Annotated in this window: 55 protein-coding genes, 1 pseudogene and 2 other annotated features (2 of these 58 running past the window's edge); of the genes and pseudogenes, 53 read left to right on the top strand and 3 right to left on the bottom strand. The window is 38.8% G+C overall.

Going from position 1 to position 57,671, the window contains the following annotated elements:
* From WKH56_RS16900 to thrS, 42 genes and pseudogenes are all read left to right on the top strand, one after another.
* Positions 1 to 974 carry the 3' portion of a PAS domain-containing sensor histidine kinase gene (locus WKH56_RS16900; protein ID WP_063248007.1) on the top strand. Its footprint begins 751 nt before the window's first position, so only the last 974 of its 1,725 coding nucleotides appear in the window; its start codon lies beyond the left edge, outside the window; the stop codon is at positions 972 to 974.
* 86 nt (positions 975 to 1,060) lie between these two features.
* On the top strand, positions 1,061 to 1,324 hold the full coding sequence (locus tag WKH56_RS16895; protein ID WP_013057050.1) for a DUF1292 domain-containing protein: 264 nt from the start codon (positions 1,061 to 1,063) through the stop codon (positions 1,322 to 1,324).
* A gap of 152 nt (positions 1,325 to 1,476) precedes the next feature.
* Complete coding sequence (locus tag WKH56_RS16890; RefSeq protein WP_310884458.1) at positions 1,477 to 2,721, top strand: acyl-CoA dehydrogenase; 1,245 nt, start codon at positions 1,477 to 1,479, stop codon at positions 2,719 to 2,721.
* Entirely contained in the window at positions 2,699 to 3,472 is a 774-nt protein-coding gene (locus tag WKH56_RS16885) for an SDR family oxidoreductase (protein ID WP_033578975.1), read from the top strand. Before WKH56_RS16890 ends, WKH56_RS16885 begins: the two co-directional genes overlap by 23 nt.
* Positions 3,473 to 3,491: 19 nt before the next feature.
* The gene (locus tag WKH56_RS16880; protein WP_310884459.1) at positions 3,492 to 5,108 is read left to right on the top strand and encodes a long-chain-fatty-acid--CoA ligase; all 1,617 of its coding nucleotides are present in this window, start codon (positions 3,492 to 3,494) and stop codon (positions 5,106 to 5,108) included.
* Between the two features lie 90 nt (positions 5,109 to 5,198).
* Complete coding sequence (locus WKH56_RS16875) at positions 5,199 to 5,765, top strand: TetR/AcrR family transcriptional regulator (RefSeq protein ID WP_028413348.1); 567 nt, start codon at positions 5,199 to 5,201, stop codon at positions 5,763 to 5,765.
* Positions 5,766 to 5,845: 80 nt separating this feature from the next.
* Positions 5,846 to 6,730: a 3-hydroxyacyl-CoA dehydrogenase family protein gene (locus WKH56_RS16870; RefSeq protein ID WP_310884460.1), complete on the top strand. Its 885-nt coding sequence runs from the start codon at positions 5,846 to 5,848 to the stop codon at positions 6,728 to 6,730.
* The gene (locus WKH56_RS16865) at positions 6,727 to 7,509 is read left to right on the top strand and encodes an enoyl-CoA hydratase (protein WP_028413346.1); all 783 of its coding nucleotides are present in this window, start codon (positions 6,727 to 6,729) and stop codon (positions 7,507 to 7,509) included. Before WKH56_RS16870 ends, WKH56_RS16865 begins: the two co-directional genes overlap by 4 nt.
* 14 nt (positions 7,510 to 7,523) lie before the next feature.
* The gene (locus WKH56_RS16860) at positions 7,524 to 7,925 is read left to right on the top strand and encodes an acyl-CoA thioesterase (RefSeq protein ID WP_048020916.1); all 402 of its coding nucleotides are present in this window, start codon (positions 7,524 to 7,526) and stop codon (positions 7,923 to 7,925) included.
* 25 nt (positions 7,926 to 7,950) lie between these two features.
* Positions 7,951 to 9,009: a phosphotransferase family protein gene (locus WKH56_RS16855; protein WP_048020914.1), complete on the top strand. Its 1,059-nt coding sequence runs from the start codon at positions 7,951 to 7,953 to the stop codon at positions 9,007 to 9,009.
* Positions 9,006 to 9,749: a 2-phosphosulfolactate phosphatase gene (locus WKH56_RS16850; protein WP_047750966.1), complete on the top strand. Its 744-nt coding sequence runs from the start codon at positions 9,006 to 9,008 to the stop codon at positions 9,747 to 9,749. The genes WKH56_RS16855 and WKH56_RS16850 overlap by 4 nt, the downstream gene beginning before the upstream one ends.
* Positions 9,737 to 11,515, top strand: a complete 1,779-nt coding sequence (locus tag WKH56_RS16845; protein ID WP_310884461.1) for an acyl-CoA dehydrogenase family protein — start codon at positions 9,737 to 9,739, stop codon at positions 11,513 to 11,515. Before WKH56_RS16850 ends, WKH56_RS16845 begins: the two co-directional genes overlap by 13 nt.
* Before the next feature lie 14 nt (positions 11,516 to 11,529).
* Complete coding sequence (locus tag WKH56_RS16840; protein ID WP_048021471.1) at positions 11,530 to 12,291, top strand: SDR family NAD(P)-dependent oxidoreductase; 762 nt, start codon at positions 11,530 to 11,532, stop codon at positions 12,289 to 12,291.
* 29 nt (positions 12,292 to 12,320) lie between these two features.
* Positions 12,321 to 13,094 (top strand): enoyl-CoA hydratase/isomerase family protein, encoded by a 774-nt coding sequence (locus tag WKH56_RS16835; protein ID WP_205826969.1) that lies wholly within the window; start codon positions 12,321 to 12,323, stop codon positions 13,092 to 13,094.
* Positions 13,095 to 13,110: 16 nt separating this feature from the next.
* Positions 13,111 to 14,094 carry a quinone oxidoreductase family protein gene (locus WKH56_RS16830; RefSeq protein WP_310884462.1) on the top strand — a complete coding sequence of 328 codons (984 nt, stop codon included), beginning with the start codon at positions 13,111 to 13,113 and terminating at the stop codon, positions 14,092 to 14,094.
* A 193-nt stretch (positions 14,095 to 14,287) separates the two neighbouring features.
* Positions 14,288 to 15,172, top strand: coding sequence for a pyridoxal 5'-phosphate synthase lyase subunit PdxS (gene pdxS, locus WKH56_RS16825; protein ID WP_014460089.1), 885 nt, complete (start codon positions 14,288 to 14,290; stop codon positions 15,170 to 15,172).
* A 37-nt stretch (positions 15,173 to 15,209) separates the two neighbouring features.
* On the top strand, positions 15,210 to 15,458 hold the full coding sequence (locus WKH56_RS16820; protein ID WP_243494631.1) for a ferredoxin: 249 nt from the start codon (positions 15,210 to 15,212) through the stop codon (positions 15,456 to 15,458).
* A gap of 214 nt (positions 15,459 to 15,672) precedes the next feature.
* On the top strand, positions 15,673 to 16,002 hold the full coding sequence (locus WKH56_RS16815; RefSeq protein ID WP_013057066.1) for a DUF3870 domain-containing protein: 330 nt from the start codon (positions 15,673 to 15,675) through the stop codon (positions 16,000 to 16,002).
* A gap of 179 nt (positions 16,003 to 16,181) precedes the next feature.
* Positions 16,182 to 16,838, top strand: a complete 657-nt coding sequence (locus WKH56_RS16810; RefSeq protein WP_028413338.1) for a CoA transferase subunit A — start codon at positions 16,182 to 16,184, stop codon at positions 16,836 to 16,838.
* 1 nt (position 16,839) lies between these two features.
* On the top strand, positions 16,840 to 17,502 hold the full coding sequence (locus WKH56_RS16805) for a 3-oxoacid CoA-transferase subunit B (protein ID WP_310884463.1): 663 nt from the start codon (positions 16,840 to 16,842) through the stop codon (positions 17,500 to 17,502).
* The gene (locus WKH56_RS16800) at positions 17,502 to 18,683 is read left to right on the top strand and encodes a thiolase family protein (RefSeq protein WP_243494633.1); all 1,182 of its coding nucleotides are present in this window, start codon (positions 17,502 to 17,504) and stop codon (positions 18,681 to 18,683) included. The genes WKH56_RS16805 and WKH56_RS16800 overlap by 1 nt, the downstream gene beginning before the upstream one ends.
* Entirely contained in the window at positions 18,671 to 20,056 is a 1,386-nt protein-coding gene (locus WKH56_RS16795; protein WP_154991339.1) for an aminotransferase family protein, read from the top strand. Before WKH56_RS16800 ends, WKH56_RS16795 begins: the two co-directional genes overlap by 13 nt.
* Positions 20,040 to 21,335, top strand: a complete 1,296-nt coding sequence (locus tag WKH56_RS16790) for an aminotransferase class III-fold pyridoxal phosphate-dependent enzyme (protein ID WP_342836105.1) — start codon at positions 20,040 to 20,042, stop codon at positions 21,333 to 21,335. The genes WKH56_RS16795 and WKH56_RS16790 overlap by 17 nt, the downstream gene beginning before the upstream one ends.
* A gap of 28 nt (positions 21,336 to 21,363) precedes the next feature.
* Positions 21,364 to 22,821 (top strand): aldehyde dehydrogenase family protein, encoded by a 1,458-nt coding sequence (locus tag WKH56_RS16785; RefSeq protein ID WP_310884465.1) that lies wholly within the window; start codon positions 21,364 to 21,366, stop codon positions 22,819 to 22,821.
* Positions 22,822 to 22,850: 29 nt separating this feature from the next.
* The gene (locus WKH56_RS16780; RefSeq protein ID WP_310884466.1) at positions 22,851 to 24,371 is read left to right on the top strand and encodes a M81 family metallopeptidase; all 1,521 of its coding nucleotides are present in this window, start codon (positions 22,851 to 22,853) and stop codon (positions 24,369 to 24,371) included.
* Positions 24,359 to 24,838 carry a GNAT family N-acetyltransferase gene (locus tag WKH56_RS16775; protein ID WP_028413331.1) on the top strand — a complete coding sequence of 160 codons (480 nt, stop codon included), beginning with the start codon at positions 24,359 to 24,361 and terminating at the stop codon, positions 24,836 to 24,838. Before WKH56_RS16780 ends, WKH56_RS16775 begins: the two co-directional genes overlap by 13 nt.
* A 42-nt stretch (positions 24,839 to 24,880) precedes the next feature.
* Positions 24,881 to 26,290, top strand: coding sequence for a lysine 2,3-aminomutase (kamA, locus tag WKH56_RS16770; RefSeq protein ID WP_033578990.1), 1,410 nt, complete (start codon positions 24,881 to 24,883; stop codon positions 26,288 to 26,290).
* A 2-nt stretch (positions 26,291 to 26,292) separates the two neighbouring features.
* Complete coding sequence (locus tag WKH56_RS16765; protein ID WP_013057076.1) at positions 26,293 to 26,571, top strand: YokU family protein; 279 nt, start codon at positions 26,293 to 26,295, stop codon at positions 26,569 to 26,571.
* A gap of 101 nt (positions 26,572 to 26,672) precedes the next feature.
* Positions 26,673 to 28,154, top strand: a complete 1,482-nt coding sequence (locus tag WKH56_RS16760) for an amino acid permease (protein ID WP_048020895.1) — start codon at positions 26,673 to 26,675, stop codon at positions 28,152 to 28,154.
* Positions 28,155 to 28,393: 239 nt separating this feature from the next.
* Positions 28,394 to 29,140, top strand: coding sequence for an MBL fold metallo-hydrolase (locus WKH56_RS16755; RefSeq protein ID WP_310884467.1), 747 nt, complete (start codon positions 28,394 to 28,396; stop codon positions 29,138 to 29,140).
* Positions 29,141 to 29,170: 30 nt separating this feature from the next.
* Positions 29,171 to 29,428 (top strand): SunI/YnzG family protein, encoded by a 258-nt coding sequence (locus tag WKH56_RS16750; RefSeq protein WP_310884468.1) that lies wholly within the window; start codon positions 29,171 to 29,173, stop codon positions 29,426 to 29,428.
* Positions 29,429 to 29,467: 39 nt separating this feature from the next.
* Complete coding sequence (locus tag WKH56_RS16745; RefSeq protein WP_048020890.1) at positions 29,468 to 29,929, top strand: GNAT family N-acetyltransferase; 462 nt, start codon at positions 29,468 to 29,470, stop codon at positions 29,927 to 29,929.
* Positions 29,930 to 30,119: 190 nt separating this feature from the next.
* Positions 30,120 to 31,292, top strand: coding sequence for an iron-containing alcohol dehydrogenase (locus WKH56_RS16740; protein WP_048020889.1), 1,173 nt, complete (start codon positions 30,120 to 30,122; stop codon positions 31,290 to 31,292).
* Between the two features lie 178 nt (positions 31,293 to 31,470).
* The gene (locus WKH56_RS16735; protein WP_063247993.1) at positions 31,471 to 32,676 is read left to right on the top strand and encodes an MFS transporter; all 1,206 of its coding nucleotides are present in this window, start codon (positions 31,471 to 31,473) and stop codon (positions 32,674 to 32,676) included.
* 550 nt (positions 32,677 to 33,226) lie between these two features.
* Complete coding sequence (locus WKH56_RS16730; RefSeq protein ID WP_310884469.1) at positions 33,227 to 34,489, top strand: ATP-grasp domain-containing protein; 1,263 nt, start codon at positions 33,227 to 33,229, stop codon at positions 34,487 to 34,489.
* Between the two features lie 15 nt (positions 34,490 to 34,504).
* Positions 34,505 to 35,065: a hypothetical protein gene (locus WKH56_RS16725; protein WP_063247991.1), complete on the top strand. Its 561-nt coding sequence runs from the start codon at positions 34,505 to 34,507 to the stop codon at positions 35,063 to 35,065.
* 32 nt (positions 35,066 to 35,097) lie between these two features.
* Positions 35,098 to 36,036, top strand: coding sequence for a DMT family transporter (locus tag WKH56_RS16720; RefSeq protein WP_014460068.1), 939 nt, complete (start codon positions 35,098 to 35,100; stop codon positions 36,034 to 36,036).
* 28 nt (positions 36,037 to 36,064) lie between these two features.
* Entirely contained in the window at positions 36,065 to 37,300 is a 1,236-nt protein-coding gene (locus WKH56_RS16715) for a DUF6421 family protein (RefSeq protein WP_063247990.1), read from the top strand.
* Positions 37,301 to 37,315: 15 nt separating this feature from the next.
* Positions 37,316 to 38,613 (top strand): annotated as a pseudogene (locus tag WKH56_RS16710) (valine--pyruvate transaminase).
* Positions 38,614 to 38,804: 191 nt separating this feature from the next.
* Positions 38,805 to 39,263 carry a cell wall hydrolase gene (locus tag WKH56_RS16705; RefSeq protein WP_033579000.1) on the top strand — a complete coding sequence of 153 codons (459 nt, stop codon included), beginning with the start codon at positions 38,805 to 38,807 and terminating at the stop codon, positions 39,261 to 39,263.
* A 506-nt stretch (positions 39,264 to 39,769) separates the two neighbouring features.
* On the top strand, positions 39,770 to 41,512 hold the full coding sequence (locus WKH56_RS16700) for a sulfatase family protein (RefSeq protein WP_310884471.1): 1,743 nt from the start codon (positions 39,770 to 39,772) through the stop codon (positions 41,510 to 41,512).
* A gap of 399 nt (positions 41,513 to 41,911) precedes the next feature.
* Positions 41,912 to 42,138, top strand: a binding site (T-box leader).
* 39 nt (positions 42,139 to 42,177) lie between these two features.
* Positions 42,178 to 42,406, top strand: a binding site (T-box leader).
* 53 nt (positions 42,407 to 42,459) lie between these two features.
* Positions 42,460 to 43,677, top strand: coding sequence for a threonine--tRNA ligase (thrS, locus tag WKH56_RS16695; protein ID WP_063247986.1), 1,218 nt, complete (start codon positions 42,460 to 42,462; stop codon positions 43,675 to 43,677).
* A 171-nt stretch (positions 43,678 to 43,848) separates the two neighbouring features.
* On the opposite strand, the gene WKH56_RS16690 is transcribed toward thrS, so the two are convergent.
* A complete protein-coding gene (locus WKH56_RS16690) occupies positions 43,849 to 44,052 on the bottom strand; it encodes a hypothetical protein (RefSeq protein WP_310884472.1) in 204 nt (67 codons plus the stop codon).
* A gap of 389 nt (positions 44,053 to 44,441) precedes the next feature.
* Here WKH56_RS16690 and WKH56_RS16685 point away from each other — a divergent pair, with 389 nt between their 5' ends.
* Positions 44,442 to 45,842, top strand: a complete 1,401-nt coding sequence (locus tag WKH56_RS16685; protein ID WP_048020877.1) for an amino acid permease — start codon at positions 44,442 to 44,444, stop codon at positions 45,840 to 45,842.
* Positions 45,843 to 45,910: 68 nt separating this feature from the next.
* On the opposite strand, the gene WKH56_RS16680 is transcribed toward WKH56_RS16685, so the two are convergent.
* A complete protein-coding gene (locus WKH56_RS16680; RefSeq protein ID WP_168760781.1) occupies positions 45,911 to 47,119 on the bottom strand; it encodes an MFS transporter in 1,209 nt (402 codons plus the stop codon).
* A 255-nt stretch (positions 47,120 to 47,374) separates the two neighbouring features.
* Between WKH56_RS16680 and WKH56_RS16675 the strand changes: the two genes are divergently transcribed.
* From WKH56_RS16675 to WKH56_RS16640, 8 genes are all read left to right on the top strand, one after another.
* Complete coding sequence (locus tag WKH56_RS16675; RefSeq protein ID WP_048020875.1) at positions 47,375 to 47,836, top strand: MarR family winged helix-turn-helix transcriptional regulator; 462 nt, start codon at positions 47,375 to 47,377, stop codon at positions 47,834 to 47,836.
* A complete protein-coding gene (locus WKH56_RS16670) occupies positions 47,833 to 50,499 on the top strand; it encodes an MMPL family transporter (RefSeq protein WP_063247984.1) in 2,667 nt (888 codons plus the stop codon). The genes WKH56_RS16675 and WKH56_RS16670 overlap by 4 nt, the downstream gene beginning before the upstream one ends.
* A 236-nt stretch (positions 50,500 to 50,735) precedes the next feature.
* A complete protein-coding gene (locus WKH56_RS16665) occupies positions 50,736 to 50,900 on the top strand; it encodes a hypothetical protein (protein ID WP_165573448.1) in 165 nt (54 codons plus the stop codon).
* A 200-nt stretch (positions 50,901 to 51,100) separates the two neighbouring features.
* The gene (locus WKH56_RS16660; protein ID WP_034266230.1) at positions 51,101 to 52,120 is read left to right on the top strand and encodes an STAS domain-containing protein; all 1,020 of its coding nucleotides are present in this window, start codon (positions 51,101 to 51,103) and stop codon (positions 52,118 to 52,120) included.
* Between the two features lie 188 nt (positions 52,121 to 52,308).
* A complete protein-coding gene (locus tag WKH56_RS16655; protein WP_063247983.1) occupies positions 52,309 to 52,737 on the top strand; it encodes an SRPBCC family protein in 429 nt (142 codons plus the stop codon).
* Positions 52,738 to 53,073: an ArsR/SmtB family transcription factor gene (locus tag WKH56_RS16650; protein WP_034266233.1), complete on the top strand. Its 336-nt coding sequence runs from the start codon at positions 52,738 to 52,740 to the stop codon at positions 53,071 to 53,073. It begins immediately after the preceding gene.
* Positions 53,074 to 53,257: 184 nt separating this feature from the next.
* Positions 53,258 to 54,046: an MBL fold metallo-hydrolase gene (locus WKH56_RS16645; RefSeq protein WP_048020870.1), complete on the top strand. Its 789-nt coding sequence runs from the start codon at positions 53,258 to 53,260 to the stop codon at positions 54,044 to 54,046.
* A gap of 125 nt (positions 54,047 to 54,171) precedes the next feature.
* Positions 54,172 to 55,041, top strand: a complete 870-nt coding sequence (locus WKH56_RS16640; protein ID WP_048020869.1) for a GNAT family N-acetyltransferase — start codon at positions 54,172 to 54,174, stop codon at positions 55,039 to 55,041.
* 165 nt (positions 55,042 to 55,206) lie between these two features.
* On the opposite strand, the gene WKH56_RS16635 is transcribed toward WKH56_RS16640, so the two are convergent.
* On the bottom strand, positions 55,207 to 56,010 hold the full coding sequence (locus WKH56_RS16635) for an alpha/beta fold hydrolase (RefSeq protein WP_342836104.1): 804 nt from the start codon (positions 56,008 to 56,010) through the stop codon (positions 55,207 to 55,209).
* Positions 56,011 to 56,344: 334 nt separating this feature from the next.
* On the opposite strand from WKH56_RS16635, the gene trhO reads away from it, so the two are divergent.
* Positions 56,345 to 57,313, top strand: coding sequence for an oxygen-dependent tRNA uridine(34) hydroxylase TrhO (trhO, locus tag WKH56_RS16630; RefSeq protein WP_033579013.1), 969 nt, complete (start codon positions 56,345 to 56,347; stop codon positions 57,311 to 57,313).
* Between the two features lie 201 nt (positions 57,314 to 57,514).
* Positions 57,515 to 57,671, top strand: partial view of an SMP-30/gluconolactonase/LRE family protein gene (locus WKH56_RS16625; protein WP_034266244.1) — the start only. The gene runs 701 nt beyond the window's last position; 157 of the gene's 858 nt are visible here — the first part of the coding sequence; its start codon is at positions 57,515 to 57,517; its stop codon lies off the right edge, out of view.

Here is a 57,671-nt window from a genome sequence, read left to right as displayed (position 1 = left end):
ATAGTGAAGGTAAAATTGATTATATCAACCCTGCAGGAGCTAAAGCATTAGGATACAAGAATCCTCAAGATGTATTAGGAGCTTGTGTTTATCAGTTTGTTCACCCTGATTACTATGATGTTGTAAAACAGCGAATTTATCGAATGAAAACAGAAAATAAATCTGTGGATCTGCAGGAAGAAAAGTTTATTCATAAAGACGGTCATACGATTGATGCCGAAACCATTGCCTTTCCTATTCCCTATATGGGAAAGCAGGCCATTCAAGTTTTGTTTCGTGATATTACAGAACGTAAAAAAACTGAAAAATTGCTGCGTGAATCCGCTCAGCTTTCCTTAGTCGGACAGTTAGCAGCGGGTATCGCTCACGAAATCAGAAACCCTCTAACAGCGGTAAAAGGATTTATGCAGTTATTAGAAGAAACGAGCGGTCAGCCTTACTATGTAGAAATGATAAATCATGAGTTAGATAGAATCGAATTGATTGCCGACGAGTTCTTGAGTCTTGCAAAGCCTCAGGCGAAAACCTACAAAGACAAACACGTCCAAGATATCTTAGAGAACACGTTAAAGCTAGCTGAGGTGCAGGGGATTACAGAGAAAATTCACGTAAAAAAAGAGATTGATCTTCATCTTCCTCTCGTATTATGCGAAGAAAACCAGTTAAAACAGGTCTTTAGCAATATATTTAAAAATGCCGTCGAATCCATGCCAAGTGGAGGAACTGTAACGATTCAACTAAAAAGATTTAATCAGGAGAACCTTGTTGTCCGGTTTAGCGACGAGGGGCCAGGCATCACGCAGGAACGAATGCAGCATTTAGGAAAACCTTTTTATAGTACGAAAGAGAAAGGAACGGGGCTTGGACTGATGGTGTGCTATAAGATCATTCGAGAACATAGAGGAGAAATTAATTTTGTAAGTGAACTTGGAAAAGGAACTACCGTAGACATTCTTTTGCCTTTTAAAAAGTAGATTCTACTTTTATAAGCATGAAACCTTTTCTAAAGGGGAATACATGTTAGTGAACGAATAATGAGGTTAAAATAGGAGGGAATACGATGGAACGTATTGAAACGGGAGAGATTTTTACAATTTTAGATGAAAATGATCAAGAGCAAGATATTGAAGTGCTTGGAAAAATGACGATTGAAGGCCACGATTATATTGCCGTTGCGTTTGTGGAAGAAGTTTTAATTGAAACAGAAGAAGAAATTGATGTTTTCTTTTTAAAAATTGAAGATGATGGTGAATGGTCTTCAATTGAAGATGATGATGAGTTTGAAAAAGTATCAGCCGTATTTGAGGAAATGACATCCGCGTAAAAAGAGAGGTTACAACCTCTCTTTTTTTTATTTCTAAATAATATAATATTTAGAATTTTTCTAAAAATATCTTGCTGAATTATTTCCCTTCATTTATGATAAATATGTAACATACCAACCGGTTAGTAAGTAAATGAAAGCGAGGGACTACCGTGTATTTTTCTTACTCTGACAAAGTAGTGAAGCTGCAAAAAGAATTGAGCTCTTTTATGGAAGAGCATATTTATCCAAATGAACGGCTATACGAACAACAGCTGAATGAACAGCCATCTAGATGGTCAGCTGTTCCTCCAATCATGGAAGAGTTAAAAGAAAAAGCAAAGCGAGCTGGGCTATGGAACTTATTTTTGCCAGAAAGCGAATACGGAGCAGGTCTAACAAATGTAGAATACGCTCCTCTTTGCGAAATTATGGGCCGTTCTATTATTGGGCCAGAAGCTTTTAACTGCGGAGCTCCTGACACTGGCAATATGGAAGTGCTGGTTCGATACGGAACGCCTGAACAGAAAGAAAAATGGCTAAAGCCTCTGTTAAATGGAGACATTCGCTCCTGCTTTTCTATGACAGAACCGGATGTAGGTTCTTCTGATGCCACAAACATTCAGTGCAGTATTGTAAGAGAAGGCGATGAATATGTAATCAATGGAAGAAAATGGTGGTCTTCAGGTGCGGGAGATCCTCGCTGCAAAATTGCTATTGTCATGGGGAAAAGTGATTTTAACGCATCTAAATATGAACAGCAGTCTATGATTCTAGTTCCATTAAATACTCCGGGAGTTAAAATTGAACGAATGCTGCCAGTCTTTGGATACGATCACGCTCCTCATGGACATGCTGAAATTCATTACGACAATGTGCGTGTGCCAGCATCCAATATGCTTTTAGGAGAAGGAAAAGGGTTTGCTATTGCTCAAGGTAGATTAGGGCCTGGACGTATTCATCACTGCATGCGTCTAATAGGAGCAGCTGAAAGAGCGCTCGAAGAATTATGTAAGCGTATTCAAAGTCGTTCTACATTTAATAAGTTACTTTCTCAGCAAGGGGTTATTCAAGAATGGGTGGCAGAATCGCGTATTGAAATTGAGCAAGCTCGCTTATTAACATTAAAAGCTGCTTATATGATGGACACAGTTGGAAATAAAAAAGCGCGGAAAGAAATTGCCATGATTAAAGTAATAGCTCCTGCTATGGCTTTAAAAGTCATTGATCGTGCCATTCAAGTATTTGGAGCAGCAGGTGTTTCAGAAGACACGCCGCTTGCGGCACTTTGGGCAAATGCCCGCACTTTGCGCCTTGCCGATGGTCCAGACGAAGTGCACAAAGCACAGCTTGCAAGACTTGAGCTAAAATCCTATCAAGAACAGGAGGCAACCTATGCACATAAAGGATCTGTTTGATTTAACTGGAAAAACAGCTATTATTACCGGAGGAGGCAGAGGATTAGGAGAGCAAATGGCAGAAGGGCTTGCAGAGGCAGGGGCAAATATTGTTCTATGCTCAAGAAAAAAAGAAGCATGTCAGCAAGTGGCTGATCGATTGGCCACCATGGGCGTAAAAACCCTCGCTTTAGCATGCGACATCAGTCAGCCTGAAGATATTAAAAATGTCGTGCATCAAACGATTGAAACATTTGGACGCATCGATATTTTAATTAACAACAGCGGAGCTACGTGGGGAGCTTCGGCTGAAGAAATGCCTCTTGAAGCATGGCAAAAAGTGATGAATATTAATGTGACGGGCACGTTTTTAATGTCACAAGAAGCTGGAAAAGAAATGATTAAACAAAAAGCTGGTAAGATTATTAACATTGCTTCAATTGCGGGTCTTGGAGGAACGGACCCTCAGTATATGGATACAATCGGGTACAACACGAGTAAAGGAGCGGTCATTACGTTCACGAAAGATTTAGCTGTCAAATGGGGACAGCATAATATTCAAGTTAATGCAATTGCGCCGGGATTTTTTCCTACTAAAATGTCAGGTGCGATTATGGAACAAGGAAAAGATTATTTTCTAAGTCAAACCCCTTTAAAACGCTTTGGCTCCGAAGCTGATTTAAAAGGAGCGGCTGTTTTTCTTGCTTCTGCAGCGTCTAATTATATTACGGGCGATATTCTGACAGTAGACGGTGGAGTTCATGCTATGTGAATAAGAAAGGAGTTACTCAATGGAAGACGTTAAAAAATGGTTTACACCTTATCCAGAAGCCTACACTCATGACATTCACATCGAAGATATTTCACTATTTGATATGCTGAAAGAAACAGCCGAACGTTATCCTGCTCACACAGCCACGCGCATGTATCAGCATACGTTAACGTACCAGGAGCTGTACCACTCAGTTCGCGTATTTGCAGGAGCACTGCAGAAAAAAGGGATTAAAAAAGGAGATCGTGTAGCAATTATGCTGCCAAATTGTCCGCAATATATAATAAGCTATTTTGGCATTGTAGCAGCGGGCGGCATTGTCACTCAGGTCAACCCCATGCTTGTCGAACAAGAACTAGAGCATATTTTACACGATTCCGGCGCAAAAAAAATAATTCTACTCGATGATTTTTATACGAGACTTCAAGAGATAAGGAATCGTGTTGAGATAGAAGAAGCGATAACCGTCAGCTTGCAAAAACCTTTTGTTCCTACAGCACCAGACCTTTCCTTCTTAGATTTTCTAACCATTAAGCATGAATTTAATCAGCCGGTCATCCATCCAGCACACGATATTGCTGTTCTTCAATATACGGGAGGAACGACCGGACCATCTAAAGGTGCGATGCTTACACATACAAACATTTACACAAACGCAGTTCAATCATACGAAATATTTAAACATGATATTGAATTAGGAAAAGAAAAATGCTTAACCGTTATTCCATTGTTTCACGTATTTGGCATGACTTCCTGTATGCATTTATCAATTCTTTGCGGAAATGAAATATTGCTATTGCCGCGTTTTGATTTAGAAGAAGTACTAAATACAATCAAAAAAGAGCAGCCTAGTATTTTTCCTGGAGTGCCAACTATGTATGTCGCGATTACCAATCATCCGCAGGCAGAAGAATACAATATCGAAAGTATTCGCATCTGCAACAGCGGCAGTGCGCCAATGCCTGTTGAGCTGATGAAAGAGTTCGAACGAAAAACGGGTGCTAAAGTGTTAGAAGGGTACGGCTTATCAGAAGCGTCCCCCGTTACCCATTGCAACCTGCCGTTTTGTGAACGAAAGCCAGGCACAGTCGGACTTGGCGTTCCGCAAACTGCTTATAAAATTGTAGACGTGGCTACAGGAACAAAAGAACTGCCAAGAGGAGAGCTTGGAGAAATAGTGATTAAAGGCCCTCAAGTTATGAAGGGCTATTGGAATCAGCCTGAAGAAACAGCTCACGCGCTTAGAAACGGCTGGCTGTACACAGGAGATATTGGACAGATAGACGAAGATGGTTATTTATCCATTGTTGATCGCAAAAAAGATATGATTATTGCGAGTGGTTTTAATGTGTATCCTCGAGATATTGAAGAAGTTTTATATGAGCACAGCCACATTAAAGAAGCCGTTGTCATTGGCGTTCCGCATCCTTACAGAGGAGAAACAATTAAAGCGATTTTGGTAGTGAAAGAAGGAAAATCTCTTTCTGAAGAAGAGCTTACTTCTTATTGTCGACATCATCTTGCAGCTTACAAAATTCCGCGAATCTTTGAGTTTCGCGCTGAGCTTCCTAAGACCAATGTAGGAAAAATTTTACGAAGAGCACTGCGAGAAGAAGTGGTGAAAGAAACGATGTAAAGAAGCTGAACATAAACAAACTTTTTCAAAAGCTCCCTCTAAGCCATGGTATAATTTGTGAAAATGAGAAAAGACAGAGAGGGTTTGACGATGAAAGATTTGATGATGGAACGAAGCATTCAGCTTTTTGCTCAAAAAGGTTTCAAAGAAACGTCTATTCAAGATATTGTAAATGAATTAAACGTCACAAAAGGAACGTTTTATTATTATTTTAAAAGCAAGCAAGAGCTTTTAATGGATATTCACCTTCAATATATTGAAAGATTAATAGAAAACCAAGAGACGATTCTTGCAGATAAGACAATATCTTATCCTGAAAAGCTGCACAGCATTATTTTTAAACTTGTTCATGATATTGAGAAAGAAGGTCTTCGAGCTAAAGTGTTTTTTCGAGAGATGCGTCATTTGAGTGAAGAACACTTACAGCAAATCATTCCAAAGCGCGATCGTTTTAAAGAAAACGTACAGGAAATTATTGAAAAAGGAATGGAAGCAGGGCAGTTCCGTTCAGATTTGCCTTCAGATATCGTGACGCTAGGCATATTAGGAATGACAAATTGGAGCTATTTTTGGTTTCAGCCGGATGGTGAAAAGTCAGATCGAGAAGTTGCGGCTATTTTTTATAAGATGTTAATGAAAGGTATTCAGTCACAGTAGCTGCTAGGCTGGACAGTGCTCGTAAAAGGTGGGAAAGTATAAGCTCTTTCTCTCCTTTTATATTAAAAGGAGGCTATAACATGAATAGTAAAGATATACAGCGTATTGCTGTCATTGGCGCAGGACAAATGGGACATCAAATTGGTATGCTTTGTGCACTTGGAGGATATGAAACAATTATTCAAGATATGAATGAACAATCACTCATAAAGGCAAAAAATAAGCTGGAAGCAATTATAGACAAGTGGGTTCACAAAGGCAAAATTTCCTCTGATGCTAAAGAAGTCGCATTTCAAAGGTTGTCTTTTACAAGCACATTAAAGGAAGCGGTTTCAAGTGCTGATTTTGTGATTGAAGCTGTTGTAGAAAAGTTAGATGTAAAACAAAGCGTCTTTAAAGAAATAGATGAGTACGCACCAAGTCACGCCATTTTAGCATCGAATAGTTCAACAATTGTTAACTCGCTTATTGCAAGTGCAACAAACCGTCCAGAGCAAATCGTTAACATGCATTTCTTTTTTCCTCCTCTTGTAATGGACTGCGTAGAAGTTGTGATGAGTGAAAAGACAAGTGAACAAACAGCTCAAACGACAATGGAAGTTTGCAAGCAAATTAATCGCACAGCAGTCCTTCTGAAAAAAGAAATCTCAGGTTTTATTGCCAATCGAATTTTAGGAGCGCTGCAAAAAGAAGCCGTTTTCCTTTACGAAAATGGATACGCAGATTTTGAAGACATTGATATGATTTGCAAAAAAGCGCTCAATCACCCGATCGGTCCTTTTGAATTGATGGATCTCTCAGGAATTGACGTCGGATATTTTGTGATGCAGCAGCGCTATAGCGAAACAGGGGACCCTGAGGACAAGCCAGCTGCGTGCATAGAAGAAAAAGTTCAAAAAGGCGAGCTTGGACGCAAAACAGGAAAAGGTTTTTACACATACCACACACAGGGAGTGAAGCAATGATGAAAAAATTTGTACGTATTGAAAAAGAAGAGAAAACAGCTATTGTAACCATTGATAATCCGCCTTTAAATGTAATGAGCCAGGCTGTTGTGCAGCAGCTTGAAGAAACGTATGAAGAGCTTAGTAAAGATCCTGATGTCATTACAATCATTTTAACGGGAGCGGGCGACCGGGCGTTTATGGCTGGAGCTGATATTAAAGAATTTCCACAGCTAATGGGACAAAGCGGTATTAAAGAAGAGTTTATGAAAACCCATCGTGTTTTGCAAAAACTTGAAAACATTGAAAAACCAACAATTGTCGTGTTAAACGGTTTAACGTTTGGGGGAGGGTGCGAACTTTCACTAACCGCTGATATACGCATTGCTGAAGAACATGCTCAAATCGGTCTTCCGGAAGTGAAGCTCGGATTGTTTCCCGGAGGCGGCGGAACTCAGCGTCTTCCGCGCGTAATCGGCGCATCTAAAGCTAAAGAATGGATGTTTGCCGGCAGTCCTGTTTCGGCGGAAGAAGCACTTCATGCAGGCTTTGCCAATCATGTAACGCCTAAAGGAAAAGGGCTCGAAAAAGCAAAAGAGCTGGCTAAGAAATTTAACCGTCACTCTCTTCCGTCACTTTCTCGAATTAAGGCAGCGGTAAACGAAGGAATGAATCGTACACTATCTGAAGGTCTTGAACTTGAGGCAGAGCTGTTTGAAGAAGTCTTTCAAACAGAAGATATTAAAGAAGGAGTATCAGCATTTATTGAAAAGCGTCCCGCTGTTTTTTCACATAAGTAAAGGAGGAGAAAACCATGTATGAAACACAGGTCAAAGTGCGTTTTTGCGAAACAGACGCACTCGGTCACATTAACAATACGAGCTATTTCATTTATTTAGAAGAGGCACGCATTGCTTTTTTTGAAGAAATGGGAGCATCCATGCATACAAAAAAGTGGGAGTATATTTTAGCGTCTACTAAATGTGATTTTGTTGCGCAAGGATATTTTAATCAAGTGTTAACGATTAAAACCTTTGTATCTAATGTCGGCAATAAAAGCTTTACAATTGGCCATGAAATTACCGACAGCAAGACGGGATCGCTGATTGCTAAAGGAGAAGCTGTCATCGTGTACTTTGATTTTGATGCACAAAAAAGCATTTCTATTCCAGCGGACATTAAGCAGTTTTTGATGAATTATAAAGTAGCTGTTTAACTATAAAAAAGCAGGTGGTAAAAGAATGTCACAAATCATTCCTGTACGAAAAGGAGAGGAATTAAACACGGAAAAACTGCATCAGTTTCTCCGTGTTTCGATTCCTGATTTACCTAAAGAGCCTCTTTTAATCAAGCAATTTGGATCGGGTGCGTCCAATTTAACCTACGCTCTTTCAGTCGGAGAATGGGAGGCGGTGTTGAGACGCCCGCCATTTGGGCCAGTTGCGCCAAAAGCGCATGACATGGAAAGAGAATACAAGATTTTATCTGTTTTATCGAAATCTTTCCCTCTCGCTCCTAGGCCGTATGTGTTTTGTGAAGATGAAACGGTGGTCGGGAAACCCTTTTTTTTAATGGAGCGAAAGCACGGTGTTCTCATCGACACAGCGTTTCCAGAAGACGTGAAAGGAACTAGCGAACTTTGCCGTCGTATTTCAGAACAAATGGTAGATGTCCTTGTTCAGCTTCATGACGTTCCTTATAAAGGTACGCTCCTTGAAGAAATCAGCAAGCCTGAAGGTTTTTTAGAACGTCAAGTACACGGCTGGATTCATCGTTATGAAAAATCAAAAACAAGTGACATACCGGAAGTAGAAGCACTAAAGAAATGGTTGACCACACACATCCCCACTTCACAGCATTCAACCATTATTCACTATGATTATAAGCTTAACAATACGTTATTTTCACCGGATGGAAATAAAATTGTAGGATTATTTGACTGGGAAATGACAACCGTTGGAGACCCGCTTGCTGATTTGGGAGTGGCGATGAGCTATTGGATGGAAGACAGCGACCCTGAACTTTTAAAAAGAGGATTGGGGAACCCACCTGTTACTGTGCAAAAAAGCTTTTATTCCCGTCGAGATTTTGTGGAAGCGTATGCTAAAAAAAGCGGACGAGATGTGTCACACATTGACTTTTACCTGAAGTTTGCGTACTTCAAACTTGCTGTCATTTGTCAGCAAATTTATTACCGTTATAAAAAAGGCCAAACAAATGACAAACGGTTTTCACAATTTGGAGAGTATGTAAAAACGCTGATTATTCATGCTCTGCATACAGAACGCGGGCATATATGAAAAGAAAAGTTCACGTAATACTCAAAAAAGAAGAGCTTCTTGCCAAAAAGCTAGAAGGAAAAACGGTCGTTATATTTGACGTCTTATTGGCTACTTCAACAATTGCGGCTGCTTTACAACAAGGAGCAATAGAGGTTATTCCCGTAAAAAACGAAGAAGAAGCGCGCAATAAAGCAAAAACGTATAAGCCTGACGAAATTGCGCTTGTAGGCGAATATAGAGGGAAAACGATTGAAGGCTTTTTTGATCCAAGCCCCAGCACGATAAAGCAGCATGTTCAAGATAAAACGGTTATTTTGTCCACCACTAATGGAACGGTGGCCATTCATAACGCTGAAAAAGCAAAACATGTCTATGCAGCTTCACTGTTAAACGGAGAAGCGGTTGCCAGTGCTGTTTGTCAACCAAGTCAAGATGAAACTGTTTTATTGGTTTGTTCAGGTTCATCCGATCGCTTCTGTCTAGAAGATTTATATGGAGCGGGGTACTTTATAAGCTGTCTTCTGCAACTAAAAACATTTTATTTAACGGATGCTGCAAAAGCCGCACTGCTTTTGTATAAGGCTTATGAGCATTCATCTGTTGAAATATTGAAACACTCAGCCGTAGGAGAAATGCTCACTCAGTATGGCTTTCTAGACGAAATTGGCTTTGTAAGCCGGAAAAACGTCTATTCTGTAGTTCCTAAGGTAGTGAAGAAAAAGCTAGTAAACGGGGAGGAAATGATATGTCTGAAATGAAAACCGAAGCAACAGGCGGATCATTTTTACTAAAAAAAACATCTGCGCAGCACGTCTATACACCTGAAGACTTAACGGATGAGCATCGTATGATCGCTCAGACAGCAAAGCAGTTTATTGAAAAAGAAGTCGACCCTTACCACAGTGACATTGAGCAGCAAGATTTTGATAAAGTAGTAGAATTGATGCACAAAGCAGGCGAACTCGGACTTCTTGCTCACAGTATTCCAGAAGCATATGGAGGACTAGGTCTTGATAAAGTAAGCAAAGGACTCGTCGGTGAAATCATCGGCCGGACAAGCGGATATGGAGTCGCTCATTCTAATCATACATGCATTGCGACACTTCCTATTACGTATTTTGGTACCAAAAAGCAAAAAGAAAAATACTTGCCCAAATTGGCAAGCGGTGAATATATTGGCGCCTACTGTTTGACAGAGCCAGAAGCTGGTTCTGATGCTCTTGCAGCCCAAACAAAAGCCGTATTAAATCCTGAAAAAACGCATTATGTATTAAATGGAACGAAGCAGTACATTACCAATGCTGCCTTTTCAGATACGTTCATCACATATGCAAAAGTAGACGGAGAACATTTTACCGCTTTTATTGTAGAAAAAGATTTTGAAGGACTGTCTCTCGGGCCAGAAGAAAAGAAAATGGGGATTAAAGGGTCGTCTACTCGCCCGGTTATTTATGAAGATTGTTTAGTACCCGTAGAAAACGTACTTGGACAAGTAGGAAGAGGTCACTTAATTGCGTTGAACGTCTTAAACCTTGGACGTTTTAACTTAGGTTCTGCATGTATGGGCGCAGCAAAATATGCGTTTGAACTTGCTTTAGGTTATACAAAAGAACGCAAGCAGTTTAAAACAGCTATTGCGGAATTTAACGCTTCAAAAGAAAAAATAGCAAAAATGGCGGCTCGTATTTTTGCATCTGAATCTATCCAGTACCGTACAGCTGGTTTACTAGAAGAGGCGCTTGGTGGACTATATGAAAGTGAAAATCATAAGTTAGTAGCTAAACAGCTGGCTGAATTTGCAATGGAATGTTCAGTGTGTAAAGTGTATGGATCGGAAACTCTTGATTTAATTGCCGATGAATCGCTGCAGCTTCATGGCGGAGCAGGATTTATTCAAGAATATAAAATCGAACAAGTATACCGTGACTCACGCATCAATCGTATTTTTGAAGGTACAAATGAAATCAACCGCCTTTTGCTTCCAACTCAGCTTCTAAAAAAAGCAGGCAAAGGAGAAATAGAGCTGAACAAACGAGTAGAACATGCCGTTAGTGAATTGATGAGCGGTCAGTGGGAAATATCTTCAAATGAACTTCTAGCACGAGAAAAGCAGGCTGTTATTACAACAAGGCATTTATTTCTTGCATTGCTAGGAACAGCATTCCAAACGTTTCAGACAAATCTAGCGCAAGAACAAGAAACGCTGATGAAACTAGCAGAAATTGCTATTGGGCTATTCGCTATGGAGTCATCTGTGCTGCGCGTGGAAAAAGCTGTAACCAGAAATGGAGAAGAAAAAGAAACGTTAAAAAGCAAGCTCACAGCAACAGTTGTTAGTGAAACGCTCTTTGAAATTGAAAAGCAGGCTCGACAATTAATAAACGGGATGTTAACGGGTGAAAAACACCGACAGTACCGCACAATTCTTGGAAAATGGATGAATGATTTGCAAAGTGAAGGAGAGTTCATGCGCAATCGAGACATTGCCCGTGAATTTATCGACAGCGGACGATATGTTGTATAAGGAGGGGTATTATGATGCGTTTTGAAGGGCAAATAGCTGTTATTACAGGAGCTGGAAGCGGCATTGGAGAAGCGACCGCTCAAAGAATGGCGAAAGAAGGCGCTCGCGTCATTCTTGTGGGGCGAACGAAAGAAAAACTAATACAGGCTGCATCCGCTATTGACACACGGTGTGAACGAAAATGTACAGATATTTTCCCAGCTGACGTAACGAAAGAAGAAGACGTCAAAGAGCTTGCTGAGTTTATAAAAGAAAAGTACGGACAAATTCATTTATTAATTAATAACGCAGGCGGATCTGTTAATTCCACAATCAAAGAAACAACGCTTGAACAGTGGAAACAGGTGCAGGACGTCAATTTAACAAGCGTATTTCTTGTAACAAAACATTTGATTCCTTTTTTAACTGAAGAAATAGCAGAAAATCGCTCTATTGTTAACATCGCTTCTCTTTCAGGACATAAAGCAGGTGCGCAAATTCCCCACTATAGCGCTGCTAAAGCTGCTTTAATCAACTTTACAAAAGCAATGGCATTTGAATTAGCACCTCACGGAATCAGAGTAAACTCTGTGTCTCCTGGATTCGTAGAAACACCTTTAACACAGCCTGGACTTGAAAATGAGCGCTTCACTAAGGCAATCGAAAAAAATACGGCTTTAAAACGTGTAGGTAAACCAGATGAAATTGCAAATGTTATTGCTTTTGTAGCGTCTAAAGAGGCATCGTATATGACGGGAAGTGATTTATTAGTAGACGGCGGGTGGCTTATCGTTTAATACAAAGCAAAGAGGAGGAAGTCGAAATTATGAGTGATTTAGTAGTAGAAAAGCAAGGGACTATTTTATCTTTAACGTTAAATCGACCGGATCGTTTAAATGCATTCAGTGAGGAAATGATTGAAAAGTTAACAGCTGAAATAAAACAGGCACAAAGCGATGAGTCTATTAAAGTGGTTATATTAAATGGAGCGGGGCGCTCGTTTTCTGCCGGAGGCGATGTAAAAACGATGGGTCAAGCATCGGGAGCTGATGTTTATGAACATATCGGCCGTTTAAATGAATGCATTTTAGCGATGCAAAATCTAGAGAAGCCAATTATTTCAGCAGTTCATGGGTTTGCAGCAGGAGCTGCTTTTAATTTAGCTCTCGCTTCTGACTTTATCATCGCATCACAAGAAAGCCGATTTGTATTAAGCTTTTCTCAAGTGGGATTGATTTCAGATGGAGGAGGTCTTTACTTTCTCACAAAGGTCGTTGGGCCCCACAAAGCTAAAGAACTGCTATTTTTAGCAGAGCCTCTGGATGCCGATACGGCTTACAAAGCCGGTTTTTTGAACCGTGTAGTGCCGTTAGATCAGTTGAAAGATGAGGTTACGTCTTTTGCAAGCCGTTTATCACAAGGGCCAACGAAAGCGTACGGAAAAATGAAAAAAATCGTCAACGATTCATTCCATTTAACGCTAGAACAAGTGCTTGAACAAGAAAGGCTAACGCAAGTTCTTATGGTAGAAACGAGTGATCATCAAGAAGGAATATCTGCATTTAAAGAAAAAAGAAAGCCACTATTTCAAGGGAAATAAGAGGGGGATATAAAAGATGAAAGCTATTCAATTCACGCAGTATGGAGGGCCTGATGTTCTGCAAGTTATCGATATTGCACGCCCTGTACCTAAAAAGAAAGATGTGCTCATTAAAGTTGCGGCAATTGGCGTTAATTATGCCGACGCTGCGCGGCGCGAAGGAGCATATGTAGTCGAAACGCCGCTGCCTTTTATTCCAGGCTCTGAAGTAGCAGGCGAAGTGGTTGAAGTAGGCGAGGATGTACAAGGGATAAAAGTAGGTACAAAAGTCGTGACACTGCTGGGATCTAATCGAGCAACAGGATACGCTGAGTACACGCTGGCAGATTCAAGAGGCCTTATTCCGTTGCCGGAGAATGTGGATTTAACACAGGCCGTTGCTTTGCCTCTTCAAGGACTAACGGCTTATCATATTTTAAAAACAATGGGTCGCCTTGAAAAAGGAGAAACCGTCATCGTTCATGCAGCAGCAGGCGGCGTCGGAACCTTAGCTGTTCAGCTTGCGAAAATTTTTGGAGCTGGAAAAGTTATTGCTACAGCGAGCTCTAAAGAAAAGCTTGAGCTTGCAAAAAATCTTGGAGCCGACGAAGTGATTAACTATACAGAAACAGGCTGGGAAAAACGGATTTTAGAAGTAACAGAAGGAAAAGGAGCCGATATTATTTTAGAAATGGTAGGAGGGCATATATTCTATGAATCTCTTCAATGTCTTGCACCATTTGGGCGCCTCGTTTTTTACGGAATGGCTAGCGGAAAATCTGTAAAGTTTAACCCTGCTCGCCTGATGGAAAAAAATCAGGCGGTTCTCGGCTTTTTCTTACCTCAAATGATGGCAAAACCAGCACTTTATCAGCAAAGCCTGCATGAGCTATTAAACTACGTGAATTCCGGTCAGTTAAAATTAATGCTGGGCGGTACATTTTCACTTGAAGAAGCAGCACATGTACATCGTCTGCTTCAAGGAAGAAAAACGACCGGAAAATTAGTGTTGGTTCCTTAACAAAACAGCTTCCGTCTCTAATAGGGATGGAAGCTGTTTTAGTTTAAAAAATTGGCTTTCGCCTGCCAAATTTTTAAAAACCGCTTAATAATTTGGCATAAAAATCAGTACTTTTTACTAATTTCTTCTATATTTTAACACTGGCATGGAAGTTGCATAATAAGTGTTTGAACATATAAAGGAGGAATTGAATATGGTGAGAAATGGAACGGACCGCGTGAAGCGGGGAATGGCAGAAATGCAAAAAGGCGGCGTTATCATGGACGTGATCAATGCAGAACAGGCAAAAATTGCAGAGGCAGCAGGCGCTGTTGCTGTTATGGCATTGGAGCGTGTTCCAGCTGATATTCGTGCAGCAGGCGGCGTGTCTCGTATGGCAGACCCAACAATTGTTGAAGAAGTGATGAACGCTGTATCCATTCCAGTTATGGCAAAAGCCCGAATCGGCCATATTGTTGAAGCACGCGTGCTAGAAGCAATGGGTGTAGACTACATTGATGAAAGTGAAGTACTTACTCCAGCTGATGAGGAATATCACCTTAACAAAAGTACATTTACGGTTCCATTTGTATGCGGATGCCGTGATTTAGGGGAAGCAGCAAGACGAATTGGTGAAGGTGCTTCGATGCTTCGTACAAAAGGCGAACCAGGAACAGGAAATATCGTGGAAGCAGTGCGTCATATGCGCCAAGTCAACGCTCAAGTACGTAAAGTGGTAGGCATGGATGAAGACGAGTTAATGACAGAAGCCAAACTATTAGGTGCCCCTTATGAGCTATTACTGCAAATTAAACGTGAAGGCCGCTTACCGGTTGTAAACTTTGCAGCAGGCGGCGTAGCAACACCCGCGGACGCAGCGTTAATGATGCAGCTTGGAGCAGACGGCGTGTTCGTTGGTTCAGGAATCTTTAAATCCGACAACCCTGAAAAATTTGCTCGAGCAATCGTTGAGGCAACAACGCATTATCAAGATTATGAACTGATTGCAAGCTTGTCAAAAGGGCTAGGAAGTGCAATGAAAGGAATTGAAATTTCATCATTATTACCAGAAAATCGTATGCAAGAACGCGGCTGGTAATAAGTAATAACTTTTAAACTTAGTTAGGAGAATGATCATGGGGAAATATACAATAGTCGATAAAGAAACGTGTATTGCGTGCGGCGCATGCGGAGCTGCGGCACCTGATATTTATGATTATGATGATGAAGGAATTGCGTTCGTTATCCTTGATGATAATCAAGGCACTGTTGAAGTGCCCCAAGAGTTAGAAGCCGATTTAATAGATGCGTTTGAAGGCTGTCCAACAGAGTCCATCCGTATAGCAGATGAAAAGTTTGATGGAGATTCGAATAAATTTCAATAAAGCCGAATAAATAAAAAAATAGAAAGTTTTTTTAAAAGAAAAGAAGGATTTTGTCTAGAAAAGGCGAAATATTAGTTGTGTAAGAACATATCTTTTTAAAAATGAAAGCACTTACATAACTAAAAGCATATGAGTTAGTCTCATTTGACCTTTCAGAATTATTAGTGTAAATGTGCGGAGTAATTAAATAGTTTTTAAAAGGAGATTAAGGGGCATGCAAATACTGAATACAGTCATTGTGACAGGATATGCAAAAGCTCCACAGGGAACTTCCATGTATGAAATGTATAAGCATGCGGGAATTGTACTAGAAGTGGATCTGACAGAGCATAAAATTGTAAATGCTGAGTTTACGTTTATTACGGAGCTGACGCAAAATTTTTTCCGGAAGCTGCTTATTGGTTACTGCCTTGCAGATGGAATTGAACCTCTTATTGAACGTATTCAAAATTATTATTTTGCTCCATCTCAACAGGCGATTATCGTAGCGCTTCAGGCTGCAATCCAACGTTACTGGGATAATGTAAATCAAAAAATTACATAGCGTTTGGTTAGAATAAAGTGAGAAGACAACCTCTTTTCATGGTCTTATTAAAACCAAGCAGACACACACGCTTTACAAAGAATGGGGGACGTCCCTGTTTCTTTGGGGAGTCATTGTGTCCTGCTTGGTTTTTTTCGTGTAAAGCGCTGTGAAATATAAAAAGAAAAGGAGGAAACAAAATGAACAAAATCATCACGCGCGAAGAAGCAGTAGGAAAAATAACTGATGGCGCACGCATTATGGTAGGTGGATTTGGTCTTGTAGGAAGCCCGCTTAGTCTAATTGAGGCGATTGCCAAATCAAATCTTAAAGATTTAGAGATTATTAGTAATAACCTCGGTGAACCTGGAAAAGGATTGGGTATATTGGTTCAAAGAAAACAAGTGAAAAAAGCTATAGGTTCGTATTTTACTTCCAATCCTGAAGTTGTACATGCCTATCAACAACAAGAACTTCAAGTGGAGCTTATCCCGCAAGGAACAATGTCCGAGGCTATTAGAGCAGGAGGTGCGGGCATTGGAGGATTTTACACGCCTGTGAGCGTAGGGACTCAGCTCGCTGAAGGAAAAGAAGAACGAGTATTAAAAGGAAAGAAATATGTTTTGCAAGAATCGCTGCACGCAGATGTAGCGCTTATAAAAGCTAAAAAAGCAGACCGACTCGGAAATCTTATTTACAGCAAATCAGCAAGAAACTTTAATCCAATGATGGCAACGGCCGCTGATATCGTGATTGCTGAAGTAGAAGAAGTGGTTGAAGTTGGACAAATTTCTCCTGAAGAAATTATCACTCCTCATTTATACGTTACTTATATTGTAGTGAAAGGAGAAAAATAAGATGAAAGTCAAACAATATATTGCTGCGCGCGCTGCAAAAGAGCTTTGTCACGGAGATGTAGTGAACTTAGGGATAGGGATTCCTACTTTGGTTGCTAATTATATTTCACCCGATGTTCACGTGTTTTTACATTCAGAAAACGGAATTCTCGGCGTTGGCCCTACTCCTGAAGAAACCTATATAGATCCAGAGCTTGTGAATGCTGGGAAGCTTCCCGTCACGGTCTTGGAAGGTGCCTCATTTTTTAACAGCGCCGATTCTTTTGCGATGATACGCGGAGGTCATGTGAATGTATCCATTCTTGGAGTGCTTCAAGTAGATGAAGCAGGGCGAATTGCGAACTGGGCTGTCCCTGGGAAAAGTGTTCTTGGCGTAGGAGGAGCAATGGATTTATTAGAAGGATCGAAAAAAGTGATTGTGACGACTCTTCATACGAATAGTCAAGGAGAGTCAAAGCTAGTTAGGAATTTAAGCTATCCGCTTACTTCAGAGCGACGAGTCGATATGATTATTACGGAATTAGCTGTCTTTTCGGTAACCGATCTTGGTCTTGAACTTCTTGAAACAGCTCCGGGTGTTTCTTTAGAGGAAGTAAAACAAAAAACAGAGGCTTCTTTTCATGTTTCTACATTGTTTAGCAAAGACAATGAGGTGACGGCATAATGGCAGTGATTGTAAATGCATTTCGAACTCCTATTGGAAAGTTTGGCGGTTCGCTTGCAGATACGCTTCCAGAAGAACTAGTCTCTCTTGTGATGAAAAACAATTTGTCTTCAGCCGGATATACATCAGAGATTGTTGATGAAATTATTGTCGGACAAACGAAACAAAGCGCTCATGCTCCTAATATAGCGAGAGTAGCCGGGCTTAAAGCTCAATTCTCTGAACGTATTCCTGCTTATACCGTGCACCGCCAGTGCGGCTCAGGCATGCAGGCTGTGATGAATGGCGCTATGTCCATTTTATCAGGTCAAGCCGAAACGGTATTAGCTGGAGGAGTGGAAAGCATGTCTCAAGCACCGCACTATATGGTAGGCACTCGTTTTGGTTTTCACGTTGGTGATTTAACACTCTATGACTCTAACACAGAAAGTCAGCCAAAATCACAGCCTGAAACGCTATACGGAACGTTTACAATGGGACAGACGGCGGAGTGGCTTGCTGAAAAGTATAGCATTAGCCGCACGGAACAAGATGAGTTTGCTTTTTATAGTCAGGAAAAAGCTAGGCGGGCTATAGAACTTGATTTGTTCGAAGAAGAAATTATACCGGTTCCTGTAAAAGAAGGAATGAGGCATTTTGCAACAGATGAATTTCCTCGTCTTACTAGCAAAGAAAAGCTTGGTACGCTTAAGCCCGTTTTTCAAAGAAATGGAACGGTGACAGCTGGAAATTCATCCGGAAGAAACGATGGCGCTTCGATGCTGCTGATGATGTCGGAAGAAAAAGCTGAGCACCTCGGATTAACACCTATGGCAAAGGTTGTGTCGTTTGCCGCAGCCGGCGTCTCTCCAAAGGAAATGGGAATTGGCCCCGTTTCTGCTTCGCAAATTGCTTTAACTAAAGCCGGTTTAAGCTTAAATGATATGGACTTAATTGAATTAAACGAAGCATTTGCCGCCCAAAGTATTGCTTGCTTAAGAGAATGGGACATCACATCAGAGAAAGTGAATGTAAACGGAGGAGCAATTGCGCTTGGACATCCTTTAGGCTGCTCCGGGGCAAGAATCATCACAACTCTGTGTCATGAGCTCCACAAGCAAAAAAGACGATACGGCCTTGCTACTATTTGCGTTGCAGGAGGATTAGGAATGGCGATGGTGGTGGAAAGATGGACGAAATAAAAAGAGATTATGTTTTTCATAGAGATTTAACAAAAAAGTACCCTATGATTACGCACGGTCAAGGAAGCTACTTAATAGATGAACAAGGAAAAAAGTATTTAGACGGCTGCTCCGGGGCCGTAGCGGCAAACTTAGGGCACGGCATTGTAAAAATAGCCGAGGCGATGGCTGATCAGGCTAAAAAAGCGGCGTTTGTTCATACATTACGTTTTGAAACAGATGTTTTGCATAAACTTGCAGGAAAAATCGGTAAAATGGCTCCACTCCATTTAAACAAAGTCTATTTTACATCAGGAGGATCAGAAGCCAATGAAAGTGCATTAAAATTAGCAAGGCAATATCACAGAGATGCCGGAAAGACGCAAAAACACATCGTAATCGGAAGGTGGCAGTCCTATCACGGAAATACGATAGGGGCACTATCAGCTGGAGGAGATGTAAAAAGACGATATCCTTACACACCTAATCTTTTACATTTTGCGCACGTGTATTCTCCTTATTGTCATCGCTGTCCGTATAATCGCAATCAAGAAGACTGCGTGGCAAATCAAAACTGGAGCTGCATCACCGATATTGAACGCACCATTTTAGAGCTTGGTCCAGAAAATATTTCAGCTTTTATCGCAGAGCCGATTGTAGGAAGTCAGCAAGGAGCTGTCGTGCCTCCGCTTGACTATTTCAAAAAAGTACGTGAGCTCTGCAGCCGCTATGACATTCTTTTGATTGTTGATGAAGTGATGACAGGCTTTGGGAGAACAGGAACTGATTTTGCAGTGGAACAATTCGGAATCGAACCGGATATTCTAACGTTTGGTAAAGGAGTTTCAGCAGGGTACGCTCCTTTAGGAGGAATGGTTGTCCATGACCGTCTGATTCAAGGACTGTTAGAAAATAGCGGCGGAAAATTCCTTCACGGCTATACGTACAGTGGACATCCTGTTTCGATAGCGGCAGGACTTGCTGCTTTGGACATGTATGAAGAAGTAAATATCCTTCAAAATGTAGAAACTCAAGGTGCGTATTTAATGGAATGTTTAGTAGCGCTGCAGCGCAAGCATCCGTATATTTCAGATATTCGCGGCCGCGGACTTTTAATTGGATTAGAACTAATGAAAGACGCCAATCAACAGATATTTTTCGAGCCAGGCGAAGCAGCCAGCGAAAAGCTCAATGAAATTTGTATGGAGCTTGGAGGCGTATTTTATCCAGGGTCCGGATCTGTAGATGGACATAAAGGAGAACATATCATTATTAGTCCTCCTTTAAATATAACGAAATCAGAAGTTGATGAAATAGTGAGATTGCTAGATCATGCGTTTTCTATTTTTCATCAGCACATAAGAAAGGATGAGTCATATGAAAGTGCAAAATAAAACAGAAGAGCTTCAAATCAAAGGCAAAAAACATTTATCACCCGTGATGACAAGAGTAACAGAGCTTGTTATTGAAAAAGCGCACGGTGCGAAATTTTGGACAGCTGATGGCACGGAATATATTGATTTTGTGTCAGGAGTAGCTGTCAATGCAGTAGGTCATACACATGAAAAGATGGTAGAAGCGATTAAAAAACAAGCAGATCAGCTGCTTCACCTCGGTTTAAATTACGGATACTATGAAACAGCTGTGAATTTGGCGGAAAAACTTGCGCAAATTACGCCAGGAAACTTAGATACGGTTTTCTTTTCAAACTCAGGCGCAGAAGCTATTGATGGAGCGCTTAAGTTAGCAAAAGCGGCCACTGGCAGACCAGCGATTATTGCTTTTGAAGGTTCTTTTCATGGCCGTACATTAGGAGCTACAGCTATTACGGCTTCAAGCTCCAAGTACCGAAGCTACTACGAGCCGATTTTGGGAGAAGTGTATCACGCGCCTTATCCGTATCCAAGTCAGCTTTCTAATATTGACGAGGAAGAAGCGGAAGCATATTGCTTAAATCAACTGCAAAAGCTGTTTGAACTGCGAGTGGATCCTTCACGCGTAGCGGCGATTGTTATTGAGCCAGTCATGGGCGAAGGAGGCTATTACCCTGCTCCTTCTAGCTTTTTACGCGCACTGAGAGACATAGCGAATGATTATGGCATTCTGCTTATCTTTGATGAAGTGCAAACGGGATTTGGGCGCACTGGAAAAATGTTTGCCGCAGAACATGCTGGAGTCACACCAGATATTTTAGTTTTAGCAAAAGCTCTTTCCGGTGGTATGCCACTAGGAGCGATTGTAGCAAGCCGAGAACTGCATGAGAAATGGCCAACAGCCGGACATGGTTCTACTTTTGGTGGAAATCCAGTATCATGCGCAGCTGCTTTAGCTAACATTTCAATCATTGAAGAAGAAAAGCTTTTAGAGCGCAGCGAAAAAGTAGGTGCCGATATTGTGAAACGTCTTCAGCATTCTATCGGACATTTACCGGCTATTAAAGAGGTTAGAGGAATTGGCATGATGATTGGCATTGAATTTCATGTTGAAACAGCAGCTGCTTATGTTCCTGCCATTAAATCAAAAGCGCTGGAAAGAAGACTGCTTATCATGAACTGTGGAGTCAAAGGGCAAACCATTCGCTTAATGCTGCCGCTGAATATTGATAAAGACGTGCTGAATCAAGGGCTGTCTTTATTAGAAGAAGTCATCACAGAAGCAGTTTCAATTAATTAGCTTTTTAAATGAAAAGGAGGGTAACGATATGAGTCAAACTAAAACCGAACTGCTGCAAGGAGATTTATATATTAACGGCGAGTGGGTAAGTGAAGAGGAGCAAACCTATTTTAAAAGTATAAACCCTGCAACACAAGAGCTCGTCGGAATGTGCGCAGCCGCTACGGCTAGTCAAGTCGATGCTGCCGTAAACGCGGCTAGTAAAGCCTACAGCCACTGGAAAAATATATCTATTCCTGAACGTGCAGCATTTTTAACAAAAGCAGCTGGGCTTTTTGAAAACAGAAAAGAAGAGCTAGCCCAAGTAATGACAAAAGAGATGGGAAAACCGCTATCAGAATCCATAGGGGAAGTTGGTGTCGTCATTGCAACAGCTCAGTATATGGCGGGAGAAGGAAGACGTTTGTTTGGCGAAATAGTGCCCGCTGGCTTTCCTGACCGAGATATAAAAATGGTTCGCGAACCGCTTGGAGTTGTGGCATGTATTACACCTTGGAACTTTCCTGTTTCTCTCGCTTCTTATAAAATGTTTGCCGCTTTAATTGCTGGCAATACCGTTGTCTGGAAGCCGGCTTCAGAAGTGGCGCTCTCAGCGAAGATTTTTATGGAAGTATTGCAAGCTGCGGGGCTTCCAAAAGGAACGATTAACTTGCTTACAGGATCGGGCAGAATCGTTGGACAAAAGCTTGCTACGCACTCTGAAGTGAAAATCATCTCATTTACAGGTTCTACGGAAGTTGGTCAGCAATTAGCAGAAATGAGCAGCAAAACCTTAAAGCGTATTTCTTTAGAGCTAGGAGGAAAAAACGCGGTTATCGTATTAAAAGATGCCAATCTGGATAAAGCAGCAGAGGGAATCGTTAAATCAGCATTCACGACAACGGGTCAGCGCTGTACCGCAGCTAGCAGAGTCATCGTGGAGCGTTCAGTAAAAGAAGAGCTGTTGAAAAAAGTAATAGCTCTTACAGAAGAAATGAAGATTGGAAATGGTCTTGATGAAGGGGTTGCAATAGGACCGCTTGTTAATGAACAGCAGTGCCGTTTAGTAGAAGATTACGTACAAAAAGCGGTAGAAGAAGGCGGGAATATTGCGCTCGGAGGTCGTGCTTTATCAGAGTTAGGAACTTGTTATTACATGCCTACAATCATCGATAACGTCCATTCAAATCACACAATTGCTCAAGAAGAGATTTTTGGTCCCGTGCTTGCTTTTATTGAAGTAGATGGCTACGAAGAAGCAATGAGCGTCAATAATGGAACGGTGTACGGACTTTCCACTTCTATTTATACAAGCAGCTTGCACTATGCCAGCCGAGCTGCCAAAGACGCTGTTAGCGGATTAGTCTATATCAATAACGGAACATCTAATGCTGAAATGGGGGTAGCATTCGGTGGAATGAAAATGTCTGGCAACGGCCACAGGGAAGTTTCTCATCATGCATTTGATGTGATGACAGAATGGAAGTCTGTCTACACCAACTATTAATCTCGCACCTTAGCGAAAAGGAGGAGCACATGTCTTCATATCGCATTGGCATTGCCTTTTTTTATCATGAATCTCACAGCTTTAGTCCATTAAAAACAGAAATAGAACAGTTTGTACAAGAAGGATATTTTGTTGGAACGGAAATATATAAAGCATACTCAGGAACCAAAACAGAAGTAGGGGGATTTTTGGATGTATTAAAGCAAGAGAAGCAAGTAGAAATCGTTCCCCTTGTTTGTGCAGCTGCAATTCCGTCTGGAGTTGTATCTTCGGCAGCTTATTACACAATTGAAAAGCAAATGCTGCATATGCTTACTCACGCCGGCCCGCTAGATGGCTTATTAATCGCCTTGCACGGCGCAATGGTAGCAGAGCATCTTTTCGATCCGGAAGCTCATTTGTTAGGTCAAATAAGAAGCTGTATAGGAAATAACGTTCCTATTGCTACTACGCTCGATATGCACGCAAATATCAGTGAAGATATGCTTACGTACACGCCGCTACATTTCGGTTTTAAAACATATCCTCATATTGATATGTATGAACAAGGAGTGAACGCAGCGCGAGCGCTTTTAACACAGGTAAAAGAAAGCGCTATCTATTATGCGTCATTAAAAAAACTGCCCATGCTTTTGCCGTCGATTAATATGCGAACAGCAGAAGGACCTATGAAAAAAATGATTGATCTTGCTAACCAAGCCGAGCAAGAAGAAGACGTATACAATGTTTCCATTTTTGGAGGCTTTCCGTATTCTGATATTCCAATTGCGGGAGCAAGCGTGCTCGTAACAGCTTTGAATCCGGAAACAGCAGAAAAAACAGCAAATAGACTAGCTTCTCAATTTTGGAGTATAAAAGAGGAATTTATGGTAGATTTGCCTACCGTTGAAGAAGGTCTGCAAACAGCGTTAAAACGATCAAACGAACAGCCAATTGTGCTCGCTGATATAGCGGACAATCCTTTAAGCTGCGGAAGCGGTGATACAACAGAGCTTTTAGAATACATGCTGAAGCTAAATATGCCGGGGACACTGTTTGGAGGTCTTTATGACCCTGAATCTATTAAACAATGCGTGCAAGCAGGAGTTGGAAGCTACGTCTCTCTTTCCTTAGGAGGAAAAGTTTCTCCTGAGTTTGGAAAGCCCGTTGAAGTTGAAGCAAAGGTCATTGGCTTATCAGAAGGTGAGTTTTACAATTCGGGACCGTTTAATCAGCATTTAAAAGTAAATGTAAAAGGCGCAGCTCATATTCGAGTAGGAGAATTGGATATTTTGTTGATTGGAAGGCCAATATCAGCAAACGATCCTGAACTTTTTCGCCATATCGGTATCGAGCCAGCAAGGAAAAAAATCATTGGTTTAAAAGCTAAAAATCATTTCAGAGCCGCTTTTGAACCGCTTGTAGGGTCTATCATCTATGTGGATGCTCCAGGCGTAGCGTCAAATCGCTTAACGACCTTTAATTATCAGCACCTTCCAAGTCCAATATGGCCGCTGCAAGATGCAAAATATGAAAGTGAAAAAAGGAGGAAAGAAAAATGGATGCATTAAAAGAGCAGTATTATATCGAAGTCCCAGAGTCGTTAAGTCCCGCGCAGCAAAAAATGATGATTGAACTTGAAAAAGATGCGTTTCCGGGCATGGGAGCCGTTGATGAACAGACGCTTGTACCTTTAGCGCGCTACGGAAAGCTCATTCAATATTTCCAGGAAAATGACGCAAGGCCAATTGCCATTTGCGAGCTGCTTAGAGATTACAAAGATGTCACAAAAGCTTATATCTTTGGGTTCTACGTCCGCTCTGATAAACAAGGAAGCGGAATTGGACAGCTGTTCTTAGAAGAGATATTTTCGATTCTACAAAAAGATAATTTTGAAAGCGTTTGTTTGACTGTGAATGTAAAAAATGAAGGCGCTGTTAAGCTGTATAAAAAAATGGACTTTACGATTAAAGAAACGCGAGCAGGAGAGTTTGGCGAAGGAGAAGATCGCTATTATATGGTGCGGTCAATTTCTTAGTAGAACATCTATTCAAAAAATGAACCTTGGAGGGAATATAAAATGAAAAATACATTATATAAAGCAAGCAGACATTGGAAAGAAATCGAGCTTTGGAAAGATGTAACGGACGAGCAGTGGAACGACTGGGTATGGCAGCTGACAAACACGATTAAAACATTGGAAGATTTAAAGAAAGTGATCAATTTAACACCTCAAGAAGAAGAAGGCGTTAAAATTGCAACTAAAACGATTCCGTTAAACATCACTCCTTATTACGCATGGTTAATGGATGAGAATGATCCGAAATGTCCAATCAGAATGCAGTCCGTTCCTATTTCAGAAGAACTGCATAAAACAAGGTATGATTTAGAAGATCCGCTTCATGAAGATGAAGATTCACCGGTTCCTGGCTTAACGCACCGTTATCCCGACCGCGTGCTGTTTTTAGTTACAAATCAGTGCTCCATGTACTGCCGCTATTGTACAAGAAGACGTTTTTCAGGACAAATCGGAATGGGCGTTCCAAAAAAACAGCTGGATACAGCGATTAATTACATTGCAGCCAACCCTCAAATTCGTGATGTATTAATTTCCGGAGGAGACGGCCTATTAATCAATGACAATATTTTAGAATATATTTTGAAAAATTTGCGCGATATTCCGCACGTAGAAATTATTCGTATCGGTACAAGAGCGCCGGTCGTGTTCCCTCAGCGCATTACAGAAAATCTGTGCAACATCTTAAAGAAATATCATCCGGTTTGGCTAAATACGCACTTTAACACATCAATTGAAATTACAGAAGAATCAAAGCGTGCATGTGAAATGCTTGCGAACGTAGGAGTTCCAGTTGGAAACCAAGCGGTTATTTTAGCCGGAATTAACGACAGCGTGCCAATCATGAAGCAGCTTATGCATGATTTAGTAAAGATCCGCGTGCGTCCTTACTACATTTATCAATGTGATTTATCAGAAGGAATCGGCCATTTCCGTGCGCCAATCAGCAAAGGGCTAGAAATTATGGAAGGACTTCGCGGCCATACGTCCGGCTATGCAGTTCCTACGTTTATCGTGGATGCTCCTGGAGGAGGCGGTAAAATTCCGCTGCAGCCAAACTATATTATTTCTCAAAGCTCCAATAAAGTGGTGCTTCGAAACTTTGAAGGTGTTATTACGTCTTATCCAGAGCCGCAAAATTACCAAAGTGGAAGCGCAGAAGAATTTTATAAAAAAGTATATCCTGAAGTGTTTGAAAAATTTGAAAGCAACGGTGTTCTTTCGATTATTGATGATACAAAGTTCAACTTAACGCCAGAAGGTCTAAACCGTCTTGACCGCCGAAAAACGTATGACCAAAATCCAGAGCATAGCTCTTTAAAAGACAAGCGTGAAAAGCGCGATCAATTAAAAGAGAAAAAATTTGAAACGCAAATGAAAAAATACGAAACGGCAGGAGCGAAGGAGGAATAATATTGAAGTGCCAATGGTGCGAATCATATGAAGCCAAGGAGACGGATGCAACGGTTTATTGGGAGCTTCCTGACGGTACAAAAGCTATAGAAATTAAAGAGACGCCTTCCATTACATGTTCAGAATGTGGAATTACGTATCAAACAGACGAAACAGTTGGACACATTGAAGATCAACTGTTTTTAATCAACACCTCTGCCTTAGAAAAAAGTGTAACGTACGAACAGCTTATGAGCCTGCCTCGTCTATTAAAACGAAACTACTTTGATTTTTCAAAGTGAGCAATAAAGGATCCATCTCCTACTTTTTATAGGAGATGGATATTCTTATACGCTTTACGTTAAACATGTTCGCATAGTTCTTTTATGAAGGTGGGATAAGTATGGAAGCGGTCGATATAAATCGTAATGAAGAAGAAAAGAAGCAGGACGATAAGCATATAAAACGCCATTTAAAAGCTCGTCATATGACCATGATTGCCATTGGAGGTTCAATAGGAACTGGCTTATTTCTAGCCACGGGATCTTCCATCCAAACTGCTGGACCGGGAGGAGCGCTGATTGCTTACGGGGCTATTGGAATTATGGTTTACTTTCTCATGACTAGCCTTGGAGAAATGGCCACGTTTATGCCGGTATCAGGTTCTTTTTCAACGTACGCCAGTCACTATGTAGACCCAGCTCTCGGCTTTGCGCTCGGCTGGAACTACTGGTTTAACTGGGCTGTTACGCTCGCTGTAGAAATAGCTGCTTCTGCTATTATCATGAAGTTTTGGTTCCCTGATGTGCCAAGTATTATCTGGAGCGCTTTGTTTTTAGGCTTAATTTTTTTACTTAATTTCCTATCTGTAAAAAGCTATGGAGAATCTGAATATTGGTTTGCTCTCGTAAAAGTAGTAACCATCATTGTATTTATCGGAGTGGGCCTTCTGACGATCTTTGGCATCTTCGGCGGTGAATATATCGGCTTTAAAAACTTTACATTAGAAGAAGCGCCGGTCAACGGCGGATTTCTGTCCGTACTAAGCATTTTCTTTATCGCGGGATTTTCTTTTCAAGGTACAGAGCTAGTCGGTATTGCGGCAGGGGAAAGTGAAAACCCTCAAAAAAATATACCAAAAGCCATTCGCCAAGTCTTTTGGCGCATCCTTCTATTTTATATTGCAGCCATTGCTGTAATCGGGCTTATCATTCCTTACACCAGTCCATCTCTTCTAGGAGGAGATGTGGATAACATTGCTGTTAGTCCATTTACGCTTGTTTTTGAAAAAGCAGGAATTGCTGCAGCTGCTTCGGTGATGAATGCTGTTATTCTTACATCCGTTTTATCAGCCGGAACATCTGGTTTATATGCTTCTACGCGAATGTTATGGTCAATGGCCAATGAAGGGCAAGCGCCTAAAGCGCTTCGGAAAATTAATCGTCGAGGAATTCCAGTAAATGCGCTTGTTTTAACCACTATTATTGGCGGTCTTGCCTTTTTAACATCCGTTTTTGGTGATCAAATGTATATGTGGCTTTTAAACGCTTCAGGTATGAGCGGATTTATTGCGTGGATTGGTATTGCCGTCAGCCACTATCGTTTCCGAAAAGCATATGTTGCTTCAGGACAGGATCTAAATGATCTAGCCTATAAAGCAAAATGGTTCCCTCTAGGTCCTGTTCTTGCATTTGGAATGTGCCTCATTGTTATTTTAGGACAAAACTATCAAGCGGTACTTTCCGACAAAATTGATTGGTACGGCTTAACGGTCTCCTACATTGGCCTGCCTCTCTTTTTAGCGACGTGGTGGGGATATAAAATAGCAAAGAAAACCAAGGTTGTACCTTTGCATGAGTGCATTCAAAAAGAGGATAAGAAATAAAAAAGCCATAGTGGCTAACGACAAAGAAAAAAGGTGAACCCCGGACAGTGGGGCTCACCTTTTCATTTATAAAAATCGATTATTTTACACTCTGTTATACAAATATCATATCATAAAAAGTGATTTTTTTCCAGTCTGGTTTTTATTTTGTTTATTGATAAAATTCAAGAATAGCACTGCATGCTAAGCAATTGTGGAGGTTGGAAATCTTTGTACTTTAATAAGAAAAGGGGTTCGTAATGAGAATTTCTGCAGGTGTTGAGATGCTACAGTTGAGTGCCAGAGCTTTTGACCAAGATATAATATTAAATCCTACGTTAGTTTGGAATAACGATGAAGCTATTCTAATTGATACAGGAATGCCTGGGCAAACCGATCAACTGAAAGAGATCTTGGGTGAATTGAATATATCTATTGAACAGCTAAAAGTAATTCTTCTAACGCATCAAGATCTAGATCATATAGGGTGTGCGACTGATATACGAAAAAAATCAAATGAAAATATCATCGTATATGCTCATGAATTTGATAAGCCGTATATTGAAGGGAAACTTCCGCTTATTAAAACGAATGCTAGTCAAATGAGTAAAGAAGAACTATCAGCTATACCTGATGAAATAAAATATTTATATAAAACCCCTCCAAAAGTTGACGTGGATATAGTATTAAAAGGAAGTCAACTGCTTCCATACTGCGGAGGCATTGAAGTTATTTTTACTCCCGGACATACGCCTGGGCACGTTAGTTTTTATTTAAGAAAATCAAAAACGCTGGTTGCCGGAGATGCTCTAGTATTGGCAAATGGACAGCTAATGGGACCTGTTAAACAAACGACTTTAAATATGGACCAAGCAGTTCAATCAATTGAAAAGTTTTTAAACTATGAGATCGAGCATGTTATTTGCTATCACGGAGGTTATTTTCAAGGCTGTCCGAAAGAAGCGATTTTAAGGATAAAAGAACACGTTGCAGAGAGACAAAGTTAAGATAAATAGAAACCAAAGGGGATGGATAAAATGTTTACACCAACTATTAGCGTTCAAAAAATAAATGATAGCCTCATTATAAAATGGCAGCTTGCACACTTTACGATTCCGTTAGAAGACATTCTTGAAGTAACGGAAGATGACACGTACGGAGGCAAAGAAGCAAACGCCATTCGAATCGGCCCTCCGTATGGAACGACTGACCGCATCTTTATAAAAACGACCAATAAAAACTATCTGTTATTTACCTCAAACGCATCGGCTATATTAAACGAAATAAATTCATAACGACCACTACTAAATACGAGATATATAGGAGAGAAAAAATTGAAGATTAGCCGTACTTTCGATGCTGATACAATTGCCAAGCTTAATCAGTCTGTTCATCAACTGCATGTAGAATTATCCCCCGAGCGCTTTCAAATATATGATTTTCAGAAGATACATGAATTTTTTAAGAAAGTGATGGAAAACGATAGGTTTATCTTTCTTTTAGCAGAAGATGAAGGACAGCATGTAGGATTCGCTTGGGTTGAAATAAAACAGTATTCAGAAACAGTGTTTAAAAAAGCTTACAAGTCAATTTATGTTCATCAAATAAGTATCGCAGAACTCCACAAAAACAAAGGGTTTGGTTCAAGTTTGATGAAAGAAATTTATAGCATTGCCCGTACTCAAGACATAAATACAATTGAGTTGGATTACTGGAGTGACAATACGGTTGCGGAGAGCTTTTACGAAAAAGAAGGCTTTGTTACGTATAGAAAAATGGTTTATAAAGAGCTTTAAAGAGAGCATTTACTTGCTCTCTTTTTTATGTCTAGGAAGCCATTTTCTTCATTTTAATCAATCAATAAAACAAAGTACGCGCTTTGAGAACTTAACTCTTGAAAAATTTTTGTTTTACATTTATACTTACATTCTTGTTCGCGTAATGCGACAACTTACTTTATATTCAACTAGGAGGTATACAGATAGTATGGAAAATTTCATTTATCACAATCCCACAAAACTAATCTTCGGAAAAGATCAGCTTCAAGCATTATCAGAAGAACTCCCGAAATACGGAAAAAATATTTTGCTTGTATACGGTGGAGGAAGCATTAAGAAAAACGGTTTATATGATCAAGTTCTTACGCTGTTAAAAAAGCTAAACGTAAACATACACGAGTTAGCGGGAGTAGAACCTAACCCTCGATTATCTACGGTACGAAAAGGAATTGAAATTTGCCGAAATGAAAACATTGACTTCATGTTAGCAGTCGGCGGAGGAAGCGTTATTGACTGCACAAAAGCAATCGCTGCCGGAGCTGAGTATGAAGGCGACGTTTGGGATATTATTAACAAAAAAGTAACGGCTACAAAAGCACTGCCGTTTGGCACGGTATTAACATTGGCAGCAACAGGTTCTGAAATGAATCCTGATTCTGTTATTACGAATTGGGAAACAAATGAAAAATACGTTTGGGGAAGCGCCGTTACGCACCCTGTATTTTCTATCCTAGATCCTGTGAACACGATGTCTGTTCCTAGAGATCAAACTATCTACGGCATGGTAGACATGATGAGTCATGTGTTCGAACAATATTTCCATAACGTGAAAAACACGCCTTTACAAGATCGTATGTGCTATTCCGTATTACAAACAGTAATTGAAACAGCACCGAAATTGCTAGAAGATCTGCAAAGCTACGAACACCGCGAAACGATTTTATATTCCGGAACAATCGCATTAAACGGAACACTTCAAATGGGATACTTTGGAGATTGGGCTTCACATACAATTGAACACGCGGTATCAGCAGTATATGACATTCCTCATGCGGGCGGTTTAGCAATCCTATTCCCAAATTGGATGCGACACGTTGTAGATCAAGATGTAACTCGTATGAAACGCGTCATGACAAACATGTTTGATATTGAAACTGCAGGTAAAAGTGACAAAGAAATTGCGTTAGAAGGAATCGATAAGCTAAGCGCTTTTTGGTCAAGCCTTGGTGCACCTTCTCGCTTAGCAGATTACGATATCGGAGAAGAGCGACTAGATGAAATTGCTGGAATTGCTGCTCGTGAAATGGAGCACGGAGGTTTCGGTAACTTTAAGAAACTAAATAAGGATGATATTTTAGCTATTTTAAAAGCATCACTATAAGGTGAATAGCAAAAAGAAGGAGACATAGATCTCCTTCTTTTTGTTTTATCTTATAAATGATTGGAACTTAAGTAGCGTATGGAGAAATTTTTTTCTAGGATTTCGGTTAATAATCTAAGAAAAACCTTTATAATTGAGTACAGAAAGAACGCTTTAGAGGATATAAGGGAGTGGGAAGATGAAAAAATTTGCGCTAGCTTCATATGCGCTTTATTTGTTGGGCGGATTAGTCATTACAGCCGTAGGATCCGTCTTACCGCAATTGTTAACACATTACCATGTGTCTTATACAGTTGGCGGGCAGCTTGTATTAGTAGGTTCTTTAGGATTTTTGATAGGAGTTCCGCTATCTTCTTTTCTATTAGGACGCTTCAGCGAAATGAATTTACTTACAATTTCCGCATTAATGATAGCGCTATCACAAATAGGTATGCTTTTATTGCCTCCATTTGAGTGGATTATCGTATTCAATTTCTTAAATGGTATTGGTGTAGCGGCCTTGGAAGTAGTTGTAGCTACTTTAATGATGGAAGTATTTATCGGTAGAAGAGCTATTGTTATGAGTTATTTAGAAGTATCATTTGGCCTGGGTGCGCTGTTGATGCCGTTAATAGCTAGCTTATTGATTTCACAGAACAGCTGGAGGTATTCATTTTTTATAACCAGTATACTAGCTTTACTAATGGTTGTAGTCTGTAAAATGATTCCTTTTAAAAAAGAGACTGTTTCAACTTCAGAAAGCGGTGCTTCAGACGCCAACTCAGAACCTGCGCCTGTGCTTGCTAAAAATCAAAGATGGAAAATACTCGCTCTTTTTAGTGTAATGATTTTTATGTACGCCGGAGTGGAAAGCAGCATGAATAATTTTCTTTCGTCTATTTTTATCGTGTATCTAGATGTAATTCCATCACAGGCTACTTTAAGCATAAGCGTTTTTTGGGTGGCTATGCTAATAGGACGAGTAGCTACTGGATGGGTTATTCGAATCGTTACATACGAACGCTATCTTTTTGGCAGCATTGGAGGAACAATTGTGAGTTTAGTGCTGTTTATCTTGTTAAAAGAAGCAGTAGCAGGCTATATTTTATTAGCGTTTTTAGGGCTTGCAATGTCAGGTATCTATTCGATAACGATGGTATATGCTAACCATACGTTTACCGGATCTGCTCGTATTGTCACCAGTTTAATTACTGGTTTTTCAGGGCTTGGAGGAGCTATTTTCCCTGCACTTATTGGCTTTACTATGGACGCAAGCGGAATTATCTCAGCACTTTGGTACATAACAGCTTTTGCATGTTTATATCTTCTGGCGCTTTGCATCATTTTTTTCGTTCAGCGTGATGCAAAACAAAAAGCTAATAATCATTTGCAGCCTATGAAATAAATGCTAAGTCAAAAAAAGAAGTGAATTATAAGTTCACTTCTTTTTCTTTTTATTTTCTCTTTCGTTATAGTAAACAAAAAGGGTTCACATAAATTCAAACAAGAAAGTGAAAAATGGATATATCTATGAAAAAGGAGCGCAATATGAAAGAAGTGAATATAAAGGATCCCGCATTAAACCCCGACGTGGCATTAAAAAGAATACTAAATGAGATGGCTGAAAAAGATGTAACTTTATAAATGGTTACTATCTATTTTAATAAAAAACATAAAAAAGAAAGGTTGAACCTAGGTCGACCTTTCTTTTTTTATAAAAATTCTCATTAAATTTTTTCTAACAATATCTTTATAATCAAATAGCAAAATTCCTGCTTTTAATTTCGCTTTAGTATTAACCCTACAAACCATTCTTTTCTTTACTTTTTACTAATATATCAAATATTCTATATATTCCTAATGTTATATAAAATTAAATTGACAAATATATGAAGCGATCATTAGAATTTAGTCATCGAACAGTGAAGAGCTGTTTAAAAGTAGGGGGGAAGTAAATGCCGTTACAAAACAAGCATCTAGCAGTTGTGTTACAAAATACATATTTACCGTTTATTTTTGAAGAAGCAGAAGCTCTCGGAATTAAAGTGACGTTTTTTTATAACCAAGAAGAAGTAGAACCTAAGCATCTTAAAAACGTACAAAATTTCATACCCATTGATTTATTTCACACCCCAGACAAAGCTCTTGAGATTATTAAAGCAGAGCATCACAAAAATCCTTTTGACGGCATTATGACATTATATGAGCCTGCGTTAGAGTTTGTAGCTCAGCTGACAGAAGAATTAAACTTACCGGGCTTATCACCGTTTGTGATTAGTAACTGTCGCAACAAACAGAAAATGAGAGAGGTTTTAAAAGATAATGATCTTAACACTCCGTATTTTAAAGAGGTTGAAAATACGGAGGAATTAACGAATCTTTCACTGCCTTATCCTGTCGTAGTAAAACCTTCTAACGGATTTTCCAGTCAAGGTGTATCACGAGCGAATAATAAAAAGGAACTGATTTACAGCATAGAAAAAGTAAGACGCGTAAATGAAGAAGACCTAAGTAAATTCACAAAAAATAAAACGAGCATGGTAATTGAACAATTTATAGACGGCCCAGAGTTTGCTATTGAGACGTTTTCTGTAGAAGGAGAAGTTTATGTACTTTCTATAGGTTATAAAGGAAATTCCAAAGGACCTTTTTTTGAAGAAGGTGTTTATATAGCTCCAGCTCCCCTAGAAGAAAACGTTTTGGAATCTATTTCGCAAGAAGCAGCTAGGGCAGCAACCGCTTTAGGGATTGAGAATGGCCCCGCCCATATTGAATTACGCTTGGACCCAGCGGGAAAACCTTATGTGATTGAAATAGGAGCGCGCATTGGAGGGTCTGGGATTTCTCATTATATCGTAAAAGAAAGTACAGGTATTAACTATATGGAGCTAGTTTTTCACTATGTATTAGGATTAAAACCTCCTGTATTAAAAAAGGAAAGAAAACGAAAGAAAGTGGTGGGCAACTACATTATCCCTGTGCAAGGCCATGGGATTTTTAAAGAAATTCGAGGCTTAGAAGACGTGCGTAGAGACACTGAAGTAAAAAGGGTTATTCAATTTATAACTGAGGGGACAGACATTTTACCATATCCGCACTTTTCAGGTTACCCTGGATTTATTTTAACCACTCATGACTCTTATTACGACTGTGAACAGTATTACAGCTATTTGGATAACAAAGTAAAAATCGTTTATCAAAATAAAGTAAACGCATAGGGGGTATCAAAGGCTATGATAGTTGCAGAGTCGTCTAGTAAGAAAAATCAGCAGCTTCAAAAGATTAGTATTATCCATACCTTAGGGCCTGAAGGAACAAATTGTGAAAAAGCAGGCTATCTGTGGTTTGAACGCCAAAGCATACAAGGTCAGGTCTTTTTGCATCAAACGTTGGAAGAAGCTTTAGTTCATGTAAAAGAAACAGAGAGTTCTGCTCTACTAGGCTGTGCGGTATATCCTTACTTACATGATATTGTGTTCAAAAATTTAACTAGTTTAGAGCTAGTAGATAGCTTTATTATGCCAACGTATAACATGGTGCTTGCCTCAAAAGAAGAGGTGATAGCGAACAACAGTTTATTAATCGCTTCACATCCTGCCCCTGTTGATTTAGCTCATTCTATCAGTCCCAATGTTCAGTTAGTAAATAGTAATGCTCAAGCGGCGATTGATTGCTTAGAAGGAAAAGTAGACGCATGTATTACAACAAGTAAAGCCGCTAACGAGCAGGGGTTAACAGTTTTAAAAGATTTTGGAGAAGTGCCGATGTGTTTTACGCTCCATGGAAGAAAATAGGCTTAACTTTAAAAAAGAAATAAGGTGAAACAGTGATTTCTAAATTAACCCGTATTCATGTACATCTTTTGTTTTGTCTATTAGCCGTCATCGGGGGAACGACATGGGCTTTTCAAAAGACTGGATTAAAGGATAGCTTGCCTCTATGGTCAGCAGGTATGAGGTTTTTAATTGCTAGTTTAATAATTGCCCTCTACCTCTTATTCACAAAAAAAATGGCCGTTTCAAAAGAAGTAGTAATCATTTCAGCATTAAACGGAATTTTGTACTTTGCTCTACCGTTTGGTTCTGTTTATTGGGCATCCGTCTATTTGCCAAGCGGGCTTGTTTCCGTTTTAGCTGCCAGCATTTCAGTGTTTGCTCTTTTATTTAATCGCTTATTTAAAGGAACACCCGCTACAAAAGGGCAAAAGATAGGTGTAGTCATGTGCCTAATTGGTATGAGCGTTGTGTTTGGAAATCAGCTGTTTATACAGGGAAATGTTATTCAAATAGTAGCCATGATTGTCATTTTAATGGCTATGCTAGGTTCTGCTTTTATAACTGTTCAAGTTCAATCTCGCATAAAATCCTTGCCTATTATGACCTTTAATTCTTTTTCGATGCTAAGTGGAGGCGCTTGTTTACTGATTGTTAGTTTATTTATAGAGAATGGAAACCGCACTTTCTCTGGGGTTAGTCTTATCTCATTATTGTACTTGGCTATTATAGGATCGGTCTTGGGGTTTTCTATTAATATTTATTTATTAAAAAAATGGCATATATCAAAAGCAACGGCGCATCTATTTATTTCACCGGTTATCGCCTTATATGTAGGATTTGTCTTTTTAGGTGAAACATTAAACAAACAGGTCTATATAGGTACAGCGTTTGTAATAACGGGGGTTATATTTATTAACTTGAAAAAGCAAATAGAGAAAAACACACATAACTCTACTCTTAAATCATCTAAAAATATTTCTGCTAAGTAGCTGTTCTAAAAAAAGGAGGGTTTTAATCATGTTAACAAAAAATCATACTCAAAGTTTAGTGGAGTTATTAAACGATAAAATAGTACCTGCTCTATATGAGATAAGAAAATATCAGGGCCCAAATGGAGAGGTCAAAAGAAATTACGAAACAGCTAGAGAGCTCTTATTAAAAGTAGTTACTGAAACTGAAACAATATATAACTCTTTAAATTTACCTGAAGTGTGGAATGCATTAAAAAATGACGTATGTGATTGGATTGAAAGAGGACTCGATCAATCTCCTTATTTTGATCAAACGTTAATTGCTTATAGCCCGCCTGCAAACGGAGAGGTGACGTTCTTTTTAGGACCGATTGTAACGCCTAATGGCCCTACAAAAAGAGGGTTTTATTTAGAAGCCTTTATCGCCGTTCGTGATGAACCTGAAATCATGAACTCCATTGAAGCAGACCTTCCTCATCCTAAAAATGGATGTGAATCTTTAAAGCTGTTGGCTGGTACTCAAGGATTTATGGAAGGGAAGTGTATTGTATTTTTCCCTGAGAATGTAAAAACAAAAGAAAAGGTAACAAGTCAAAACTTCGCGATATTTTTCTTTAATAAATTTCACAGCATATACAATGATGATACATTAAAAAGAGCGTATTCTATCTTTCCTGATTTTAACTTTAAATCTCATACTATGAATAGAGAAGACACCTATCAGGCAAGGGTAATCTGGGGATATCTACATGATTATTACCATCACTGCGGAAATAAACCTTTTGACCAGCATATACAGGCAAAAATGAATTTTTTTGCAGGCATACTTGAAGAAGTTAAAGTAGACTGTCAGACGGTGCTGACTCTTCATAAAAGAAAATATCCTTTTTGGGAAGAGATAACAGAATTTGTTCTCTTTGAACGTCTATTAAGGTATCCTAGTCAGCATAATGCACCTCGAAACTTTGATTCTGGCACAGGATTTTTTCTTTTTAGCTGGTTAGTTGTAAATGGGCGTTCAATTTCCCGAAAAGAAGACCATGCTTATTTAGATTTAGACATGTGTTTGAAGGAACTAGACCTTTTAGTAAAAGAAATTGAACAACTTGAAACAATTCAAAGTGACTCTGGCTATAAAGAAAAAGCTGAACGCTATGTTCGAAAATACTTACTGCCTAGTGAGAACGGTGATAAATTTGTTATCCCGGACAATTACTTTATTAATCAGCAAAATAAAAAGATTGAAGTTCCATACTTACTATTCGATGACCATAATCTTTAAGGAGAAGGTGCACTAGTGACTGGTTTGCATTTAAGTAAAATAGGAAGCAAAATGACTAATAAAGTAGGCGTTCGCGCTATTATGCATGACATCCAAGAAGTGCTCAATTCTGGTCTCAATCAATATGTGAATTTAAGCGCTGGCAATCCTGCCATACTCCCTCAAGTTTATGAAATGTGGGAAGAAGCTTTAAGAGATATTGTGAACGACAAACAACTAAAGAATTTGATTAGCCAATATGGTTCTAGTTACGGTACGTATGAATTAATTGCATAAGAGAATACTTCTTTAGGAATTATCGTATTGAGCTGGACAGAGAACAAATCTTAATCACTTCAGGAAGTCAAAATCTGTTTTTTTTAGCTATAAATTCATTTTGTGGTACAAGTAAAGAAGGAAGAGTTAAAAAAGCATTAATACCTATGCTGCCGGATTACGCTGGGTACAGCGGAGTGGCACTAGAGGAAGCTATAATAGAAGGAATTCCTCCTATCGTCTCAAAGCTTGATCATCATACGTTTCGTTATGAATTTAACAAACAGGCATTCAAAGATAAAATAGCACAGGACCCAGATATCGGAGCTGTCGTATTATCAAGACCTAATAATCCAAGCGGCAACATTCTTTCAAAAGAAGCCGTACACTTTATATCCCAAGTATGCAAGGACTATAACATTCCATTGCTAATTGATTCAGCGTACGCACCTCCTTTTCCGGCTATGAACTTTGTTGAAATGAATCCAATTATACATGACAACATCATTCACTGCATGAGCCTTTCTAAAGCCGGATTGCCTGGAGAGAGAATAGGAATTGCTATAGGAAAAAGTGACTTCATAAAAGTAATGGAAGCATTTCAATCAAATATTTTGATTCACTCTTCTAGGTTAGGTCAGCGGATGGTGGTTAACACCTTAAAGAACGGAAATTTACCTGGAATTTCAGCTAACTATATAAGAACTCATTATAAACAAAAACATGACTATTTAAAAAATCTTTTAACTACACATATGCCGGATGATATTCCTTGGTATTTACATAAAGCGGAAGGTTCGTTGTTTGGTTGGCTTTGGTTAGAAGGTTTGCCTTTCAGTGATAACGATCTATACAATAAATTAAAAGCAGAAAACTTGATTGTAGTACCAGGCGGATCATTCTTTCACGGCAACCGGTCTTGTCCTCACAACCAGGAGTGCATTCGCATAAGTCTTACTGCTACAGATGAGGAGTTAAAGAAAGGAATTGATATTCTTTCGTCAGTAGTCAAGAAAGTATACAGTTCAGATTTTATATGTGAAACAGAAAAAATCTAATTTCTTAAAGATTTAGAAGTGCAACTAATACGTAATCATAAAAGGTCCAAGTTTATAAGTTAAAGATTGCTTAAAGAAGACAATAACATCCAATTTCTTTTGGAATTGGATAATTTTTCGCAATGAAAGACTCCTATATTTCTGCTAGCATATGAACCACGTCAAGAAATAGCAAGGAGGCTTTTATTTTTATGATGAAAAAACTAGTAATTGCTATCGCAATGCTTATCCCGAGTTTTGGTGCAGGTTACTCAGCATTTGCTGCAGCACCCGCTCATGAACAGCACATTCAAGTAAATAAAAATGATAAAGAACTATTAGCTCGTCTTGTATCAGCTGAAGCCAAAGGAGAGCCATACGCAGGCAAAGTAGCCGTAGCAACAGTTGTATTAAATAGAGTCGACAGCAGCAAATTCCCTGACACTGTAAAAGGCGTTATTTATCAAAAAGGTCAGTACAGCCCAGTCAGCAACGGTCAAATTAATAAACCTGCAGACAAAGGTTCAAAAAAAGCTGTAGAAGAAGCAATTAATTTCCAAGGTCAAGGAAAAGGTTCATTATTCTTCTTTAATCCTGATAAAACGGGAGATCAATGGCTGCGCCAAAAACAAGAAACAATTAAAATAGGGCATCATGTATTTGCAAAATAATAAAAAAGCTAATGGCTAGCTACGTGCTGTCATTAGCTTTTTTAGTTATGTACATAACATAAACAGTAGAACAACCTTCGAAATTAGAATTTTATGGTAAAATAAAAGAGGTCATTCGTAATTAAAAATATGAGGTGATAACTTGAAAGAGAATATGATGTTTGCTTGGATAGCTTCATGGTTAGCTCTTGTTGGTCAGCTCATTTTTTTATGGGAGTAGCGCTTGTTACAGGGGATTGGCGCTACATGATGTGGAGTTTTATGATAAGCATAATCGTAGGTATACCTAGTATAATGGGTACCTATAAACGAAATCAGCAGCTAAAAGCATACAAAAAATAAGGAATATCGTATTGAAACGCGTTATGAAAGACTTAGAGAAATCTTCTAAGTCTTTTTTTGTTTGGGTATAAAAAGACAAGAACCGTACTCCGTTCTTCTAAAAAAAGTACTTTTTACATAGTTTATCAATACAGAACATTTGATAAACACGCGGAGGAGTAAACATGAAGGAGCAGCCTAATTTTTTGTTGATTATGGTGGACGAAGAACGATTTCCACCCGTATATGAAAGTAAAGAAGTAAAAAAGTGGCGAAAAAAACATTTAAAAGCACATGAATTTTTAAAACAGCATGGAATGGGGTTTACTCGTCACTACGTCGGTTCTACAGCCTGTTCACCGAGTCGAGCTACATTGTTTACAGGGCAGTACCCTTCCTTGCACGGAGTGACCCAAACGCAAGGTATCGCAAAGAAGTCACAAGATCCTGATATGTTTTGGCTGCAGCCTAATACCGTCCCAACGATGGGAGATTATTTTAAGCAGGCTGGGTATCAAACCTTTTATAAAGGAAAATGGCATATTTCTGATGAGAACATCTTAATTCCAGGAACACATAACGTTTTTTCTAGCTACCAGATGCAAACAGGAATACCGGATCCAGAAAAAGAGCGCCTCTATCAACGGGCTAATAAGCTTGAAAAGTTTGGTTTTTCAGGGTGGATTGGTCCAGAGCCGGAAGGGAGAAACCCGCACAATTCTGGTTCATCTGCGGCCATTGGAGTGAGTGGACGAGACGAAATATATGCAGAGGAAATCATGGAGCTTATTCAACGATTAGAATATCAAAAGACTGCGCAGCCTTGGCTCATGGTAGCTTCGTTTGTGAACCCGCATGACATTGCGCTGTTCGGAGCGATCACCAAACACCTTGCTATGTTTCAGTTTTCTATTGATGAGACAATTCCGAACATTGAGCCGCCACCTACTATTAGAGAATCTTTACAAACGAAGCCTAGCGCTCAAAGCAGCTATAAATACATCTACCCAAAAGCGCTGCAGCCGACGCCAAATTCTAGTTTCTACCGGCGCTTATATTATCAGCTTCAAAAAAATGTTGACAAACAAATTTTGAAAGTCCTTCAGACTATAGAACAATCTTCGTTCTATGACAATACCATTATTATTTTCACGTCGGATCACGGTGATTTGCTGGGGGCTCACGGAGGACTACATCAAAAATGGTACAACATGTATGAAGAGTCGATTCACGTGCCGCTTCTCATTCATAACAAGCATTTGTTTCCTAGTTATCAACGTACAGACGTACTGACTAGTCACGTTGACTTGATCCCGACAATGCTTAGCTTGGCTAATATCGATGCTTCCGCTGTTCAAAAGCAATTGCAAAAAAGTCATACGGAAGTACATCCATTTGTTGGGCGAGACCTCTCAGGAACGTTGCGAGGAGAAACATCGCTCTATCAAGAAAAAGCACCGATTTTCTTTATGACGGATGATGACCCGACAAAAGGACTTCACCAAACAAATTTTTTAGGAGAAAGCTATCCGTCAGTCGTTCAGCCTAATCACATTCAAGCGGTCATTGTCGAGTTTCAATCAGCCGCAGGAAAGGAAATCTGGAAATACGCTCGATACCATGATAATTCGCAATTTCGGTCAGCACCTAACGAAAAAGATGAAGTCATCCACCGAGAGCAATATGAAAGTTACCCTGTAGATCTTACTAACCTTAAAGAAACATCGGTTCCGGATCAAATTGAAATGTACAATTTGACCAAGGATCCGTTAGAAACAGTAAATTTGGCTCATCCGTATTTTTCAACAAATGAAACAAGGAAAATTCAGCGGCAGCTTGATGTTATTCTTAAAGAACAACTCAGGAAAAAACGGATTTTTCCGCAAAGTGGAAGCATGTACCAGGAGCTTCCGTCTAAAGATAGATAAAAAATAGTTTCGACGAGTTCAAGCCTAATATTGGTGTAAGTAGAAAAAGGTATATTTAATATTTTAGTATATAAATAAAAAAACTGATGATACTTGTGCTATGTTACTTATTGTGATTTGAGCAGTACTGGATTTTAATTCGTTAATAATACTTAGATAAAGCAAATAAGTGCTTGTAATATCTTTCTTTTTTGCCTTTATTTTTACACAATAAAGGTAAAAACAAAATAAAATGCAGGTGTTAATATTATAATAAAAAACTTTTTAAGCCCATATATTCCTAAGTAACTTTTCGGAAATTTAAGCATAAATTAATTCTATAATATTAAAAAATAAAAATTATTTCTTGACTTCTGTAAAATTTATACACTATAATCACTTTTAACAACTAACAAACATTATTTGGCAATGAAAAGGACATGAATTAGGTGCCGTTTTCTTCGCAGAGAATAGGGTCAGCGGCTGGGAGCCCTTAAGAAATCATCTAATTTACCACCTTAGAGCTATTGCAGGGAATGTGCATAACTGAAACTGCAATCGGTAAAACCGTTATCTTTTTTGAGCGTAAAATGCATACAGGTATTTTACGGAATTAGGGTGGTACCACGACCGCATTCGTCCCTTCACTAGGGATGAGTGCGGTTTTTTATGTAGAAAAAATGAATATACAAGCATTGAAAAGGACATGAATCATTTTTGGATTTTCTTTACAGAGAGTAGGGTCACTGGCTGAGAACCCTTAGAAAACGAAATGAATTTACCACCTTGGAGCTGCGGCGGGGAATGTGTATACACTGAAACTGCAACCGGTAAAACCGTTATCTTTTTAAGCGTAAAATACGTATAGGTATTTTACGGAATTAGGGTGGTACCACGGCCGCATTCGTCCCTTTACTAGGGATGAGTGCGGTTTTTTTGTTGAATAAAAACATATTGGAGGAATGAACATGTCAAAACAAATGGAAGCAGAAAAACGAAATCATCAAAAATTAGGTCAAGAACTGGAGCTGTTTATGTCGATGGAAGAAGCTCCTGGTATGCCGTTTTTCTTACCTAACGGAATGATTGTTCGAAATGAGTTAGAAAACTACTGGAAACAAAAGCATTACAAAGCAGGCTATCAAGAGATAAAAACTCCCATCATGATGAAACAGGAGCTATGGGAACAATCAGGGCATTGGGAGCACTATCATGAAAATATGTATTTTTCAAATGTTGACAAACAAAACTATGCGATTAAACCGATGAATTGTCCGGGAGCCATTTTATTGTTTAACAGCAAGCGAAGAAGCTACCGAGAACTTCCGATTCGATACGCAGAACTTGGATTGGTTCACCGTCACGAGCTTTCGGGCTCTTTAAACGGACTGCTAAGAGTCCGGTCATTCACACAGGACGATGCGCATTTATTCGTAGAACTTAATCAGATTGAAGCTGAGATTAGCCGCATTCTAGCGTTTATCCATGACTTTTATTCACATTTTGGCTTTGATTACAAAGTGGAGCTATCCACACGTCCTGAAAAATTTATGGGAGATATTGAAACATGGAATCAAGCAGAAAAGTCGCTTCAATCGGTGCTAAATGAAAAAGGCTTAAACTATCAGGTAAATGAAGGAGACGGAGCTTTTTACGGGCCGAAAATCGATTTTCATATTTTAGATTCCCTAGGCCGCAGCTGGCAGTGCGGAACAGTTCAGCTTGATTTCTTAATGCCAGAGAAGTTTGACTGTATGTATATTGGAGAGGACAATAAACCGCACCGTCCCGTAATGATTCACCGCGCTATATACGGTTCCGTTGAACGATTTATGGCCATCTTGATTGAACATTATGAAGGTCAATTTCCTCTTTGGCTGGCTCCTGTTCAATTTAAGCTTTTGCCTATTGCACCGCCGCATGTGGAATATGCGTACAAGGTGAAACACGAGCTGGAGTCACAAGGGTATCGTGTTGAAGTGGATGATCGTATTGAAAAAATAGGTCTGAAAATTAGAGGAGCCGAAATGCTCAAAGTTCCTTATATGGCCGTAATAGGAGATAAAGAAGTAGAAAATAAATCGCTTGCTATGCGAAAGCACGGGAAGAAAAACATTGGAACAGTAAGTGTTGAAGAGGCAGCTGTACACTTGAATAAAGAAATGGATTCAAACAGAGTTTATTGAAGCCATTTACCTTGCTAAATAGAAAAATCCGATTTTTTTAGTCGGATAGTGATTCCCTTCATCTTGTCTTACACCAAAATGAAGGGAATATTGAACTAGAAGGGTATAAGATAATATATATCAGCAGTATAACTTTTGCCTTAGACAAACGCCGGTATTTTATGAAAAAAATTATCTTGTTCCATTCGAATCGTTTGTACGGGGGAAAGCTGAATCTTCATTTGACAATTTGTTCATAGGTTGCTGACCTCGCTTCTTTTTAGAAGGAGAATAAAAAAGAAATTTAAACATAAAGTACACTCCTAATGCTAGTAAAATACAGCCAATAAGTAAGTTAAGCATCTCTCTCCGCCCTTCATACGCTTCAGTTTTCATCATTATAACACCCGTTGAGGTAAAACATTCATCGTTCTGTAAATAATCCCTATGTCAGGAATTTATATTTGAAGATAGGTAGCGAAAAAAACTATCTGGAAATGAATCTATTTATTTTTTAGAATATTAATTTTATTCAAACTTATTATACATAATCACAACGATGATTTCTTTATTTAGTTGATAAAGACAAAATAGAGAGAGAGTAAGAAATCGCTTACAAAAACTCTTGAAATATATATAATGATATTAGTATACTAATAGACAAGTTAGTAATTATTTCTATATAATTACTTCTGTATCTGAAGTAAAAACGCGTAGTCAAATAGGAAAAGACGTCATTTTTAAGTTTTTTAATGGATGAGTGGCAACAGAGAGGAGAGAGTGCAATGGGAAAACTATTTAAAAAGAAGTCAATCGAGCAATTATTAGAACAAAGTCAAAACAAATCTCTAGTCAAAACATTAGGGGCATTCGATTTGACTCTTCTTGGTATTGGAGCCGTAATAGGAACGGGGGTTTTAGTTTTAACAGGCTTAGTAGCTGCTAACGATGCGGGGCCAGCCGTTATTTTTTCTTTTATACTGGCTTCTATTGTATGCGGTTTTGCAGCGCTGTGCTATGCGGAATTTGCTTCAACTATACCTGTATCTGGGAGCGTTTACACCTATACATATGCAACCATCGGCGAAGTGGTAGCACACTTAATGGGATGGACATTGCTTTCCGTCTATTTATTAACGATGTCAGCAGTAGCAAATGGATGGTCTTCTTATTTTAATAATTTTTTAGAAGGCTTTGGTTTTTCACTCCCAAAAGAATTGATTACGATCCCTGCAAACGGAGGCCTGGTGAACCTTCCTGCTATTTGTATTACCCTTCTTATTACATGGCTGCTTTCAAGGGGAACTAAAGAAAGTAAAAAAGTGAATAATTTTATGGTACTTGTTAAATTATTTATTATCCTTCTCTTTATTATTGTAGGGGCTTTTTATGTGAAGCCGTCTAATTGGACTCCTTTTATGCCTTATGGAATTGAAGGGGTTGTGACAGGGGGAGCGGCCGTATTTTTTGCTTTCTTAGGTTTTGATGCTTTATCTACATCAGCAGAAGAAGTAAAGAACCCGCAGCGCAATTTGCCAATTGGAATTATTAGTTCACTCGTGATCTGCACGATTATTTATGTAGCGGTATGCCTTGTTATGACTGGAGTTGTTTCGTACAAAGAACTGAACGTTCCAGAAGCAATGGCTTATGTTCTTCATTCAGTAGGACAAAATGCAGTGGCAGGAGTTATTGCTGCAGGAGCTGTCATTGGAATCATGGCTGTTATTTTCGCCTACATTTATGCAGCAACACGAATTTTATTCTCAATGAGCCGCGACGGCTTGCTGCCAAAAGCATTTGCTAAAACAAATGAGAAAACGGGAGTTCCGACTCTCTCCACTTGGCTAGTAGGAATTATCGGAGCGTTAATTTCAGGATTTATCGATTTAAAAGAACTTGCGAATTTAGCAAATATCGGAGCACTTTTAACTTTCGGTATGGTGGGCGTCAGCATTATCATCTTACGCAAAACGCACCCGACTTTAAAACGTGGATTTACAATGCCGTTTGTCCCGGTTTTACCAATTTTATCTGTATTATCTTGTTTATTTTTAATGATTAATCTTCCTAAAACAACATGGCTATATTTTAGCATATGGATTGTGCTTGGTATATTTGTGTATATAGGTTATTCTCGTAAACACAGTCGATTAACAAGTAAAGAAATGAAAAAAGCGAGTTAGAAGCAAAAAAAAGAGCCTTTCATCCAAGAAAGGCTCTTTTTTTTGCTTTTTGTTCAGTTGTTAGACAGTTAGGAAGATTGTTCACTATGTTTTTTGCGTGTTTCCACAATAAACAGACAAGTGCTAATAACAAAAGCCGTTCCTACAAAAATAGCGCCAACCCAAGGAAGTGAAGTAAGTCCCATATGGTTAATAATTACGCCTCCGAAAAAGGCGCCAAAAGCATTTCCCAAGTTAGCAAATGAGTGATTCGAAGTAGAAGCTAAAGCAGGTGCTTCCTGTGCTAAGTTCATAATTTTCACTTGAATACCAGGCATTACAGCAAAAGCTGCTGCTCCCCAGAAAAACAGCGTGATAATAGCTGCTGCTGGGCTTTTAACAGTAAACGTAAAAATAGTCAGCACAATACAAAGAAAAGCAAATATACCTACAACCGAAGGCATTAGCTTCCAGTCTGCAAGCTTGCCTCCAACAACGTTTCCAAGCGTAACACCGCATCCGTATAATACAAGTATCCACGTAACGCTGTGTTCACTTACTCCCGTAACGTCTTCAAGAAGCGGTGTAATGTACGTAAACACAGTAAATAAACTACCGCATCCTATTGCGCTTAAAAGAAGCATTACAAGAAGTTTTGGTTGGGTAAAAGCAGCAAACTGCTGTTTTAGACCTGTTAATTTGTCTTGACCAAGCTTTGGGATAAACAGAATAATACCGATAAATGCAATAATCCCCATAATCGTGATAGCTCCAAACGAAGCTCTCCAACCTAAGTGTTGACCAATAAATGTTCCTACAGGAACGCCGATGATATTTGCAATAGTTAAACCTGCCATCATCGTTGCGACAGCACTTGCTCGCTTATGCGGTTGTACGAGCCGTGAAGCAATAACAGCGCCTACTCCAAAGAACGTACCGTGACATAATGCCGTAACTAAACGAGCTCCCATTAAAATTCCATAGTTGGGTGCAATAATAGCAATTGCATTTCCGAGAATAAATAAAAGCATGAGTAAACAAAGCAGAAGCTTTTGAGGAAGTCGATGAGTAAAAATAGTTAAAATTGGCGCGCCGATTGCTACTCCTAAAGCATAGCCTGTAATGAGCTGACCAGCAGTCGAAATGCTAACATGAAGATCTTCTGCAACGTTAGGCAGTATCCCCATAATAACAAATTCTGTCATTCCGATAGCAAAAGCTCCAAGAGTTAACGAGATGAGAGCAATTGGAAAGGAATCTTTCTTACTGACCTGCTCATTAGCATGCATTGTATCCATGTGTGTTCACCCTTTCTGTGTATAAAATTTATATCTCCTTGAAAAGAAGTCAATTACTAATAATACTTAAGTGATTGAGCTTTGACAACCAAAAAAGCTGATGTAAGCGGTATCTTTTCGAATTCCATTTATCTTTATCATATATGAAGACAGTCAGACATAAATTTATTGACAGAATAAAGTTTAGTCCTATAAACTATTTTTAAAGTGGGATAGTTTATACCTATAAACTAAATGCGCAAAGGAGAGAAAGAAGTGACGAAAAGCAAGTTATATCAAGCTGTAGAACTTTTTGAAGAAGTGCTGTTTGTAGGAACAGAAGTCATTCACAGAGAGATAAGCCATAACCTCTTCGAACATGTCTCTAGGCAGCAGTTTGATTTGTTAAATAGTTTAATGATTAAAGGTCCGTCTTCACCTGGCAGTCTTGCAGTCTTGCAAGGTGTTCATAAAAGTGCCATTTCGAATCGAATCAAAAAACTGCTCGAAAAAGGGCTTGTGGAGTGGGACACTAATGAACTAGAGAGCGATAAACGTTCTAAGCTTATTAGGATTACGGCTGAAGGCGAAAAGGTAATAAATGACGGAAATGCCGCGTGTTTTAGTATCATTGAGAATTTGTTTGATGATGTAGAAGAAGAAAAAATAGATACATTTATTGAAATTCTTACGATGGCAAAAGAAAAGTTAACTACAAAAGGGGAAAGCAAAGAATGAAATTTATTGTGAAATTTAAATGGGTGATTGCGGCCTTCATTTTAGCTTTAACAGTTATATTGATGCTAACGGCACCAAATTTAACAAAGCTCGCAAGTGAAAAAGGACAGTCTCAGCTTCCTGATGATGCCGTTTCATCTAGAGCCAGCCAAATTCTCAAAAATGCCGGGGAAGACAGTAACACCATCAGCATGGTGATCAAGCTAGATAACGCATTAGATAAAGATAGTGAGAAACAAATACAGAAAATCATTGATAAGACAGAGAAAATTAAAGGTATAAAAGATGTTACAACGCCTTTAACAGATGATCAAGATGTTCGTAATCAATTAATGTCTAAAGACAAAAAAACCGTTTTAGTTCCGGTTACTGTCAGTGGATCGGATGAAAAAGTTGAAAAAATAGCGAATCAGATTTATGATAGCGTGCCAAAAGACACTACGGTATATGTAACAGGTGCATCTCTTATTAATCAGGATTTTGCACACAGTTCAGAAGAAGGGTTAAAGAAAACCGAGTTTATTACTATCTTCTTGATTTTAGGTTTGCTTCTACTCGTTTTCCGTTCAGTCGTGACGCCGTTTATTCCTATTTTAATTGTGGGAATCACATACTTAATCAGTCAATCGTTACTAGGTATTTTAGTTAAAAATGTCGATTTTCCAATCTCAACGTTCACGCAAACGTTCTTAGTAGCTATTTTGTTTGGAATAGGTACGGATTACTGCATTCTTTTACTTAACCGTTTCCGTGAAGAATTGGCTAACGGACATGATAAAGTAGAAGCCACGATCACGGCTTACCGTACAGCAGGAAGAACGCTATTTATCAGCGGAATTGCCGTATTTATTGGTTTTGCAGCCATCGGATTTGCCAAGTTTGCTATTTTCCAATCGGCCGTTGGCGTAGCAGTGGGAGTTGGTGTGCTGCTAGTGATTTTATTTACTCTGCTGCCACTTTTTATGGTTACGCTTGGAGAAAAATTATTTTGGCCGTCTAAAAAAGTGGCTTCTCATAGCGATAATAAGCTGTGGGGATTTTTAGGAAGAAAGGCAGTAGCGCGACCGTTCGTATTTTTAGTCATTACAGCGATTATTACCGTGCCTTTTATTGTAACGTATGACTCAAAAGTATCGTTTGATTCTACTGCTGAAATAAGCAGTGATTATAAATCTATAAAAGGACTAAATGCTATCAGTGACGCACTGGGAGAAGGAAAAGCATTTCCTGTCAATGTTATCATTAAAGGAGATAAAGAGTTAACAAAGGCGGATGTTATTCCGTATTTAGGAAATATAAGCAAAGCAATTGAAAAAGTGGATCACGTGGATTCTGTTATGACAATCACACAGCCTACCGGAGAAAAGATTGATGATTTATATGTTAATTCACAGCTGGGCTCTGTATCAGACGGAATCAAAGATGCTGTTAAAGGAATCGGAGATGTACAAAAAGGATTAAGTGATATTGAAAAAGGGCTAAATCAAATAGCTGACCAAACGGGTTCTGCTTCTAAAGAATCTGGCGGGTCACTTGCACCTGCCGCAGACGGATTAGCTCAAGTTAATCAACAGCTGCAGCTTGTCAGCACTCAGCTCTCTACAACAGGAAATGTGCAGCAAGCGGTTCCTCAGCTTGCAGCAATCAGCAAACAGCTTACTACCATTCAAACCGGTCTTCAACAAGCAAATGAGAATCTTTCAGCTCAGCAAGGTCAAGTTGGAACGTTATCAGACAGTATCAACCAGTTAGCAAAAGGCGTTAACAGTGCGAATGACGGACTGACGAAGATCTCAGATGGCTTAACAAAAGCAACAGGTATGCTTGATAACATGAGTGACAGCTCAACAGTTAGAGATACGGGTATTTATCTTCCAACAGAAGTGATGAAAGATAAAGGGTTTAAACAATCCATCGACAACTATTCTTTTGCAGATGGAAAAGGAGTTAAGCTCAGCGTAGTGCTTGATCAAAATCCATATTCTGAAGAAGCCATTTCAACCGTAAAAAATATTGAAAAAGCGGTGGCAAGCGAAGTCGTTGATACGCCGTTTGAGCATACAGAAATTGTGTACGGAGGCGTATCGAGCTCGAATGCAGATTTAAAAGATTTATCCACAACGGATCTTTCACGCACAATGGTTGTTATGATGATTGGACTGTTTATTGTGCTGACCATTTTATTCCGTTCAATGATCATGCCTGTATACATGATTGCTTCACTGTTGCTTACGTATTATACAGCAATGGGAATCTCAGAGCTTCTATTCGTTGATATAATGGGGAATGACGGAATCAGCTGGGCCGTGCCATTCTTTAGTTTTGTTATTTTAGTTGCTCTTGGAATTGACTATTCTATTTTCTTGTTAGACCGTTTTAACGAAGAAGTGAAAAGCGGCGTAGCAGAAGGCATGGTTACGTCTATGAGTAAGATGGGTTCGGTTATTATTACTGCCGCTATTATCCTAGCCGGAACGTTTGGGGCTATGATGCCATCAGGTGTATTAACGCTTGTTCATGTAGCAACAGTTGTTATCATCGGTCTTTTACTTTATGGTCTTGTTATTCTTCCGCTTCTTATGCCAGCGATTGTCGTGACGCTTGGAGAAGGAAACTGGTGGCCGTTTCTTCGAAAAAAAGAAAAATACAAAGTAGAAGAATAACTTATATATGCTGGATTTTATCACCAATCAGATATAACGTTAAGCATTAGATAGAGTAAAAATGAAGGATAGATGAGCGTCATGAGACTGCTTTATCTATCCTTTTTTTGTGCTATTAGAAAACTTGAGCATGATTAAAAGTAAACTTAAGAAGGCGCTGTGATAAATATACCGGGTCGAATAAAAGGCTTCCTACTAGGAAAACCTATAGTCAAAAACATGCGGAGGTCTTTTTAATGAAATTTGTAAATCTTTTAGCTAATCAGCGAGAAAAACGACGCGAACAAATGCGTGAAGCAGGCACATGTCCAGACTGCTTAGGAAAACGTTTTCACCATGTTGGGCTTTATTTTGTGCACGTTTATGAATGTCCGAGCTGTCAGGGGAATGAGGAAAACTAAATAATTCAGCCGAAAAGCTTCTTCATAAAATAGAAGCTTTTTTTATTTCACCACTATTACAAGCTCAGTAGGTTGAAAAGAATTGTTCCTTTAGAGCTAATAATGATAAGATTAAAAAAAGCAGCATCCAAGGTAATTCATACTCACTTTTACGTAAAAACCACTATAGTAGAGAGACTATATAAAAAGGAGATTCCGGCATGGGTGAAAAAAAGAATATTGATATAGGTGGTCTTAGTTTTGCTTGGGATTTAGAAAAAGGAAAATTTAGCTTTGAAGGAGAAGATGCGATTCTTTTTTGGATTTCTTCGGCGATGAAAACATTGTTTGACACAATCGAAGAAATATCTGGAGAAGAGGCAGCTTCGGTAGTACTGGAAACTACTGGTTTTCGACAAGGATTAGTAGTAGGAGAGTACTTTCAAAACATGAAGGGCGTAACGGTTTTTGAAGCGGCTGAGTTAATTACAAATACATACGCTTCGGCTGGATGGGGAAAAACTACTATAAAATATTTAGATCCTGAAAGTAAAACTCTATCTGCTGAATTAAAAGACAGTTGGGAACATAAAATTAACGTGGCCCAAAAGAAAACAAAGGGAGGAAATTTTCTTCCGGCCCATTACGCAGGGATTTTCACAGGACTATTCGGAACAAACATTTGGTACAAGGTGATTCAACATCAAATAGAAGGGCATGAATGCACCACAGTAGAATACTTCCCTTCCAACATTGATATCACTCAAAATATTCATCAATTAGCGAGAAGAAAAGAAGCGCAGAAAATAGAACATTTGCAAAACATTGTAGCAGAAAAAACAGCAGAGTTAAAAGATCTTATTAAAAAGCTTTCTTCTCCTATTATTCCGGTTTTGGAAGGCATAGTCGTCGTTCCTTTGATTGGCAAGTACGACGAGGATCGAACGGAAGATTTGATTGTCAATACATTAAATAACCTCCCAAAACATCAGGCTAATTATCTTGTGCTGGATTTAACCGGATTGGATAAAGAACTTACTGAATATACGGCAAGTCTTATTGAAAAATTAGGTGCAGCAGCGTCCCTGATTGGTACGAAAACAATTTTAGTAGGAATTTCTGCTGACTTAGGCTTAGTTATATCAAAGACTCATATTGATTTATCAAAATATGATTGTTTTCAAACATTGCAGCACGGTATTCACTATGCATTGGCACAAAGCGGACGAAGCATCGTTTAAAAGATATATTTGAAATATAACAAAATGCACTCATTCAACATCATAACAAATTTCTTTATCAAAGAACGGAGATGTATTGAAGGATTTCATTTTTCGAAAGAAAAATTGACATGAAACCAAAAGGTGTTATATTATTTTTATATAAAACCTTTTGGTGTTATTTTTGGAAAAGGAGAATGAAGACAACGATGAATGATAAAAGTGTAGTAGAAGATGTAAAACAGACGATAATATTTAACGCGCCGATTCAAAAAGTTTGGGATAAAGTAGCAACCGCAGAAGGGCTCCAACAATGGTTCATGCCTAATGATTTTCAGCCTCAGGTAGGATATGAATTTCATTTGCAATCGCCTTTTGGACCATCTCCGTGTAAAGTATTAGAAATAGATGCACCAAACTATCTTTCTTTCTCTTGGGATACAGATGGATGGGTCGTTTCGTTTACCTTAAAAGAAATGGGTAATCAAACTGAATTTACGCTTATTCATAGCGGCTGGAAAGAAGCTGAAACACTTCTTGAAAAAGCAAACGAAAAGAGTTCAGTGGTACGAGATAGAATGAGCTACGGGTGGACTAGTCTCGTGAATGAAAAACTTCGAAAGGTTGTTGAAAACTAAATGACTTCATCAGCTGCCAAGCATGATATCTTTCAAGCCATTGCTGATCCTACTCGAAGAAAAGTACTTGAGCTGCTTTCTGAAAAAGAATTGCCTATTTCAGAAATAACGTCCCATTTTTCAATAAGCCGTACCGCTGTTGTCAAGCATCTTCATATACTTTCAGAAGCAGACCTAGTCCATGGACAAAAAAAAGGCAGAGAAAAAGTGTATCATCTTCAGCCAGAGCCTTTGAAAGAGATAAAAGATTGGCTTTCTTACTACGAACAATTTTGGACAAACAAATTATCTATTCTTCAGCATATTGTTGAAAGAGACGAAGAAAGAAAGCAATAGAAAAAGCATAAAAACGTTTTTTATAAGGAATATAGCAAAGCCAGTCGTTAAAAAGACTGGCTGTTTTACATAAAAGCTGGTTTTATTCTAGAAGGACAAATAAAAGAAAGATGCAGAACACCATAGGGCATTTCTTAAAATAAAAAGATAGACCTTTAGAAGAAAAAAAGGGGGAAACAGAGCAATGAACAAGCTTTTATTTTATGGGACGAGCGATGCTCAAGGAGTGCCTCGATTATTATGTGACTGTAAAGTATGCACGCAAAAAGATCCATTAAATCAGCGCACAAGACCTAGTGCACAGTTCACACTGGACGGTAACGTGTGTTTGATTGATGTATCACCTGATTTTAAACATCAATTTCATTTATACAATAACAAAAAAATCCCTTCTACCGTGTTTATTACTCATCCTCACAATGATCATGTTGCTGGTTTAGGGGATTTAGCCGACTTATGCTACTGGAATAATGTAAGTACAGAAGTCGTAGGAGCGCCTGAAGTCATCAATGAGTTAATCAAAAGATTTCCTTATCTCGCAAAAAGAAAAGGGCTTACCTTTAATGGCACGTTAAAGTGGGAAAGCGAAGAAACGGCCATTACGTTTCATAAAGTAAATCACGGATTTAACGGTTATTCCTACGGCATTGTGGTTCATCAAAAACAAGGCGAACGCTGGGCGTATGTATCCGATTCTTTTAATGTGACAAATGAACAGTGGAAGCCTTTTTACCACTTAGATTTACTGATATTCGGTACATCTTTCTGGAAAGAATATCTTCAAAAAGAAAAAAGATCCGTATATGATGTGACAGAGGCAATGGAGATTAAAGTGAAGCTACAGGCAAAAAACATGGTGTTTACTCATTTATCACATGATATCGATATCAGAAAGCACGCTGAGATGCTTTTAGATAAAAACGTAAGCTTTGCCTATGACGGACGCGAGATTTCATTACCTTATTTGTGTTGAGATTAGTTAATATTATATAGAATAATAATTTCAAACTAGGAAGGTAAAAGGGGTTAATAAGCAGGGATAGCTTGAAGTAGGAACGAACACGACACTAAATTGGAGTTAAAGAAGGGGATAGTGTTATGGATGCTATTATAGAAAAAGCAAATAACCTCGGTGAGTTATCTCGATTTCTATCAGAAACAAATAGTCAGAAAACATCACATATTGGTTATTGTGGTGAAAAAGAAGAAGAAATCTACCAGACATTAAAAGAAGCTTTTATTAGTGACGAGGGCGATATTAAATTTTTAATCGCTAGAAATAGGACAGGAGAAATTTTAGCGGCTATTGGATTTGATATCGAAGAAACGGTAGCAGAAGTGTGGGGACCTTTTAATAAAACATCTTCTATTTATTTGCAATCTCAATTATGGAAACAGTTAGTTAATGAAAATCCTTTGATTCAAAAATTTCATTTTTTTATCAATGAAGAAAATGAGCTGCAACAAGTATTTATGAATGAAATAAAAGCAAAAAAGACTGGTGAACACTTGATCTTAGAAATTAAAGAACAAAATTTTGATAAAGTTATTGAAATGAAAAGCGAGCCATTTAAACATAGTGATTTTCAAGCATTTGAAATGCTGCATAACGCAATGTTTCAAAATACTTATTATGATGGAAAAACAATTATTGAGAGACTTAACGATAGAAATATGTTAAAGATACTTAAAAATATGTCTAATGAGTTGCAAGGCTATGCGTACTTTGAAGTCGATACTGAAATGCGAGAGGCTTCATTGGAGTATATCGGTGTTTCAAAAAATGCTCAGAGTCAAGGTCTAGGAACGAGGTTGTTAAAGGAAGTTTTAACAGAGATGTTTTCATTTCCACAAATTAATGAAATTAAACTAACCGTTGATAGAGCAAATAGTCAAGCAAATCGAGTATATATGAAAGTTGGTTTTGAACCAAGAGATATTCTTATAAGTTATCGCCTCAAACTGTAAAAGAGTTAAGTTCAATGAGGGCGGAGAACATTAAGTGTAAAAGCGCTCGGATTTTTTTCGAGCGCTTTTACTTACCATTTATATTGCTGATTTGTAGTTCTAACTTATGCTTCTTTCTATCAACCGAATCCGTTAGAAACAAGGCAATTCTTTTTTTGTTGTAAATTAGATGCGCTCGATAAAATCACTCACAACTTTGTTAAACCGATCGCTTTCTTCGAGAAAAGGGCAGTGACAGCTGTTCTCAAAAACTTCAAGTACAGAACCTGAAACCAGCTTTTGAATATGCCTTCCAGCCGCTACAGGAATGAGTTTTTCTTCTTTTCCAAAGCACAGTAAAGTAGGAATTGTAATAAACGGGAGGAATTCTCGATAGTCCACAATGGATTGATCAAACAAAATAGCACTAGCTATCGACTCGGGCATTTTCGTTACTTCTTTCATAATCCAATGTTTATCTTTTTCAGTTAATTCATCCTTAAACATAAGCGGAATAAAACTCTCTAATGTACTTGTTCGATCAAGCTGAATACCTTGCATAAGCGAAATAAGGGCAGGTAAATCAAATGCACCGATTGGAAAGTCTGACCATTTAAAGTCTGAAGCCATTTCATCTACAATAATATTCCCTTTTACATTTTCTTCACCAAATTGTTTCAAATATTCCCACGCAACAAAAGCACCCATCGACCAGCCTACTAATATGACGTCTTTTAATCGATTATTATTTATAAACTCATGCACATCGCGAGCATAAGTGGAAATTGTGTGACCATATGGAGTATGACTTGAATTTCCATGTCCTCTTAAATCCAAAAGAATAGTTTGATACTGTTTCGAAAAAAAAGAAAGCTGGTTGTGAAAAAAACGACTGCTCATCCAAACTCCGTGAATGAAAATAATAGGTGTTCCTTCCCCTTGTTGTTCATAGTATAAAGTTGCACCGTCTTTTAATGTATAAAAAGGCATCATTTCCGCCTCCAATCTCAAAGGTTCATATCTCATCATGTATGCGCAGAAAAGCTCAGGTAGAACGTATCTCCGCAAGAAAATGTTCATAAAAAAACAAATCCTAGAAGTGTTCGCCTTGATATGTTATACTATTACAGGCTTAAATACTGTATGTTTTTGAAACAATCATTCACTGTAATACTTTTTAGATAGAAGCATCCTCATAAAAAGGATGTTGTTTTTGTCGTAATGTACCTTTAAGTAATGAATTGTTACCATCAATTCGGTTCACAATAACCGACCTACATGCATTATATCTTGCAAATATAAACAGATAGGTGGAAGAAGCAACATGACTGAAAGAAAACCATATCAAGTACTACTATATTATTTGTACACTCCAATTGAAAATCCTGAAGAGTTCACAGCTCAGCACTTGGCATTTTGTAAAGAGCTTGAACTAAAAGGACGCATTTTAATTGCGGCTGAAGGGATCAATGGAACAGTATCAGGAACAGTTGAACAAACAGATAAATACATGGAAACGATGAAAAATGATCCTCGTTTTGAAGGTATTGTATTTAAAATAGACGAAGCAGATGAACATGCGTTCAAAAAAATGCACGTGCGTCACCGCAAAGAATTAGTAACTCTTCGATTAGAAGAAGATGTGAATCCTCTTCGCGTAACGGGTAATTACTTAAGCCCAAAAGAATTTTATCAAGCGATGCAAGATGAAAATACGGTCGTAATCGATGCACGAAACGATTATGAATACGATCTAGGCCACTTCCGAGGAGCTGTTCGTCCGGATATTCAAAACTTCCGTGAGCTTCCTGAATGGATTCGCGACAACAAAGATCAGTTTGAAGATAAAAAAATCTTAACGTACTGCACAGGCGGTATTCGCTGTGAAAAATTCTCTGGATGGCTTCTTGAAGAAGGTTTTGAAGATGTAAGCCAGCTTCACGGAGGTATTGTAACATACGGAAAAGATCCGGAAGTACAAGGTGAACTATGGGATGGTCAGTGCTATGTATTTGATGAGCGCATCAGCGTACCAGTTAACCAAAAAGAGCATGTGATTGTCGGGAAGGATCACTTTACCGGCGAGCCTTGCGAACGTTATGTTAACTGCTCAAACCCAGAATGCAATAAGAAAATCTTAGCTTCTGAAGAAAACGAACACAAATATTTACGCGCTTGTTCACATGAATGCCGAGTAAGTCCCCGTAACCGCTATGTAAAAGAACATGGTTTAACAGAGGAAGAATTTGCAGCACGTGTTAAAGAGTTAGAAAACGAACACGTAACTTTATAATAAAAAAACAGCACGCTATATACAGCGTGCTGTTTTTTTATGAAAAGATTCTCTTGTAACCTAGTGTTTAGAGAAGGTTATGCAACGGGTATTTATAAAAAGGAAACATATTCCTGTTTTTTGTTTTGCATACTTAAAGGAATATTTTTTAGAAAGCGATTAAAAAACGGTTGTACATAAAAACAATAAAGGAGCTTGAAAATGGAAGCGAAAATTGAAAAAAAGTACGATGGACGTTTACTGGAAGGACCCCTATGGGATGAAGAAAATCAAAGATTAGTGCTAGTAGACATTTTAGATAAAAAACTTCTTACGTACGATCCAAAAACGACAACATTAGAAGATATGGATCTTCCTT

It is taken from the genome of Priestia sp. SB1, assembly GCF_038898415.1.
The sequence above is the reverse complement of the archived record's forward strand: the minus strand, read 5'-3'. Positions and strand labels throughout refer to the sequence as shown.

Bases quoted from the DNA above. Each gene is read 5' to 3' on its own strand.
- WKH56_RS16895 (WP_013057050.1), top strand. From the start codon at position 1,061: ATGGAACGTATTGAAACGGGAGAGATTTTTACAATTTTAGATGAAAAT.
- WKH56_RS16885 (WP_033578975.1), top strand. From the start codon at position 2,699: ATGCACATAAAGGATCTGTTTGATTTAACTGGAAAAACAGCTATTATT.
- WKH56_RS16880 (WP_310884459.1), top strand. From the start codon at position 3,492: ATGGAAGACGTTAAAAAATGGTTTACACCTTATCCAGAAGCCTACACT.
- WKH56_RS16875 (WP_028413348.1), top strand. From the start codon at position 5,199: ATGAAAGATTTGATGATGGAACGAAGCATTCAGCTTTTTGCTCAAAAA.
- WKH56_RS16870 (WP_310884460.1), top strand. From the start codon at position 5,846: ATGAATAGTAAAGATATACAGCGTATTGCTGTCATTGGCGCAGGACAA.
- WKH56_RS16865 (WP_028413346.1), top strand. From the start codon at position 6,727: ATGATGAAAAAATTTGTACGTATTGAAAAAGAAGAGAAAACAGCTATT.
- WKH56_RS16860 (WP_048020916.1), top strand. From the start codon at position 7,524: ATGTATGAAACACAGGTCAAAGTGCGTTTTTGCGAAACAGACGCACTC.
- WKH56_RS16855 (WP_048020914.1), top strand. From the start codon at position 7,951: ATGTCACAAATCATTCCTGTACGAAAAGGAGAGGAATTAAACACGGAA.
- WKH56_RS16850 (WP_047750966.1), top strand. From the start codon at position 9,006: ATGAAAAGAAAAGTTCACGTAATACTCAAAAAAGAAGAGCTTCTTGCC.
- WKH56_RS16845 (WP_310884461.1), top strand. From the start codon at position 9,737: ATGTCTGAAATGAAAACCGAAGCAACAGGCGGATCATTTTTACTAAAA.
- WKH56_RS16840 (WP_048021471.1), top strand. From the start codon at position 11,530: ATGCGTTTTGAAGGGCAAATAGCTGTTATTACAGGAGCTGGAAGCGGC.
- WKH56_RS16835 (WP_205826969.1), top strand. From the start codon at position 12,321: ATGAGTGATTTAGTAGTAGAAAAGCAAGGGACTATTTTATCTTTAACG.
- WKH56_RS16830 (WP_310884462.1), top strand. From the start codon at position 13,111: ATGAAAGCTATTCAATTCACGCAGTATGGAGGGCCTGATGTTCTGCAA.
- pdxS (WP_014460089.1), top strand. From the start codon at position 14,288: ATGGTGAGAAATGGAACGGACCGCGTGAAGCGGGGAATGGCAGAAATG.
- WKH56_RS16820 (WP_243494631.1), top strand. From the start codon at position 15,210: ATGGGGAAATATACAATAGTCGATAAAGAAACGTGTATTGCGTGCGGC.
- WKH56_RS16815 (WP_013057066.1), top strand. From the start codon at position 15,673: ATGCAAATACTGAATACAGTCATTGTGACAGGATATGCAAAAGCTCCA.
- WKH56_RS16810 (WP_028413338.1), top strand. From the start codon at position 16,182: ATGAACAAAATCATCACGCGCGAAGAAGCAGTAGGAAAAATAACTGAT.
- WKH56_RS16805 (WP_310884463.1), top strand. From the start codon at position 16,840: ATGAAAGTCAAACAATATATTGCTGCGCGCGCTGCAAAAGAGCTTTGT.
- WKH56_RS16800 (WP_243494633.1), top strand. From the start codon at position 17,502: ATGGCAGTGATTGTAAATGCATTTCGAACTCCTATTGGAAAGTTTGGC.
- WKH56_RS16795 (WP_154991339.1), top strand. From the start codon at position 18,671: ATGGACGAAATAAAAAGAGATTATGTTTTTCATAGAGATTTAACAAAA.
- WKH56_RS16790 (WP_342836105.1), top strand. From the start codon at position 20,040: ATGAAAGTGCAAAATAAAACAGAAGAGCTTCAAATCAAAGGCAAAAAA.
- WKH56_RS16785 (WP_310884465.1), top strand. From the start codon at position 21,364: ATGAGTCAAACTAAAACCGAACTGCTGCAAGGAGATTTATATATTAAC.
- WKH56_RS16780 (WP_310884466.1), top strand. From the start codon at position 22,851: ATGTCTTCATATCGCATTGGCATTGCCTTTTTTTATCATGAATCTCAC.
- WKH56_RS16775 (WP_028413331.1), top strand. From the start codon at position 24,359: ATGGATGCATTAAAAGAGCAGTATTATATCGAAGTCCCAGAGTCGTTA.
- kamA (WP_033578990.1), top strand. From the start codon at position 24,881: ATGAAAAATACATTATATAAAGCAAGCAGACATTGGAAAGAAATCGAG.
- WKH56_RS16760 (WP_048020895.1), top strand. From the start codon at position 26,673: ATGGAAGCGGTCGATATAAATCGTAATGAAGAAGAAAAGAAGCAGGAC.
- WKH56_RS16755 (WP_310884467.1), top strand. From the start codon at position 28,394: ATGAGAATTTCTGCAGGTGTTGAGATGCTACAGTTGAGTGCCAGAGCT.
- WKH56_RS16750 (WP_310884468.1), top strand. From the start codon at position 29,171: ATGTTTACACCAACTATTAGCGTTCAAAAAATAAATGATAGCCTCATT.
- WKH56_RS16740 (WP_048020889.1), top strand. From the start codon at position 30,120: ATGGAAAATTTCATTTATCACAATCCCACAAAACTAATCTTCGGAAAA.
- WKH56_RS16735 (WP_063247993.1), top strand. From the start codon at position 31,471: ATGAAAAAATTTGCGCTAGCTTCATATGCGCTTTATTTGTTGGGCGGA.
- WKH56_RS16730 (WP_310884469.1), top strand. From the start codon at position 33,227: ATGCCGTTACAAAACAAGCATCTAGCAGTTGTGTTACAAAATACATAT.
- WKH56_RS16725 (WP_063247991.1), top strand. From the start codon at position 34,505: ATGATAGTTGCAGAGTCGTCTAGTAAGAAAAATCAGCAGCTTCAAAAG.
- WKH56_RS16715 (WP_063247990.1), top strand. From the start codon at position 36,065: ATGTTAACAAAAAATCATACTCAAAGTTTAGTGGAGTTATTAAACGAT.
- WKH56_RS16705 (WP_033579000.1), top strand. From the start codon at position 38,805: ATGATGAAAAAACTAGTAATTGCTATCGCAATGCTTATCCCGAGTTTT.
- WKH56_RS16700 (WP_310884471.1), top strand. From the start codon at position 39,770: ATGAAGGAGCAGCCTAATTTTTTGTTGATTATGGTGGACGAAGAACGA.
- thrS (WP_063247986.1), top strand. From the start codon at position 42,460: ATGTCAAAACAAATGGAAGCAGAAAAACGAAATCATCAAAAATTAGGT.
- WKH56_RS16690 (WP_310884472.1), bottom strand. From the start codon at position 44,052: ATGAAAACTGAAGCGTATGAAGGGCGGAGAGAGATGCTTAACTTACTT.
- WKH56_RS16685 (WP_048020877.1), top strand. From the start codon at position 44,442: ATGGGAAAACTATTTAAAAAGAAGTCAATCGAGCAATTATTAGAACAA.
- WKH56_RS16680 (WP_168760781.1), bottom strand. From the start codon at position 47,119: ATGGATACAATGCATGCTAATGAGCAGGTCAGTAAGAAAGATTCCTTT.
- WKH56_RS16670 (WP_063247984.1), top strand. From the start codon at position 47,833: ATGAAATTTATTGTGAAATTTAAATGGGTGATTGCGGCCTTCATTTTA.
- WKH56_RS16665 (WP_165573448.1), top strand. From the start codon at position 50,736: ATGAAATTTGTAAATCTTTTAGCTAATCAGCGAGAAAAACGACGCGAA.
- WKH56_RS16660 (WP_034266230.1), top strand. From the start codon at position 51,101: ATGGGTGAAAAAAAGAATATTGATATAGGTGGTCTTAGTTTTGCTTGG.
- WKH56_RS16655 (WP_063247983.1), top strand. From the start codon at position 52,309: ATGAATGATAAAAGTGTAGTAGAAGATGTAAAACAGACGATAATATTT.
- WKH56_RS16650 (WP_034266233.1), top strand. From the start codon at position 52,738: ATGACTTCATCAGCTGCCAAGCATGATATCTTTCAAGCCATTGCTGAT.
- WKH56_RS16645 (WP_048020870.1), top strand. From the start codon at position 53,258: ATGAACAAGCTTTTATTTTATGGGACGAGCGATGCTCAAGGAGTGCCT.
- WKH56_RS16640 (WP_048020869.1), top strand. From the start codon at position 54,172: ATGGATGCTATTATAGAAAAAGCAAATAACCTCGGTGAGTTATCTCGA.
- WKH56_RS16635 (WP_342836104.1), bottom strand. From the start codon at position 56,010: ATGCCTTTTTATACATTAAAAGACGGTGCAACTTTATACTATGAACAA.
- trhO (WP_033579013.1), top strand. From the start codon at position 56,345: ATGACTGAAAGAAAACCATATCAAGTACTACTATATTATTTGTACACT.